Source organism: Streptomyces sp. NPDC002868 (assembly GCF_055563295.1).
In genome coordinates this window covers 343,947-400,259 of record NZ_JBVHDR010000002.1, presented here as the reverse complement: position 1 = coordinate 400,259, position 56,313 = coordinate 343,947, and the positions used below count along the sequence as shown (strand labels likewise).

Below are 56,313 nucleotides of genomic sequence, written 5' to 3'. Positions count from 1 at the left end.
CTTCTCCTTGAAGACATCGGGAACGTAGTCGAACATGAACCGCTTGCCCTCGGAGTTGCGCAGCACACCGCCGTCGCCGCGCACCGATTCGGTGACGAGGATCCCCTTCACCGAAGGCGGCCAGACCATCCCGGTCGGGTGGAACTGCACAAACTCCATGTTGAGCAGCGGTGCGCCCGCGAGCAGCGCCAGCGCGTGCCCGTCGCCGGTGTACTCCCACGAGTTGGACGTCACCTTGAAGGACTTGCCGATGCCGCCGGTGGACAGCACCACGGACGGCGCCTCGAGAACGAAGAAGCGCCCGGACTCGCGCTCGTAGCAGAAGGTCCCGGAGACCCTGTCGCCATCCTTGAGTACGCGGGTGACCGTGCACTCCTGGAAGATCTTCAACCGGGCTTCGTAGTCGCCGAATTCTTCCTTGTCCTCCTGCTGAAGCGAGACGATCTTCTGCTGGAGCGTACGAATCAGCTCCAGGCCGGTCCGGTCGCCGACGTGCGCGAGCCGTGGGTACTCGTGCCCGCCGAAGTTACGTTGGGAGATCTTCCCGTCGGCCGTGCGGTCGAAAAGCGCCCCCCAGGTCTCCAGCTCCCAGACCCGGTCGGGCGCCTCACGCGCGTGCAGCTCCGCCATTCGCCACTGGTTGAGGAACTTCCCGCCGCGCATGGTGTCGCGGAAGTGCACCTCCCAGCTGTCCCCGGGGTTCACATTGCCCATGGAGGCCGCGATGCCGCCCTCGGCCATCACGGTGTGGGCCTTGCCGAAGAGGGACTTGCAGATGACCGCCGTGCGGGCGCCCCGCTCGCGCGCTTCGATGGCGGCCCGCAGGCCCGCGCCGCCCGCGCCCACCACCACGACGTCCCACTGCTGTCGTTCGAGTTGCGTCATGTCAGAAAAACCTCGGATCGTCGAAGGCACCGGACGCGACGAGATAGACGTAGAAGTCGGCGAGCGCGACGCTGAACAGCGAGGTCCATGCGAGCAGCATGTGGCGGTCATTCAGTTTGCCGACCCAGCCCCACAGGCGGTAGCGCACCGGGTGTTTGGAGAAGTGCTTCAGCCGGCCGCCGATGATGTGCCGGCAGGAGTGGCAGGAGAGGGTGTACGCCCAGATCAGCACGATGTTGACCAGGAAGACGAGGGTGCCGAGGCCCATATGGCCCCACGCGTAGTGCTCGTCGCGGAAGGCGAGCACGGTGTCGTACGTGAGGATCCCGGCGACCGGAATCGCCGCGTAGAAGAAGTACCGGTGGATGTTCTGCAGGATCAGCGGGAAGCGGGTCTCGCCGGTGTACTTCGTGTGCGGCTCGGCGACCGCGCAGGCCGGGGGCGAGGCCCAGAAGCCCCGGTAGTAGGCCTTGCGGTAGTAGTAGCAGGTCAGCCGGAAGCCGAGCGGGAAGATCAGGATCAGCAGGGCCGGGGACAGGCCCCACCAGCTGCCGAAGATCTCCCAGTTGGGGCCGTTCCGCATCGGCTCGCAGTTCTCCGCGAGACAGGGCGAGTAGAACGGCGAGACGTACGGCGCCGCGTAGTAGTCGGCGTTGGCGAATGCCCGCCAGGTCGAGTAGACGACGAAGGCGAGCAGTCCGCCGGCGGTCAGGGCGGGCGACAGCCACCAGCGGTCGGTGCGCAGATGGCGCGGTCCGATGGCGGCGCGTGCGGCACCGTGCACGCCCGTATTGACTTGTGGTGGTTCAGTACCTGTGGCCAACGAGGTCTCCTAGGGAGCGTGCCGGTCTCGGACGCCCAGGCCCTCGTCGTCCGAATCCGTCCACAGCGCGTTGTTGTACGGGACGTCGGGAATGGTGACCAGCTCGGGGCGGCCCGGTGTCTTCGTGCCCTGTGTGATCGGCTCGGCAGTCGTGGCCGGGCCGGCGCCACGCAGCTGATCGACGGTCCGCTCCAGCTCTCCGACACGCTGGACCAGCTCGTCGAGGCGCCGCTGAATCACCATCAGGTCTTCCTGCTGGGACATGACTTGCCCTCACTTCCGCAGGGTGCGGTGGCATGGCTCATGCGCCTGCGAGTGTCGCGCGTCACGTCCCCGCTTGTGAAGGGGACGTACAGGGATTCCCGGCGCATGCGCTTTCAGCGCGCCCCTTGTGGTTCGGATATCACTACCCCCATTTTCTCCCTTTAAGTGGCACTCTGCCCCGTTCTGCATTGGGCCGCACGGGTGACCTTGGGTCTGGTCACGCCGTGTCGCCGCCACCTGTCGCGCTCCTTCCACTTCAGTGGACGGGAATCGGTGTGATCATCTCCAAATTCCGCAAAATTGGACGAAGAGGTACAAGCCATGTCCAAGGTCGACGCGCCACGCGGGAGGACATGCTCCCGCACGCTCCGCTCTGTCGCGCTGCTCACCAGCGGGGTGCTTGCTCTGCCCGTACTGTCGGGCTGCAGCTCGGGTGAGCCCGACACCGGCAAGGCCGCGGCCCAGGACATCGCGGCCGCCGGGCGCGATCTGGTCGCCGACGGAGGGACGCTGCGCTGGGCGATCGACGCCTTGCCCACCACGCTCAACGCCTTCCAGGCCGACGCGGACGCCGCCACGACGCGTATCGCCGGGGCCGTGCTCCCCTCCCTCTTCACCCTCGACCGGAGCGGCCGTCCGCAGCGCAACCCCGACTACGTGGAGTCCGCCGAGGTCGTCAAGCGCGAGCCCAAGCAGGTCGTGCTCTACAAGCTCAACCAGGAGGCGGTGTGGAGCGACGGCAGGGAGATCGACGCGGCCGATTTCGTCTCCCAGTGGCGCGCGCTGAGCGGCAAGGACTCCGCGTACTGGACCGCGCGCAACGCCGGCTACGAGCGGATCGAGAAGATCGAGCGCGGCGCCAACGGCCTCGAGGTCAAGATCACCTTCAAGAAGCCGTACGCGGACTGGCGGTCCCTCTTCACTCCGCTCTACCCGAGGGAGGTCACCGGCACCCCGGCCTCCTTCAACGACGGGGCCCGCACCATGCTCAAGGTGATGGCCGGCCCGTTCCAGCTGAAATCCGTCGACCGCGCGGCGGGCACGACCACTCTCGTACGCAACCCGCGCTGGTGGGGGGAGCGGGCAAAGCTGGAGCGGCTGGTGCTGACCGCCGTGCCGCGCGACCAGCGCGCCGCCGCGATCACCGCGGGCAGCGTCGATCTCGCTGAGGTCGACCGCGGCACCGCGGACCGGATCGCCCCCGCGGCAGGGGAGAAGAAGAGCACCGGCGGCCAGCCGCTCGCCCACGGCTATGTGGTCCGCAAGTCGCTGGAGCCCGTGTACACCCAGCTCGCGCTGAACGGCGAGAAGGGACCGCTCGCCGACGACCGGGTGCGCCGCGCTGTGGCCCGCGCGCTGAACCGCAAGGAGCTGGCCGAGACCGTACTGACCCCGCTCGGCCTGCCCGCCACCCCGCCCGGCAGCCATCTGGCACTGGCCGGGCAGCGGGCGTACGCCGACAACAGCGCAGCGCTCGGTGAGCAGAACACCCAGGAGGCGCAGGCGCTGCTGGCCGACGCCGGCTGGACGCGCGCCGGAGCGCGTATGAAGCCCGACCCGGCCAAGGCGGGCGGCGAGGTCGAGGGCGACAAGAAGCCGTCACCCAGCCCGACCGAGCCGAAGAAGGCCGAGGCGAACAAGAAGGACGACAAGGCTTCCGACGAGGGGCTCTACATCGTCGGCGACGACAAACCCGCGAGCGGCGGCCACCGCCCCGAGTCCGGCAGCAGCGGTACGCATGTCCTCGCGCCCGCCCCCGCCGCGGCCCTCCAGGGCATGGCCCTGCAACGCCAGGCCGAGGCCCTCGACGACGACCCCGCGACCAGGCCCCGGACGAACGCCGCGGAGAAGCAGGGCGGCCTCGCCGGAGCGTATGCGCCGCGTGGCACGGCCGCCCCCGCCCGGGCGGGCGGCCCGATCGGCAAGGACGGCAAGCCGCTCACCCTGCGCTTCGTCCTCCCCTCGGGGCATGGCTCAGAGGCGCTGCGCAGTGTGGGCGACAAGATCGCGCAGATGCTGGCCCGCATCGGCGTGCGCACCGAGATCACCAAGGTCGCCGACGACAGCTACTTCAAGGACCACATCGCATCGGGCGACTACGACCTGGCGCTGTACTCCTGGCCCGCCACCGCCTACCCGGCGACTGACGCCCGCCCGATCTTCGCCAAGCCCGTGCCCGCCGCCGACGGCTCACTGCTGGTGGAGCAGAACTACACCCGCGTCGGCTCCGACCACATCGACCAGCTCTTCGACCAGGCGGCCGCCGAGCTGGACGAGGACGCCGCCCGTGACCTGGTGCGCAGGGCCGACGCCCGGATCTGGGCCGCGGCCGGGTCCATCCCGCTCTACCAGCGACCCGAGCTGGTCGCGGCCAAGGCCCAGGTGGCCAACGCGGGCGCCTTCGGCTTCGCCGTACCCCGCTACCAGGACATCGGCTTCAAGAAGCAAAAGGCCGCCAAAGCTACTAAGAAGTAGCAGGTCAGAACCTCAGAACTGGCTCAAGTCCCTTGCCCGCCGACGTCGCCGGCGGGCAAGATCGTGATCACCCTTGACCCGGGCTTTCGACCCCGCTCCACTGCACGATTCAGTACACCCCAGTGCTCCACGATGCTTCTCCCGATCGGGCCGGGAAGCCCCCGACGCGGCGGCCCCGTACCATAGGACTAGCCGTGGCGTGTCCGCCCGGCGGGCGGACGAGGCTACGACCGTCAGACGCCTGATCCCACGATCGAGAGAAGCGCTAGTCAGCATGCCCACGCGCCACGACATCCGTAACGTTGCCATCGTCGCCCACGTCGACCACGGCAAGACCACCTTGGTCGACGCCATGCTGAAGCAGGCCGGCGCGTTCGCCGCGCACGCCGCCGAGCACCTCGACGACCGCATGATGGACTCGAACGACCTGGAGCGTGAGAAGGGCATCACGATCCTGGCGAAGAACACCGCCGTCAAGTACCACCCCAAGGCCGGCGGGGCCCCGATCACCATCAACATCATCGACACCCCCGGTCACGCCGACTTCGGCGGCGAGGTGGAGCGCGGTCTGTCGATGGTGGACGCGGTCGTTCTGCTTGTCGACGCCTCCGAGGGCCCGCTGCCGCAGACCCGTTTCGTGCTCCGCAAGGCCCTCCAGGCCCGGATGCCCGTCATTCTCTGCATCAACAAGACGGACCGCCCGGACTCCCGGATCGACGAGGTCGTCAACGAGACGTACGACCTCTTCCTGGACCTGGACGCGGACGAGGAGCAGATCGAGTTCCCCATCGTCTACGCCTGCGCCCGTGACGGTGTCGCCTCGCTGACCAAGCCGGAGGACGGCACCGTCCCGTCCGACAGCGAGAACCTCGAGCCGTTCTTCAACACGATCCTCGAGCACGTCCCGGCCCCGGAGTACGACGAGGCCGCGCCGCTCCAGGCCCACGTCACCAACCTGGACGCCGACAACTTCCTGGGCCGTATCGCGCTGTGCCGCGTCGAGCAGGGAGAGCTGAAGAAGGGCCAGACCGTCACGTGGATCAAGCGCGACGGCACCATGTCCAATGTCCGCATCACCGAGCTGATGATGACGGAGGCGCTCACCCGCAAGCCGGCCGAGAAGGCAGGCCCGGGCGACATCTGCGCCATCGCCGGTATCCCGGACATCATGATCGGTGAGACCCTCGCCGACCCCGAGAACCCGATCGCGCTCCCGCTGATCACGGTCGACGAGCCCGCCATCTCCATGACCATCGGTACGAACACCTCGCCGCTGGTCGGCAAGGGCGGCAAGGGCCACAAGGTCACCGCCCGCCAGGTGAAGGACCGTCTGGACCGTGAGCTGATCGGTAACGTCTCGCTCCGCGTCCTGGACACCGAGCGTCCCGACGCATGGGAGGTCCAGGGACGAGGCGAGCTCGCGCTGGCCATCCTGGTCGAGCAGATGCGTCGTGAGGGCTTCGAGCTGACCGTCGGCAAGCCCGAGGTGGTCACCAAGGAGATCAACGGCAAGGTCCACGAGCCGATCGAGCGCATGACGATCGACTCGCCCGAGGAGCACCTCGGCGCCATCACCCAGCTGATGGCTACCCGCAAGGGCCGCATGGAGACGATGACCAACCACGGCTCGGGCTGGGTCCGCATGGAGTGGATCGTCCCGTCCCGCGGACTCATCGGCTTCCGTACGGAGTTCCTCACCCAGACCCGCGGTACGGGCATCGCGCACTCCATCTTCGAGGGCCACGAGCCCTGGTTCGGCGAGCTGCGCACCCGTCACAACGGTTCCCTGGTCGCCGACCGCTCGGGCTCGGTCACGCCGTTCGCGATGGTCAACCTCCAGGAGCGCGGTGTCATCTTCACCGAGGCGGGCACCGAGGTGTACGAGGGCATGATCGTCGGCGAGAACTCCCGCGCCGACGACATGGACGTGAACATCACCAAGGAGAAGAAGCTCACCAACATGCGTGCCGCGTCCGCGGACACCACCGAGAACGTGGTGCCCGCCCGGAGGCTGTCGCTGGAGCAGTCCCTGGAGTTCTGCCGCGAGGACGAGTGCATCGAGGTGACCCCGGAGACCGTGCGTATCCGCAAGGTCGTCCTGGACCAGAAGGAGCGCGGCCGCACGGCCTCTCGCGCCAAGCGCAACTGACGCATCATCAGTGACGGTCCGGCCCCCCGCAGAAACTTGCGGGGGGCCGGACCGTTCGTCAACTCGTTTTCCTGGCTCGAGTGTCCGCATATCGGCTAGCGCTCTCCGGAACATGTGTTAACGGTCCGTTTCGCGGGTGTCTGTCTGTGCTCGCTTTGTCCGGATTTCGGGCTGAGAGGGTCCGGCGATGTTGTCAAAACGAGACCCTTTAAGTGTGGTTTACGGCTCGGGCGTACTTAATAGTTGGCTCCATTGAGCTCGGGTCAATGGGTCACGCGCTGTGGGGAGCGCCGACTCACGAGCACACTCGGGGTACTTGACGTGTTCGCTGTCAGGGGTGTCAGCGCGCGTAGATGTGCCTCTCTTGTAGTGACAAGTGGACTCATGAGGAGGAAACCCATGCGCGGTGCCAAGAGCGCCAAGTGGGTAGCTGGTGCGGTAATCGTCGCTCTGGCAGCGACCGCCTGTGGTGGCGGTAGCGACAGTGGCTCCGACGCCAAGGGTGAAGTGGACCCGAACGGGATCTTCTCCATCGAGCTGGGTGAGCCGGAGAAGCTCCTGCACACCGGCGACACGATGGAGTCCAACGGCTCCGCCGTCATGGCCGGCCTGTTCTCGACCCTGGTCGACTACAAGGCCGACGGCTCGCTGGAGATGATCAACGCCGAGTCGGTGGAGACCACCGACTCCAAGACGTGGACCGTCAAGCTCAAGAAGGGCTGGACCTTCCACGACGGCACCCCGGTGACCGCCAAGTCCTACGTGGACGCGTGGAACTGGAACGCCAACATCAACAACGCCCAGGGGCTGTCCTCCTGGTTCGCGGACATCAAGGGCTTCGACGCCCTGCACCCGGAGAAGGAAGGCGCCAAGCCGACCGCCGAGGCCATGGAGGGCCTCAAGGTCGTCGACGACACCACCTTCACCATCGACCTGAAGAGCGCGGTCCCGGCCTTCGGTCACAAGCTCGCCTACATCGTCTTCGCCCCGCTGCCGGCGTCCTTCTACAAGAACCCGAAGGCTGCGGGCGAGAAGCCGGTCGGCAACGGTCCCTACAAGTTCGACAGCTGGGACCACAAGAAGCAGATCAAGATCGTCCGTTACGACGACTACAAGGGCTCGAACAAGGCGAAGAACGGTGGTGTGCTCTTCAAGAACTACACCACCCTCGAGGCCGCCTACGAGGACCTGAAGTCCGGCAACGTCGACGTCCTGCGTCAGATCGGCCCGAAGGACCTCCCGGTCTACCGCGCCGACCTCGGCGACCGCGCCGTCGACCAGGCGTACTCCGCGATCCAGACACTGGCCATCGCCTTCTACGCGGACCAGTGGAAGAAGCCGAAGCAGGTCGACCCGAAGGTCATCCAGGGTCTGTCCATGGCCATCGACCGCGCCACCATCACCAAGACGGTGCTGCAGGGTACGCGTGAGCCGGCCACGGGCTGGGTCGCCAAGGGCGTCGTGGGCTACCAGGACAACGCCGCGGGCGACGTCACCAAGTTCGACCCCGCCAAGGCCAAGGAGCTCATCAAGGCCGGCGGCGGCGTCCCGAAGAACGAGATCTTCATCCAGTTCAACGCGGACGGCGGCCACAAGGAGTGGGTCGACGCCGTCTGCAACAGCATCACCCAGGCGACCGGCGTCAAGTGCACCGGTGACAGCAAGCCGGACTTCCAGGCCGACCTGACCGCTCGTAAGAGCCAGCAGGTCAAGTCGATCTACCGCTCCGGCTGGGTGCTGGACTACCCCGTCAACTCCAACTTCGTCAGCGACCTGTTCCGTACGGGTGCTGCGGGCAACCAGGGCGGATTCTCCAACAAGACGCTCGACGCCAAGATCGCGGCTGCTGACAGCGCCACGACGCTCGACGACTCGGTGAAGCAGTTCCAGGCCATCGAGAAGGACCTGGTCAACTACATGCCGTCGATCCCGCTCTGGTACTACAAGGTCAACGCGGGCTACTCGGAGAAGGTCTCCGGCGTGAAGTACGGCCAGGACGGTGACCCGATCCTGACCGGCGTCGAGGTCAAGAAGTAATCGCCCAGGCGTAGTCCGAAAGCCGTTGCGGGGCTGACGAATCGCCAGCCCCGCAACGGCGCCTTACGCAGCGGCTGGGGGGCCCTTCCACGACATTCGCGTACCCATTGGGGCGCGGTTGCCGGGGGAGGGCCCGTCGGCTGCGGCTGTCACATCTCAACGGAGGCATGATGGGGCGCTATGTCGCACGACGACTGCTCCAGATGATCCCGGTATTCCTCGGGACAACCTTTCTGATCTTCTTCATGGTCTACAGCCTGCCTGGCGACCCCGTGGCGGGGTTGTTCGGCGACAAGGGCGTCGACCCGGCGACCCTCGCGGCGAAGAGACATGAACTGGGGCTGGATCTCCCGATCTGGGAGCAGTACTGGAACTACATGACCAATATCGTCCTGCACTTCGACTTCGGTAACCAGATCCGCAATGGGCGGCCGGTCACCGAGGTGCTGGGCGACGCGTTCCCCATCACCTTGCAGCTCGCGGCGCTGGCCTTCGCCTTCGAGCTCATCTTCGGCATCGGCCTCGGTGTCATCGCCGGTCTGCGGGCCGGCCGCCTCGCCGACAACGCGATCCTGATCTTCACGCTGCTGATCATCTCGATCCCGGTCTTCGTCCTCGGCTTCATCATCAAGATGGTCTTCGCCTTCGAGCTGGGCTGGATGGCGCCGAACGTCAGCAACGAGCAGAAGTGGTCCGAGCTGATCGCGCCGGCCATCGTGCTCGGCGGCCTCTCGCTCGCGTACGTCGCCCGGCTCACTCGCACCTCGATGGCGGAGAACCTGCGCGCCGACTACATGCGCACGGCCGTGGCCAAGGGTCTGCCCAGGCGCCGGATCATCGGTGTCCACCTGATGCGCAACTCGATGATCCCCGTCGTCACCTTCCTCGGCACCGACATCGGCGCCCTGATGGGCGGCGCGGTCGTCACCGAAGGCATCTTCAACGTCAAGGGCATCGGCGGCGTCATCTACGAGTCGATCAGCCGACGTGAGGGCACCACCCTGGTCGGCCTCGTCACCGTCCTGGTGCTCGTCTACCTCGCCACCAGCCTGCTCATCGACCTGCTGTATGCGGTCCTGGACCCGAGGATCCGTTATGCCTGACGTGACCAAGACCGCGGCTGCCGCGACCGAGGACGCCATCGCGCCGCCCTCCGCCGCCGAGCCCGCGCCCCAGAAGCCGGACAAGGCGCGCAGCCTGTGGGGAGACGCCTGGCAGGACCTCCGCCGCAACCCCTACTTCCTGGTCGCGTCCGTCCTGATCTTCTTCCTGCTGGTCATCACGGCCTTCCCGAGCCTGTTCACCAGCGCCTCGCCCACGGTCGGCGACCTGGTGAACCACTACCTCGGCAAGCCGGAACTGGCCAGCGTCGGCTCGGAGGGCTGGCTCGGCTATGACGGCCAGGGCCGCTCCGTGTACGCCCGCCTCATCCACGGCACCCGTGCCTCCGTCATCGTCGGCATCTGCGTCACCCTGATCGTCACCATCGTCGGCGGCATCACGGGCATGATCGCCGGCTACTTCGGCGGCATCACGGACGCGATCCTCTCCCGGATCACCGACATCTTCTTCGGTATCCCGTTCCTGCTCGGTGCCATGGTCGTGCTGCAGTCCTTCACCGAGCGCACCATCTGGGTGGTCGTCTTCGCCCTCGCGTTCCTCGGCTGGACCCAGATCACCCGAGTCATGCGCGGTGCGGTGATCACCATCAAGCAGGCCGACTACGTCCACGCCGCCAAGGCCCTCGGCGCCGGCACCACCCGGATCCTGTTCCGGCACATCCTGCCGAACGCCATGGCCCCGGTCATCGTCGTCGCGACCATCGCGCTCGGTGGCTACATCTCGGCCGAGGCGACCCTGTCGTACCTGGGTCTGGGCCTCTCCTCGCCCATCGTTTCCTGGGGCGTCGACATCTCCACCGGTGTTCAGCAGATCCGTACGGCGCAGCACATCCTGCTGTACCCGTCGATCATGCTCAGCATCACCGTTCTGGCGTTCATCATGCTCGGCGAAGCAGTTCGCAACGCCCTCGACCCCAAGCTGCGCTGAGGAGGGCGTAAGACATGACCATCATCGACAAGACCGCGTCTGTTCCCGCCCCGCGCGACGGCAACGACTACGAGGGCTCCCTGCTCGAAGTCCGCGACCTGCATGTGGAGTTCCACACCCGTGACGGTGTGGCCAAGGCGGTCAACGGCGTCAACTACAGCGTGAACGCCGGTGAGACGCTCGCCGTGCTCGGCGAGTCCGGCTCCGGCAAGTCCGTGACCGCGCAGGCGATCATGGGCATCCTCGACATGCCGCCCGGCAAGATCCCGCAGGGCGAGATCTTCTTCCGCGGCGAGGACATGCTCAAGATGTCCTACGAGGAGCGCAGGCAGATCCGTGGCCGCAAGATCGCCATGATCTTCCAGGACGCGCTCTCCTCGCTGAACCCGGTCCTCACCGTGGGCTACCAGCTCGGCGAGATGTTCCGTGTCCACCAGGGCCTGTCCAAGAAGGACGCCAAGGCCAGGGCCATCGAGCTGATGGACAAGGTCAAGATCCCGGCCGCCAAGGCCAGGGTCAACGACTACGCGCACCAGTTCTCGGGCGGTATGCGCCAGCGCATCATGATCGCGATGGCGCTCGCCCTGGAGCCGGACCTGATCATCGCCGACGAGCCCACGACCGCGCTGGACGTCACCGTCCAGGCCCAGGTCATGGAGCTGCTCGCGGAGTTGCAGCGCGAGTACAACATGGGCCTGATCCTGATCACCCACGACCTCGGCGTGGTCGCCGACGTCGCGGACAAGATCGCGGTCATGTACGCGGGCCGGATCGTCGAGACCGCCCCGGTGCACGAGCTGTACAAGCGCCCCGCTCACCCGTACACCCGTGGCCTTCTCGACTCCATTCCGCGCCTGGACCAGAAGGGCCAGGAGCTCTTCGCCATCAAGGGCCTGCCGCCCAACCTGCTGCGCGTGCCGTCCGGTTGTGCGTTCAACCCGCGCTGCACCAAGGCGGAGGACATCTGCCGCTCCGAGATCCCGGCACTGCTTCCGGTCACCGAGCAGGACGGCACGGAACTGGTCGGCCGCGGCAGCGCGTGCCACTTCTGGAAGGAGACGATCCATGGCTGAGCTCAAGAAGACTGACGAGCCGACGGACGCCGTGGACGCCACCCCGAACGTCACCGACGTCGAGACGGTCGACGCCGCCACAGAGGCCGAGGCCGTGGCCGCCATCGACGCGCCCGTCTCTCAGGGTGAGCCGATCCTTCAGGTCCGCAACCTGGTCAAGCACTTCCCGCTGACCCAGGGCATCCTGTTCAAGAAGAAGGTCGGCGCGGTCAAGGCCGTGGACGGGATCTCCTTCGACCTCTACCAGGGCGAGACCCTCGGCATCGTCGGCGAGTCCGGCTGTGGCAAGTCCACCGTCGCCAAGCTGCTGATGACGCTGGAGACGGCGACCGCCGGCGAGGTGTTCTACAAGGGCCAGGACATCACCAGGCTCTCAGGCCGTGCGCTCAAAGCCGTACGCCGCAACATCCAGATGGTGTTCCAGGACCCGTACACCTCGCTGAACCCCCGTATGACGGTCGGCGACATCATCGGGGAGCCCTTCGACATCCACCCGGAGGTGGCACCCAAGGGCGACCGCCGCCGCAAGGTCCAGGAGCTCCTGGACGTCGTGGGCCTCAACCCGGAGTACATCAACCGGTACCCGCATCAGTTCTCCGGCGGTCAGCGCCAGCGCATCGGCATCGCCCGCGGCCTGGCGCTCAACCCGGAGATCATCATCTGCGACGAGCCGGTCTCGGCCCTGGACGTCTCCGTCCAGGCACAGGTCATCAACCTGATGGAGAAGCTGCAGGACGAGTTCAACCTCTCCTACATCTTCATCGCCCACGACCTGTCGATCGTCCGGCACATCTCGGACCGGGTCGGCGTGATGTACCTCGGCAAGATGGCCGAGATCGGTACGGACACGCAGATCTACGACCACCCGACGCACCCCTATACCCAGGCGCTGCTGTCGGCGGTCCCGGTCCCCGACCCGGAGGCCCGCGAGGGCCGCGAGCGGATCATTCTCACCGGTGACGTGCCGTCCCCGGCGAACCCGCCGTCCGGCTGCCGCTTCCGCACCCGTTGCTGGAAGGCCGAGGACAAGTGCGCCGAGGAGATCCCGCTGCTGGCGGTCCCGGAGCGCTTCAAGGGCGCGGACACGCCGGCGGCGCACGAGTCCGCGTGCCACTTCGCCGAGGAGAAGGACGTCGTCCACGCGGTGTAGTGCTGCGCAGTACGTGAACGGGGGCGTCCCGGGCCCATATCGGCCCGGGACGCCCCCGTCGTCGTACGCGACTGCGTCCGCTCGTCCGGACGGGCGATGAGAATATGCGCGCGATGGCGTGTGAGGTGATATTTGGGCCTAAGTGAGACTCGGGACACTGGAGGCGACCTCATGCGTGGAGCCACGCACGCCAGATGGGCCGCATGCGCCGTGGCCGTCGCCCTCGTGGCCACGGCCTGCGGCGGCGACAGCGGTGGCAGTGGCGCCGACGGGATCGTGAGCTCCTCGTGGGGCGACCCGCAGAACCCGCTGGAGCCCGCGAACACGAACGAGGTGCAGGGCGGCAAGGTCCTCGACATGCTCTTCCGTGGCCTCAAGCAGTACGACCCGAAGACCGGCGAGGCCAAGGACATGCTCGCCGAGAAGATCGACACGAAGGATTCCACAACTTTCACGGTCACCGTCAAGGACGGCTGGACTTTCAGCAACGGCGAGAAGGTCACCGCCAAGTCCTTCGTGGACGCGTGGAACTACGGCGCCAACCTCAAGAACAACCAGAAGAACGCGTACTTCTTCGGCTACATCGAGGGCTACGAGCAGGTCCACCCGGAGCAGGGCCAGCCCACCGCCGAGACCCTCTCCGGGCTCAAGGTCGTCGACGACAAGACCTTCACGGTCAAGCTCTCCCAGAAGTTCTCCACCTGGCCCGACACCCTCGGCTACGCCGCCTTCTCCCCGCTGCCCAGCGCGTTCTTCGACGACCACGCCGCCTGGCTGTCCAAGCCCGTCGGCAACGGCCCGTACATGGTCGACTCGTACGCCAAGGGCTCGAAGATGTCGATGCGCAAGTGGGACGGCTACCCGGGCAGCGACAAGGCGGAGAACGGCGGCGTCGACCTCAATGTGTACACGGACAACAACACCGCCTACACCGACCTGACCGCGGGCAACCTCGACCTCGTCGACGATGTGCCGGCCTCGCAGCTGAAGAATGTGCAGGCGGACCTCGGCGACCGGTACATCAACACCCCGGCCGGCATCATCCAGACCATCGCCTTCCCCTTCTACGACAAGGCCTGGAACACCCCGGGCGCCGCGAAGGTCCGCACGGGCCTGTCCATGGCGATCAACCGCGAGCAGATCACCGACACGATCTTCCAGAAGACGCGTACGCCCGCGAAGGACTGGACCTCGCCGGTGCTCGGCGCGGACGGCGGCTTCAGCGAGACCCTGTGCGGTGACCCCTGCACCTACAACCCCACCGAGGCGAAGAAGCTGATCACCGAAGGCGGCGGCATCCCCGGCGGCAGGCTGAAGCTCTCGTACAACGCGGACAGCGGCTCGCACAAGGAGTGGGTCGATGCCGTCTGCAACAGCATCAACAATGTGCTGGGCAAGGACACGGCGTGCGTCGGCAACCCGGTCGGCACCTTCGCCGACTTCCGCAACCAGATCGGGCAGCACAAGATGCCCGGCCCCTTCCGGGCCGGCTGGCAGATGGACTACCCGCTCATCCAGAACTTCCTGCAGCCGCTCTACTACACCAAGGCCTCGTCCAACGACGGCCTGTGGAGCAACCCGGAGTTCGACAAGCTCGTCAACGAGGCCAACGCCGAGTCCGACACGAAGAAGGCCGTCGAGACCTTCCAGAAGGCCGAAGAGGTCGTACGCGACCAGATGGCCGCCATCCCGCTCTGGTATCAGAACGGCAGTGCCGGCTACTCGGAGCGGGTCTCCAATGTCTCGCTGAACCCCTTCAGCGTCCCCGTCTACAACGAGATCAAGGTCAACTGACGGCGGAAGGTGGCCGGCCCGGCGTGTCCTATGCGCCGGGCCGTCCCCCTTCCCACGACCCCCGGAGCCCTTCATGGGACGTTATGTGATCCGGCGTCTGCTGCAGATGATCCCTGTCTTCTTCGGCGCCACACTGCTGATCTTCCTCATGGTGAACGTGATGGGCGACCCCATCGCGGGCCTCTGCGGCGACCGGCAGTGCGACCCGGCGACGGCCGCCCAGCTGCGCAAGGAGTTCGGCCTCGACAAGCCGGTGTGGCAGCAATACCTGACGTACATGGGCAATGTCTTCACCGGCGACTTCGGCACCGCCTTCAACGGGCAGAAGGTCACCGAGCTGATGGGCGAAGCCTTCCCGGTCACGATCCGGCTGACGATCGTCGCGATCGTCTTCGAGATCGTCATCGGCATCACGCTCGGCGTGATCACGGGCCTGCGGCGCGGCCGTCCCGTAGACACCTCCGTGCTGCTGCTCACGCTGGTCGTCATCTCGGTCCCGACCTTCGTCACCGGTCTGATCCTCCAGCTGCTGCTGGGCGTCGAGTGGGGCGTCATCAAGCCCGCCGTCTCACCGGAGGCGCCCATCAACGAGCTGCTCATCCCCGGACTTGTGCTCGCCTCGGTCTCTCTCGCGTACGTCACCCGGCTCACCCGGACCTCGATCGCCGAGAACGCCCGCTCCGACTACGTCCGCACCGCGAAGGCGAAAGGGCTCCCCAGAGGGCGTGTGATCAGCCGTCATCTGCTGCGCAATTCACTGATCCCGGTGGTCACCTTCATCGGCACCGACATCGGCGCCCTGATGGGCGGCGCGATCGTCACCGAGCGCATCTTCAACATCCACGGCGTCGGCTACCAGCTCTACCAGGGCATTCTGCGCCAGAACACCCAGACCGTCGTCGGCTTTGTGACCGTACTCGTCATCGTCTTCCTGCTGGCGAATCTGCTGGTCGACCTTCTGTACGCCGTTCTCGACCCGAGGATCCGGTATGCCTGAGCGATCCGATCCGGGCGAAGCCATCGCTCCCACCGGAGCGGGTGGCGCGATGGACCTCGCGACCAGCGAGGGGACGACGCTGGAGCTGGATGCATCAGCCGCCTCCGGCGGACGGGCACCCGGCGGCCCGATGGGCACCGGGCCCGCCGAGCGGCCCCGCAGTCTGTGGTCCGACGCGTGGCGCGATCTGCGGCGCAACCCGATCTTCATCGTCTCCGGCCTGGTCATCCTCTTTCTGGTCGTCATCTCCATCTGGCCCTCGCTGATCGCCACCCAGAACCCGCTTCAGTGCGACCTCGCCAAGGCCCAGCAGGGTTCCCAGCCGGGCCACCCCTTCGGCTTCAACGGACAGGGCTGTGACGTGTACACACGCACGGTCTACGGCGCCCGCGCCTCGGTCACGGTCGGCGTCTGCGCCACCCTCGGTGTCGCGCTGATCGGTTCCGTCTTCGGCGGTCTCGCCGGCTTCTTCGGCGGGGCGTCGGACGCGATCCTGTCCCGCGTCACCGACATCTTCTTCGGCATCCCGGTCGTCCTCGGCGGACTGGTCCTGCTGTCCGTCGTCACCAGCTCCACCGTCTGGCCGGTCATCGGCTTCATGGTGCTGCTCGGCTGGCCCCAGCTCTCCCGGATCGCGCGCGGCTCGGTCATCACCGCGAAGCAGAACGACTACGTCCAGGCGGCGCGGGCGCTCGGTGCGTCCAACTCCCGGATGCTGCTGCGGCACATCGCCCCCAACGCCGTCGCTCCCGTGATCGTCGTGGCGACCATCGCGCTCGGCACCTATATCTCCCTGGAGGCGACCCTCTCGTTCCTCGGTGTCGGTCTCAAGCCACCGACCGTGTCCTGGGGCATCGACATCTCCTCCGCCTCGCCGTACATCCGCAACGCCCCGCACATGCTGCTCTGGCCGGCCGGTGCGCTGGCGATCACCGTGCTCGCGTTCATCATGCTCGGCGACGCGGTGCGCGACGCCCTCGACCCCAAGCTGCGCTGAGGAGCCCGCCATGTTGCTCGAAGTGCGCGATCTGCACGTGGAGTTCCGTACGAGGGACGGGGTGGCCAAGGCCGTCAACGGCGTCAGCTACACGGTGGACGAGGGCGAGACGCTCGCCGTGCTGGGCGAGTCCGGCTCCGGCAAGTCCGTCACGGCGCAGGCGGTCATGGGCATCCTGGACACGCCCCCGGGGAAGATCGCCGGCGGCGAGGTCCTCTTCCAGGGGCAGGATCTTCTGAAGCTCAAGGAGGACGAGCGACGGAAGATCCGCGGGGCCGGGATGGCCATGATCTTCCAGGACGCGCTCTCGTCCCTGAACCCGGTGCTGAGCGTGGGCGACCAGCTCGGCGAGATGTTTGTCGTCCACCGCAAGATGTCGCGGAAGGACGCGCGCGCCAAGGCCGTCGAGCTGATGGAGCGGGTGGGCATCCCGGCGGCGAAGGAGCGGGTGGGGCAGTATCCGCACCAGTTCAGCGGCGGTATGCGCCAGCGCATCATGATCGCCATGGCGCTCGCCCTGGAGCCCTCGCTGATCATCGCGGACGAGCCGACGACCGCGCTGGACGTCACCGTCCAGGCCCAGGTGATGGATCTGCTGGCCAAGCTCCAGAGCGAGCTGAACATGGGGCTGATCCTGATCACCCACGACCTCGGTGTGGTCGCCGACGTCGCGGACAGGATCGCGGTGATGTACGCGGGGCGGATCGTCGAGACGGCCCCGGTGCACGACATCTACAAGGCCCCGGCGCATCCGTACACCAAGGGGCTGCTCGAATCGATCCCGCGCCTGGACCAGAAGGGCCAGGAGCTGTACGCGATCAAGGGCCTGCCGCCGAACCTGATGAACATCCCGCCCGGCTGCGCCTTCAACCCGCGCTGCCCGCTGGCTCGGGACGTGTGCCGGACCGACGTGCCGCCGCTGTACGAGGTGTCGCAGGACCGCAGGAGCGCGTGCCACTTCTGGCAGGAGGCGCTCAATGGCTGAGCAGGCTGAGCAGGTCGGGCAGGCTGAGGCGATTTTGGAAGTGCGCGACCTGTACAAGCACTATCCGCTCACCCGGGGCATCCTCTTCAAGAAGCAGGTCGGCTTGGTGAAGGCGGTCGACGGCGTCGACCTCGACCTGGCGGCGGGCGAGACGCTCGGCATCGTGGGGGAGTCGGGCTGCGGCAAGTCCACCCTCGCCAAACTGCTGGTCCATCTGGAGCGGCCGACGGCCGGGGTGATCCGGTACAAGGGCGACGACATCACCAAGCTGTCGGGGCGTGCGCTCAAAGCCGTGCGCCGGAACATCCAGATTGTGTTCCAGGACCCGTATACGTCCTTGAACCCACGGATGACGGTCGGCGACATCATCGGTGAGCCGTACGAGATCCACCCGGAGGTGGCCCCGAAGGGCTCGCGCCGGAAGAAGGTCCAGGATCTGCTGGACGTGGTGGGGCTCAACCCGGAGTACATCAACCGCTATCCGCACCAGTTCAGCGGAGGCCAGCGGCAGCGCATCGGCATCGCGCGCGGGCTTGCCCTCCGGCCGGAGATCATCGTGGCGGACGAGCCGGTTTCGGCGCTCGACGTCTCTGTCCAGGCGCAGGTGATCAATCTGCTGGACAAGCTGCAGAGCGAGTTCAGCCTGAGCTATGTGTTCATCGCACACGACCTGTCGATCGTGCGGCACATCTCCGACCGGGTCGGTGTGATGTACCTGGGCCGGATCGTGGAGATCGGCAAGGACGAGGAGATCTACGACCACCCGACGCATCCGTACACCCAGGCACTGCTGTCGGCGGTCCCGGTGCCGGACCCGGAGGCCCGTGAGCGCCGCGAACGGATCATCCTGCGCGGTGATGTCCCGTCGCCCGCGAACATCCCGTCGGGCTGCCGGTTCCGCACGCGGTGCTGGAAGGCGCAGGAGCGCTGCGAACTGGAGGTGCCGCTGCTGGCGGTGCCGGCGGAGTTCCGGCTGCAGGAAGGGCCCGCGCAGCATCCGTCGGCGTGCCACTTCGCGGAGGAGAAACGCGTGGTCCCGTCGGAACCCGAGGCGGAGTGATGTCTCTCTCCGCGCCCCCGCCATTCATGACCCTGGATTCATCACGCAGTCCGCATCGGGGCATACAAAATCAAACAAATAACCATCAATTTCGTTAACACGCAGGCAACTTGACCGTCGCAACTCCGATATACGAACGCGCCACGCTGGACAGCGTACGGCCGTGCGGGTGCCGTAGACCGGCTGGGGCTCGCCATGTGGCCCCGGCCGGTCGCCCACCCGGTGCAGGGGCCCTTGTTCAACGGTGCACAGCGATGCAACATCGCACCTGTGACTCTTACCCGGGGGGCTCGGATCACGGGAGCGGTGCTGTGCGCCGCGCTTGCTCTCATCGTGGGCGGCTGGATCGGCCGGGATCTCACCACCGTGGACGACCCGCTGGATCTCTGGCGGTACTGGACCGGGAACGGCAGCGCAGGGGCCTCGGACCCGCTGACGACGTCCCTGGAAGACCTGCTGCTCTTGGCGGTGTACGTCACCGTGGTCGTTGCTGCCCTGCGCTCGGCCGTCGCGGCCGCCGCGCTGGTGGCCGTCGGAGTGATCACCCTCGCCCTGCGGCTGCCGGGCCTGTGGGTCCTCAGCACCTCCTGGATGGGCCTGCGGGCCACCGACGAACTGCGCACCCGGGCGCTGTACTGCGCCTTCGCTGCCCTCGGGCTCGGCCTCGGGCTGATCATCACGGCCGCCGCGGGCCGCCGTGCGCCCGGCGGCTACGACCCGTACGTCACGCACGACGCCCAACCCGCCCATGAGTTGACGCCGACCCGGCCCACCCAGGGCGTGTCCGTGCTCGCCTTTCTGCTGCTCGGCGCGTCGGCGGGGATCCTGGCGGCCTGGGAGGTCTACACGGCGACGGAGATCGGCGGCTCGCGCTGTCTCGACCGGTTCACCGGCAGCGAGACGGTCCTGCTGCCGCTGCTCGGAACCCCGCCCGGCTGGCTGGTCGCGGTGATCGTCGTGCTCGCACTGGTGGCGGCGTTCGGCGCGCTCTTCCACGCGGTCTTCTCACGGCCGCTGGGGTTGGTGGTGGCGGTGTTCCTGCTGGGCACGGGCGGGCGGGGCGTCGACATCGCGGTCCGGAACGAACTCGTCTCCCGGCTCGGCGATCTGCCGACCCGCGATCAACTGCTGGTCCTGTCCTGGCTGTTCGAGCTGGCGGCGGGGGTGGTGCTGGTGATGGCGCTGGCCCGGCGGGGCGAGAGGGATGAGGTTTCGGGGGGTGCGCCGGTGTGGCAGCAGCCGCGGTCCGGCTATGGCTATGGCTATCCGCAGAGCGGCGGGGGGCCGCCGCCGCCGACGTCGCCCCCGCCGGGTTGGTGACGGGGCTGCTTTTTCCCCGACCCGCCCCTTCCCGAACTGGGGCTCCGCCCCAGACCCCGGTACGCCCTCCGGGCGTTGTCCTCGATCTCCCCCAGACTTCGTCCGGGGGACCCCCAACGGGCTTGAATTTCCGCCCGTCCGGCCGAAACTTGAAGCCCGCCCGGGCAAATCAAGCCCCCGTGGGGGAGTTTGAGGCGCGGTCCCGGACGCGAAATCCAGCCCCCCCCGGCGTTTGAGGAGCGGGGCCCGGGGCGGAGCCCCGAATCCAGCCTCGTGGGGGTCCCCCCGGACGAAGTCTGGGGGAGATTGAGGCGCGGGGTCCGGGGCGGAGCCCCGGCCGGGCGGACCCGGTCATCCACGCCCCGCACCCCCCGCTACCGCCTCGCCAACGACCGCTTCAAGAAGTCCACCTGAAGCAGCAGCAGATTCTCCGCGATCTGCTCCTGCGGCGTCATATGCGTCACCCCACTCAGCGGCAGCACCTCATGCGCCCGCCCCGCCGCCAGCAGCGCCGACGAGAGCCGCAGCGTATGTGCCATCACCACATTGTCGTCCGCCAGACCATGGATGATCATCAGCGGCCTTGCCGGATTCTCCGGCGTCGTCAACCCGTCCTCCGTGACGAGCGAGTTGGCCGCGTACACCTCGGGCCGCCCAGCCGGATCGCCCAGATAGCGCTCCGTGTAGTGCGTGTCGTACAGCCGGAGATCCGACACCGGCGCGCCCGCGACCGCCGCATGGAACACGTCCGGGCGGCGCAGCACCGCCATCGCCGCCAGATAACCGCCGTACGACCAGCCGCGGATCGCCACCCGGTCGAGGTCCAGCGGGAACGCTCCGGCCAGTGCGTGCAGCGCCTCGATCTGGTCGTCGAGGGTGAGCGGGAAGTTGTCCTTGATCGCCTTCTCCCAGCCGGGGGAGCGGCCGGGCGCGCCCCGGCCGTCCGCCACGATCACCGCGAAACCCTGGTCGGCGAACCACTGCGAGGTGAGGTATGGATTCTGCGCGGCGAAGACACGCTGGCCGTGCGGGCCCCCGTAGGGATCCATCAGCACCGGCAGCGGACCGTCCGACTCCTGGTAGCCCTCGGGAAGCAGCACGCCGCACGGAATCCGCAACCTGCCCGCCTCGCAGAGCCGCACCCGGGCAGTCAGCACCGGCTGCTCCGCGTACGAGGCGACGGTTGCGACCGGCTTGCCTTCCCGCAGCACCTGCACGGACGCGCCGCTCACCTCCGTACGCGACGAGGCAAGCACCGTCACCGGGCCGGAGCGTACGGCCGAGTGCACCCCGGGGCCCTCCGAGATGCGCTCGATCCCCAGCTCGTTGACGCGGTACACATGGATCTCGCCGATCTCCGGATCCGCGGCCTCCTCGCCCGCCGCCGCGGACACCAGCACATCGTTCTCGCCGATGTCCAGCACCGCCCGCAGTTGCAACTGGGCCCCGGTCAGCGCCCGGTCGCCCACCGCGAGCACCCGCGCGCCGCCCTCGTCCGCGATCCGTACAAGTCGTCCGTCCGGCGCCCAGGCCGGCACCCCGGGGAACAGATCAAGCCACACCGGATCCTCGTCGACATGCACCGTCCGGGTCACGCCCGTCTCCGGATCAACCGCCAGATAAAGCTGCGTGCGCTGGTCACGAGCCTGTACGAGCAGCAGCGGGGCGCCCGCCGCCGACCAGTGCACCCGGGCCAGATACGGATACCGGGACCGGTCCCAGCCCACTTCCGTACGCTCCCCGTCCAGCGTGACCAGATACAGCCGCACCTCCGCGTTGGGCGTCCCGGCCGACGGATAGGCGACCTGCTCCGGCTCCCGGTCCGGATGCGCGGGATCGGAGATCCACCAGCGCCGTACCTCCCGCTCGTCGACCCGGGCGACCAGCAGCCGGTCCGACTCGGGCGACCACCAGAAGCCGCGCGAGCGGTCCATCTCCTCGGCCGCGATGAACTCCGCGAGTCCGTAGGTGGTGTGCTCGTCCTCCGGCTCGGCCAGCGCCCGGTCCTCCTCGCCCTCCGCACCGGCCACCCGCAGCGCACCCCGCGCCACATACGCGATGTGCCGGCCGTCGGGGGACGGCCGCGGGTCGATCACCGGGCCGGGCACGGGCAGTTCGCGCGCGGTCCCGGCCCGCAGCTCCGCGGCGTACAGCCGCCCCGAGAGCGTGAACGCCGCCAACTCGACCGCCTGGTCCACCGCATAGCCGACGATGCCCGCAGACCCCTCACGGCTGCGTTCCCGCCGGGCCCGCTCCTGCGGGGACAGCCTCTCTTCCGCCCCGCCCAGCAGCGCGTCCGGATCCGCGGCCGGCCGCTCCTGCGGCCGGCGTGCGTCGCCGTCGAGATCGAGCACCCAGAGCCGGCCCGCCCGGTCGGTCCCCGAGGCCGACCTGAGGAACACCACCCGGGATCCGTCCGGCGACACCGTGAAGGCGCGCGGGGCGCCGAGAGTGAAGCGCTGGGTCCTGGCGTACTGACGCGGAAAGGAGAGCTGCGGCCTCGTGGTCATGCGACCGAACCTAGCGTTCGTGCGCCCCCGTGTGCTGCCGTGCACCGATCGATGCGTTCGTACGGATAGTTATGATCCGTAGCGCAAGGTGGGTATGACCCTCCTGGCACATGCAACCTGCCCGTCCCGACCGAATATCTGTGGAGGTGAACCGCCGTGGCACTCTCGATTTCGGCGGTGGTGCTGCTGGCGATCGTCGTCTTCCTGCTGGTCCGGAAGTCCGGGCTGAAAGGTGGGCATGCGGCGGTCTGCGTGTTGCTCGGGTTCTATCTCGCAAGCTCGTCCATCGCCCCCACCATCACCGAACTGACCACCAATGTGGCCGGGATGATCGGGGGCATCAAGTTCTAGCGCGGCGGGTCCGGCCTCGTAGGCTGTCCGCATGAAGGATCTTCCCGCCCGTCGTCTGCTCCTGGTGCACGCTCACCCGGACGACGAGTCGATCAACAACGGCGCGACGATGGCCCTGTACGCGGCCGCCGGCGCCCAGGTCACGCTGGTGACCTGCACCCTCGGGGAGGAGGGCGAGGTCATTCCGCCGGATCTCGCCCACCTCGCGTCCGACCGGGAGGACCGTCTCGGGCCCCATCGCGCCGGAGAACTGGCCGCCGCGATGAAGGAGCTGGGTGTCACCGATCACCGCTTCCTCGGCGGCCCGGGCCGGTTCCGGGACTCCGGGATGATGGGCGTCCCGCAGAACCGCCGCGCGGGTGCGTTCTGGAACACCGACGTGGACGACGCCGCCCCGTACCTCGTCGAGATCATCCGTTCCGTACGTCCCCAGGTGCTCGTGACGTACGACCCGGACGGCGGCTACGGACATCCCGACCACATCCAGGCCCACCGGGTCGCGATGCGCGCCGCCGAACTGGCCGCGGAGCGCGCTTTCCGGCGCGACCTGGGCGACCCGCACACCATCGCCAAGATCTACTGGAACCGGGTGCCGCGCTCGGTGGCCGAGGAGGGCTTCGCCCGGCTGCGCGCCGCGGGCGGAGTGAACTTCCCGGGCATCGCCGAGATCGACGACATTCCGGGCGTCGTGGACGACTCCGACATCACCACGGAGATCGACGGCACTGCGTACGCGGAGCGGAAGACGGCGGCGATGCGCGCCCATGACACCCAAATCGCCGTGGACGGCCCCTTCTTCGCACTCTCGAACTATCTGGGGCAGCCGATCTTCGCGACGGAGTACTACCAGTTGGTGCGGGGCGAGCCGGGCGCGCCGCCCGGAGAGCGTGAGCACGACCTCTTCACAGGAGTTGCACCATGAGCGGGAGTTGCGGCATTTCAGGAGTTGCGGCATGAGCGGACACGACGTACCCGGCTCCTGGCTCACCCAGTCGCCCAAGCCCGGCAGGATCGCCGCCTACCTCGGTCTCGCCGTGCTCGGCGCGCTCGTCGGCATCGCGGGCTCCCTGGTCCAAGGCGCTTGGTTCCCGGGCGGGTTGGTGCTCGCGCTGCTCGCCGCGGTGGGGCTGTTCTACGGCTCCCTGCGGGCGACCGAGACGCAGCTCGGGGTCGTCGCGCCCGCCGTCGGCTGGCTGGCGGCGATCGTGCTGCTGAGCATCGGACGTCCCGAGGGTGACGGGGCGTTCGCCGCCGGGATCGGGCCGCTGGTCTACATGCTCGGCGGGATGGCGGTGGCTGTGATGTGCGCCACCATGTCGCGGCCGGCGCAACCGGGCGGCGGGCCCGGCCGACTTGGCAAGTAGGGGGCGGTGGGACCCCCTGGTAGGCAGCAGGTGGGGCGGGCCCTATGGTGGGTCGCCCCTAGGGGTGGGAAGCCACTGAACTGACCATGCCCGTACGGTCGGCGGAATGTCGCTTCCCACAGTCCCGGGGCGTCTGTCTTCGGCGGCCAGTATGGTGGTGCGCGCCGCCGAGCCGCCCGCAGCAGTAGCTATCCAGTAAGAAACGGGCGGCGAAGCCAACCGGGAGAACCTGCTTTGAGTCGTGAAACTGACAGTTCGTCCTCCGGCCCCCAGGGGCGCGGTGGAGCCGCGTACCCCTCGGGAACACCGCCGTACGGATCCCGCCAGTATCCGTCGCTGCATCCCACGCAGGACGCTCCGGACGAGGCCGGCGCGGCTCCCGAGCCGCAGCCGGACGAGCCCAGGACCGAGACCACGCTGACCACCCGCATCCGGATCAACATCCCGGGTTCGCGGCCGATCCCGCCGGTCGTCATGCGTACGCCGATGAGCGAGGCGGACGCCTCCGCGGCTTCGTCGGGCGGCACCCTGGGCGGGTCTTCGGGCGCGTCTTCGGGCGGACGGGACAGCGAGCGTACGGGCAGCACTCCGCGGCCGGACGTGGCGCAGGACGCCGCGGCGGCGGAGCCGCAGGCGGAGGAGAAGCCGCCGACGAGCGACTGGTTCGCGCCGCGCAAGTCGTCCGGCACGAATTCCGGCACGAATGGGGCGGGTCTGTCGGCTTCGGCCGCGCCTGCCGGTCCTTCCGCACCGGCGCCGGCTTCGGGTCCGGGTCAGGGGGCCGCGAACGGCGGCGGTCCCGGGGCCGGTCATCCGTACTTCTCGGACAGTCCGCAGTCCGGCCCGGCTCAGGGCGGACCGGGTGCGCCCCGCTCCGGCAGCTCGCTGAGCGACCTGGCGGCGAACGCCGACAGCACGGCATCCGGTGCGAACGGATTCGCTCCCGGGAACGAAACGCCTCCGCTGGGTGCACGGCCGCCCGCCGGGCCGACGGCGGGCCCGTCGACCGGCAGCATGCCGATCCGCCCGCGTCCGGGCGCCCAGGGCGGTCCGGGTGGTCCCGGTGCGCCTGGGCACGGTCCGGGTGGCCCCGCCGGTCCCGGACAGGGTCCCGCGGGTCCGGGCATCGGCGGTCCCGGTGCTCCCGGTGCTCCCGGTGTTCCTGGTCAGGGGCCTGGTTCCGGCGCGCCCCGGATGTCCGACGACACCGCCGTGCTGACCCCGCAGAAGCCCGCCGGTCCGGCGCCCGATCCCACCGCCGGCCATGTCTCCGGTGACACGCTCACCAGCGGCATCCCCGTCGTGCCCCCGGAGCACCGCACGCCTTCGCCCTTCCCGCCGCTCGGCGCTCCGCAGCACGGCCCCGGCACCGGACCGAACCCCCTCTTGCAGTTCCCCGGCCCGCAGGACGAGGGCGACTTCTCCGCACCGGAGTTCCCTGGCGGCCCGGGCGGTGGCCCCGGCGGCCCCGTGGTGCCCGCCCCGCGCCCCGCCGCGGCCAGGCCCGCCCCTGCCCCCGCGCCCGCGCCCCGCCCCGCGCCCGCTAAGAAGGGCCGCTCCAAGCTGGTGCTCGCCGGCGCCGGAGTGGTCGGCCTGCTCGGCATCGCGTACGGCGCGGGACTGCTGATGAACCACTCCGACGTACCGAAGAGCACAACGGTTCTCGGCGTCGACATCGGCGGCGGTACCAAGGAGGACGCGGTCGGCAAGCTCGACGCCGCCCTCGGCAAGCGCGCCGCCAAGCCCCTTCAGCTCACGGTCGGCGGCAAGAAGGAGCAGCTCGCCCCGGACAAGGCCGGACTCTCCCTGGACAGCCAGGAGACCGTCCGCAAGGCCGCGGGCAGCGACTACAACCCCGTCTCGGTGATCGGCTCCCTCTTCGGTGCCGAGCGCGTCTCCGAACCGGTGATCCTGGTCGACGAGGAGAAGCTGGGCGTCGCGCTCACCGACCTCGCGGGCATCTCGGGATCGGCCACCGAGGGCACGATCAAGTTCGAACCCGGCAAGGCCGTCGCCATACCGGGCAAGGCGGGCCAGGCACTGGACGTCGGCCGCTCCATGATCTCGGTCAAGGACGCCTACCGCGCCCAGGTCGAGACCGGCAGGCCGAACATCGTCGAACTGCCCGTCGCCACCCGCGAGCCGACTGTCAGCCAGACCGAGCTCGACCGGGCGATGAAGGAGTTCGCGGAGCCCGCGATGTCCGACCTGGTCACGATCAAGGCAGGCGGCAAGCAGATCCAGTTCGGTCCGGCCAAGTCGCTGCCGAAGATCCTTTCGATGAAGGCGATCGACGGCAGGCTGGTCGAGGTCTACGACAAGAAGGCGATCGCCGAGCTGCTGGACGGCGTGTTCGAGGGTGTCCTGATCACCAAGGGCGACGGGAAGAAGCACCAGCTCTCCGAGGACGACGTGGCCCAGGCGATGGGGACGGCCCTGCGCGGCAAGACGCCGGCCGAACGCACCGCCACGATCGAGCTCAACCCGAGCTAGCGGCCGACCGCCGTCGTCGCTGAATCAGAGCCCCTGCCCGGTCCCGAGCGGGGGCTCTGCCACATCCAGGGCGGCCTGCGCGCCGCCCGCACGTTCGCGGCACGGCCGTGCGCCGGGCAGGCGTCAGCCGGCGCCGCTCACTCCGGGTGCTACGAAGCGCCGGTGAAGCGGGATGAACCGGGGCTCGGGCTCACCGGTGATGCCGGCTTCCACAACCGCGGGGGCGAGCCGCTCCGCGAAGAAGCGCTCGAAGTCGTCTTGTGAGTTCCACACGTCGATCACGCGCAGAGTGCCGGGCTCGAACCAGGCCACATGCAGGACGGCGCCGTCCGGCGCCTGCTCCTCCCAGCGCACCGCGGTGCGCACCGTGTCGTACTGCTCGGGCGTGACACCTGCCCAGCGCAGTGACAGCACAACAGCCATCGGGAACCCTCACTTCTGTTCGGCTCTGCTCGGCGCCCCTTCGCCAGCAGACCGCCCCGGACCGCAGACCGCATGTCGTCGTACCCCGTTCGTGTCCGACCGTCGCCCGGTTTCTGCGGTTGGCCACGGGTCTGCCCATCCGCCGGACCTCGGCCCGTGATCCTCATAGAATCGCCGGATGAGCGCTCCGGACCTCGACACCCCGCCCGAGGCGAGTGACGCGCTGCAGGTGCTGCATCGCGTCTTCGGTTATGGCTCCTTCCGGGGGAACCAGCAGGAGATCATCGAGCATGTCGTCGCAGGTGGTGACGCGCTCGTGCTCATGCCGACCGGTGGCGGCAAGTCACTCTGCTACCAGATCCCCGCGCTCGTGCGGAAGGGCGTGGGCGTTGTCGTTTCGCCGCTCATCGCGCTCATGCAGGACCAGGTCGACGCGCTGAGGGCGCTCGGGGTGCGGGCGGGGTTTCTCAACTCCACGCAGGATTTCGACGAGCGGCGGCTCGTCGAGGCCGAGTTTCTGGCCGGGGAGCTGGATCTGCTCTATCTCGCGCCGGAGCGGCTGCGCGTCGAGTCGACAGTGCGGTTGTTGGAGCGCGGCACCATCTCGCTGTTCGCCATCGACGAGGCGCACTGTGTGGCCCAGTGGGGGCACGACTTCCGGCCCGACTACCTTGCTCTGTCCGCGCTGCACGAGCGCTGGCCCGATGTGCCGCGGATCGCGCTGACCGCTACCGCCACCGAAGCCACCCATGCCGAGATCGCGTCCCGGCTGAAGCTGCAGGATGCCCGGCACTTCGTGGCCAGCTTCGACCGGCCGAATATTCAGTACCGGATTGCGTCGAAGGACGACCCGAAGCGGCAGCTGCTGGCGCTCCTGCGTGCCGAGCACGGCGGCGATGCGGGGATTGTCTACTGCCTGTCCCGGGCTTCTGTGGAGAAGACCGCCGAGTTCCTGGTGAAGAACGGGATCGAGGCGCTGCCCTACCACGCTGGGCTCGATGCCCGTACGAGAGCCGAGCATCAGGCGCGCTTTCTGCGGGAGGACGGGCTGGTGATGGTGGCGACCATCGCCTTCGGCATGGGGATCGACAAGCCCGATGTGCGCTTCGTCTGCCATCTCGACCTGCCCAAGTCCGTGGAGGGGTACTACCAGGAGACCGGGCGGGCCGGGCGCGACGGGCTGCCGTCCACGGCCTGGCTGGCGTACGGGCTGCAGGACGTTGTGCAGCAGCGGAAGATGATCGAGGGCTCGGAGGGGGACGAAGCACATCGGCGACGGCTCTCCGCGCACGTCGACGCGATGCTCGCGCTGTGTGAGACGGCCGAATGCCGGCGCGTGCAGCTCCTCGCCTACTTCGGGGAGGAGAGCAGCCCGTGCGGCAACTGCGATACGTGCCTGACGCCCCCGGAGTCCTGGGACGGCACCGTCGCCGCCCAGAAGCTCCTGTCGACCGTCGTCCGGCTCAAGCGCGAACGCGGCCAGAAGTTCGGCGCGGGCCAGGTCACGGACATCCTGCTGGGCCGGAAGACGGCCAAGGTCATCCAGTTCGACCACGATGCGCTGAGTGTCTTCGGTATCGGTACGGAGCTGCGCGAGGCCGAATGGCGCGGTGTCGTACGGCAGTTGCTGGCGCAAGGGCTCATCGCCGTCGAGGGCGACTACGGGACGCTCGTACTCACCGGGACGAGTGGTGAGGTGCTGGGAGGGCGGCGCGCCGTCTCGCTGCGGCGCGAGCCCGAGAAGAAGGCGGCGGCGCGGACGGAGAAGCCGTCCAAGAAGCGAGCCCCCGTCGACCTGCCCGAAGAGGCAATGCCCGTCTTCGAGGCGCTCCGCGCTTGGCGGGCCGCCACCGCGAAAGAGCAGGGCGTGCCCGCGTATGTCGTCTTCCACGACGCGACGCTCCGCGAGATCGCGGTCACCTCTCCATCGACCCTGGCGGAGCTCGGCACGCTGAACGGGGTCGGCGAGAACAAGCTGGCGAAGTACGGGCAGCCGATCCTGGACACTCTCGCCGAGGCGGCGAAGGCCCTGTCCGAGTAGCAGCCCCCTTCCCGGGGGCAATCCCGCTGGGACCTGCCGGCTGCTGGCCGCAGACCTGCTGGCCGAGCTCCCTGACGGGCGCGCCGGCGAGACCTACGTAGTGATGCCACCATGAAATGGTGGCATCACAGGCGGGCTCGCCGTACGGCGGAAGCGACTGGGTAGCGGGCCTCAGTGGCGGGGCTACCTGCGCAGCCCCCACCGCGGCCGCCGCCTTCGGGACGCCTGACCTGCGTCGCATCGTCCGACGTGCCTGTGCGGTCCATGGGGTCCCTCCTGCGCGCCGCCCTCTGATACCTCCTGAGAGTCGTGTCGGCGCGCGAGTGTGACACCGGGACTCAGTTCAGCATCGCCCGCGCCGCCCGGGCCCGCCCCTTGATCGCGTCCGCCGCGGTCTGGTCCACCGCCGCCACTACATCCGCGTACGCGTCCAGCTCCGCCGCCCCCATCGCGAACTCCCCGCGCTGTACAAGCAGTTGGGCCCGTTCGTAGCGCAGGCGCGCCGGGTGGCTGGGCAGCAGCAGGGACAGGTCGACCGCCCACAGAGCGACGTCCGACTGTTCCGGTCGGGTCGCCGCCCAGGCGCGGATGTTGTTCAGGATGCGCACCACCACGTCGAGCGGGTCCGCCGGGCTCAGCATCGACGGGTCCAGCGGCGCGCCCGTGGCGCCCGCGACCAGCAGTTCCGCGTCCGGGCCCGTCAGCAGGCGGCCGCCCGCGAAGGGGTCCACGAGGACCTGCTCGTGGGGGTCGCCGAAGCCGACCACGAAGTGGCCGGGCAGGGCGACTCCGTACACCGGCGCTCCCGCGCGGCGTGCCACCTCGATCCAGACCACCGAGAGGAGGATCGGCAGGCCCCGGCGGCGCCGCAGGACCTCGTGGAGCAGGGAGGACTCAAGGCGCTGGTAGTCGCCGGGGGTGCCTCTGAAGTCGCAGCGGCCGCCGAGGAGGTCGGCCAGGGCGGATGCCCACTCGCGGGGGCCGGTCAGACCGAACGGGAGCAGGCCGGCGAGGCGGTCCAGTTCGATCTGGGCCGCGTCCAGAGCCGCCTCGTCCACGGAGGGGTCTGCCTCCGCGCCTACGAGCAGGCACAGCACCGCGAGGTCGGGCCGCCCGGAGCGGGCCTCCTCGGCGAACAGCCGCCGCCGGTCGGCAGGCCAGTCGGCGGGCGGGTCGGGGGATTCGTCGTGCATACGCGATTCGTACCCGCTTACGCAGATCGGAAGTGGTGGTAGCGGTGGTGGGTCGCGAAGCCCATTCCCTCGTACAGCGCACGCGCACCGTCGTTGTCGGACTCCACCTGCAGCCAGGCCGCCGACGCGCCCTCCTCGAGCGCGCGCCGGGCGAGCGCGGTCATCACCGAGGTCGCGAGGCCCTGGCGCCGGTACGCCGGGTCCACCTCCACCGCCATGAAGCCCGCCCAGCGGCCGTCGACCACACACCGCCCGATTGCCGCCGGTGCACCGCCTATGACTCCGGGTACGGATGCGAACCACACAGAGGGGCCGCTCCCCAATACCTTCAGCACATGTGGCCCGGGCACACCGGACCGCTGGTAGCGCTGTAGCCAGGCCTCGTCGACGGAGCGCGCGAGCCGCACCCGCTCCACATCCGCGTCCAGGTCGCCGATCGGGGCCAGCGCCCCGATCCGCACCTCCGCCGAGACCTCGCGCCGCCAGCCGCGCGCCTCGAGCTCCGCGCAGAGCTCCTCCTGCGTGCCCGCCGCCCCGGTCGCGGTCTGCACATACGCGGGCAGGCCCCGGTCCTCGTACCACGTACGCACCGTGGCCAGCGCCTCGTCGAGCGGCATCCCCGGGTCTCCGAGCGGCAGCACCGAGTTGGCCCGCCGGGTGAACCCGGACGACGCCCGCAGCTCCCACTCGCCGAGCCGCTCGCTCTCCACCGGCTGCCAGGCGCGTGCGGTCACCCTCGCGAGCTCCAGGAAATCCGCCGCGGGCCCGCGCCGCCGGGCCGGTGCGGCGGGCACCACCTTGCCCGCGACCAGCGACGATTCCGGAATGCGGACGCTCTCACCGGTCCGGCGTGTGATCAGCAGCACACCTTCGTTCCAGTATGTGAGAACTCCGACCGTGTCGGTGAACTTCGCGGGCACCCCGCCGGAGCCGGTCAGGCGCCTGACTGATACACGTTTGCCCACGTCAGCGGGTGTGATGCGGACCTCGAGCCGTCCGCCGTGGGTGAATTCCACAGGTCTGCGAGCCCCTCCTGTTCGGATCGTCGCCAAGAACGGAGATACTAGGGGCGGGCATCGACGACGCCGCGCTCCCGCGCAATGCCAGCCCTACCGAGGAGGAACGACAGCGTGACCTACGTCATCGCGCAGCCTTGTGTCGACGTCAAGGACAAGGCGTGCATCGAGGAGTGCCCCGTCGACTGCATCTACGAGGGCTCCAGGTCCTTGTACATCCACCCGGACGAATGCGTCGACTGTGGTGCTTGTGAGCCGGTCTGCCCGGTTGAGGCGATCTTCTACGAGGACGACACCCCGGAGGAGTGGAAGGACTACTACAAGGCGAATGTCGAGTTCTTCGACGAGCTCGGTTCTCCCGGTGGTGCTTCCAAGCTCGGCCTGATCGAGCGCGACCACCCCTTCATTGCTGCACTGCCGCCACAGAACCAGTAGTTCCCGCAGTAGACGGCCTGCAGCAGTGCCGCTCCCGGTCCCGTACGGTTCGTCGTCCGTACGGGACCGAGGCCTTTGCCTGACGTACGAGAAAGAGAAGCCAGTGCCCGCAGTCTCTTCGCGCCTTCCCGTCTTCCCCTGGGACAAGCTCGAGCCTTACAAGGCGACGGCGGCGGCCCACCCGGACGGCATCGTGGACCTCTCCGTCGGCACGCCCGTCGACCCCGTCCCCGAGCTGGTCCAGAAGGCCCTCGTCGCGGCAGCCGACTCGCCCGGCTATCCGACGGTGTGGGGGACGGCCGAGCTGCGGAACGCGCTCACCGGATGGGTGGAGCGGCGGCTCGGCGCCGTCGATGTGGCGCACACGAACGTCCTGCCGGTCGTCGGCTCCAAGGAGCTGGTGGCCTGGCTGCCGACCCAGCTCGGTCTCGGCCCGGGCGACAAGGTCGCCTACCCTCGGCTCGCCTACCCGACGTACGAGGTCGGCGCGCGCCTGGCCCGCGCGGAGGCCGCCGTCTACGACGACCCAACGGACCTCGACCCCGCCGGTCTGAAGCTGCTCTGGCTCAACTCGCCCTCCAACCCCACCGGCCGGGTGCTGGCCAAGGACGAGCTGATCCGCATCGTCGGGTGGGCGCGCGAGCACGGAGTTCTGGTCTTCAGCGACGAGTGCTACCTGGAGCTCGGCTGGGAGGCGGAGCCGGTCTCGGTCCTGCACCCGGATGTCTGCGGCGGTACGTACGAAGGCGTCGTCGCCGTCCACTCCCTGTCCAAGCGTTCCAACCTGGCCGGCTACCGCGCCGCGTTCATCGCCGGTGACGAGGCCGTGCTGGGCGAGCTGCTCCAGATCCGCAAGCACGGCGGGATGATGACCCCCGCGCCGGTACAGGCAGCGACCGTCGCGGCGCTCGGTGACGACACGCATGTCACGGAGCAGCGGGCGCGGTACTCCGCCCGGCGCACCGCCCTGCGCACGGCGCTGGAGGGGCACGGCTTCCGGATCGAGCACAGCGAGGCCAGCCTCTATCTGTGGGCGACGCGCGACGAGCCGTGCTGGGACACGGTCGCGCACCTGGCGGAGCTCGGCATTCTGGTGGCGCCCGGCGACTTTTACGGAACGGCCGGGGAGAATTTCGTACGGGTGGCATTCACCGCGACCGACGAACGCGTCGAGGCCGCGGTCAAGCGCCTGGGCTGACGGCGATAGGGCAGCGCAGAACAACGCAGAGAAACGCAGAGAGGGGCCTCGGGAGTTCGCGCTCCCGGGGCCCCTCAGCCGTATCTCCGCCTGTCTCTGCCGATCTCGGCGTATCTGCGTGGACTAGAGCGGGGACTTCACCGGCAGCTGCTCGGTGGGCAGGCCGCTGCCGACGGGCAGGCCGCCGAGCGACTCGGTCGCCGTGCCGGCGGTCTCGCCGCCGAGCGACTCGGTCGCGGTGCCGGCGGTCTCGCCGACGACGTCGGCGGCGTTGCCCGCGGTGTCACCGGCGGCCTCCTTGGCGGTGCCGGGCGCAGACTTGCCGGTCTTGCCGACGGTCTTGCCCGCGGCCGGGACGGTCTTCTTGACCGCTTCGGCGCCGGTCTCGCCCGCGGTGCCGGTGGCCTTCTGCGCGGCACCGTCGACAGTGTTGCCGACGCTGTCCGTGTCGAGGGCGGTCAGGCCGCCGAGCGGGCTCTGGGGAAGTTCCACGGCGCTTGCGGAGCCGGCCGCACCGACCACGGGGGCTGCACCCGCCGCGATGAGCAGCGCGGCACGGGCGATCCGACGGGTCAGGGGGAGGGACATGATGCTCCTTGAGACGAGAAGGACGTTGGTTCGTACGCACTGACAACCGTCTGAAGGGCGGGGGAAGTTGCGGTGCACCAAGGTAAAGAGTTGGTAATGCGTCGCATTATCAGCCCTGGATAAAAATGGACAAACATTCCATTGCGCAGGGGTCTGCTGAACCGTCACTTCCCTTTGTGCGCAAGGGGTTTGATGGATCACTGGCAACGCGTGCGAATAGCCGTCCGGCTTCTCGTCCGAACGTGACTGAAGCGCCTCCTTCGAGGGAGCGCCCGGATTACTGTGCGATGCGAATTCGGACGTTGGGCGCCTCGGAACCCGGCGCGGAACCCGACGCGGCGCCCGTGGAACGCCAGCCCTCGTCGGACTCGCTCGCGCTCCACACCCGGCCCCCGTACGAGATCTCCTCGATGCGCAGCCCCTCCGCCCGCGCCACCGCCCAGTGCGCCAGCTCCCAGCCGCGCTGCGAGGCTCCGCCGCCGTCCGTCCCGACCGTCGACGGCACCGGTACGGCCACCTCCCGCGGGCCGGGCGCTCCCGCCCTGCCCGAGGTCCTCGCCTCCGGCAGCACCTCGGGGCCGAACGCCCGCACCAGCTCCTCGCGCACCTTCGCCGGATCGCCCGGCTCCTCACCCTTGCCCGATTCGCACGTCAGAGCCCCGGTCGCGCGGCCGGTCAGGGCGGCGGCCAGCAGCGTCGCGTCCGGCTCGTGCTTCGCGTACGCCTGCGGGAAACCGCTGCGCTGGACGCGCTGCGCCGCGACGGTCAGCGGCAGCCGCGAGTAGCCCGGGACCTCGGCGAGACGCTCGTAGAACTTCCCGGCGGCGTAGACCGGGTCGAGGATCTGGCGGGTCGTGCCCCAACCCTTGGAGGGACGCTGCTGGAACAGGCCGAGCGAGTCCCGGTCGCCGTGGTTGATGTTGCGCAGCCCCGACTCCTGGAGGGCCGTGGCGAGCGCGATGGTGACCGCGCGCTCCGGCAGGCCGCGGGTGGTGCCGACCGCGGAGATCGTCGCGGCGTTCGCGGCCTGCTCGGTGCTCAGTTCGTACGTGGGGCCCTCGCCCTCGGCCGTACGGACGGTGCAGCGAGGGGCGCCGCCGCCGGTGACGTACTGCACCACGACGTAGCTGATGAGTGCCAGCAGCACGGCGACCGCGGCCGCGATACGCAGGAGGCGGCCGCGCCGGACGGGGGAGGCGGTCTCGGACACGCTGCCCACCGTACTGGAGCCCGCGTTAAGGTCGGAGCCATGCCCGACACCGTGCTTGACCTCACTCTTGATGCTCCGGCGCTCACCGCCCGGCTGGTCGACTTCCGGTCGGTCAGCGGCGAGGAGAAGCCCCTCGCCGACGCGATCGAGCAGGCGCTGCGTGCCCTGCCGCATCTCACCGTCGGCCGGCACGGCAACAACGTCGTGGCCCGTACGAACCTGGGGCGCGCCGAGCGGGTCATCCTGGCCGGGCACATCGACACGGTTCCGATCGCCGACAACGTGCCGTCCCGGCTGGACGAGAACGGCGTGCTGTGGGGCTGCGGCACGAGCGACATGAAGTCGGGCGTCGCGCTCCAGCTGCGCATCGCCGCGACGGTCCCCGAGCCCAACCGCGACCTCACATTCGTCTTCTACGACAACGAAGAGGTCGCCGCACACCTCAACGGTCTGGGACATGTGGCCGAGGCCCATGCCGACTGGCTGAAGGGCGACTTCGCGGTCCTCCTCGAACCGTCCGACGCGCAGGTCGAGGGCGGCTGCCAGGGCACGCTGCGGGTCTTTCTCCGTACGACGGGGGAGCGGGCACACTCCGCGCGCAGTTGGATGGGGTCGAACGCCATTCACGCCGCGGCGCCGATCCTGGCCAAGCTCGCCGCGTACGAGCCGCGACGGCCGGTGATCGACGGGCTTGAGTACCGGGAGGGGCTCAACGCCGTACGGATCGAGGCCGGAGTGGCCAACAACGTCATCCCCGACGAGTGCACCGTGGTGGTCAACTACCGCTACGCGCCCGACCGCAGCGAGGAGGAGGCCCTGGCGCATGTCCACGAGGTCTTCGCGGACTGCGGGGTCGCGGAGTTCGTGGTGGACGACCACACCGGCGGGGCGCTGCCCGGGCTCTCGCACCCGGCGGCGGCCGCGTTCATAGCGGCGGTCGGCGGCACGGCGCAGCCCAAGTTCGGCTGGACGGACGTCTCACGCTTCAGCGCGCTGGGCGTGCCCGCGGTGAACTACGGGCCCGGTGACGCGCTCTTCGCCCACAAGCGGGACGAGCATGTCGCGGTCGACAAGATCACGCACTGCGAGGGCCGGCTCCGGGACTGGCTCACTGTCTGACAACCCCGATTTCACATGTCGTAACGTTCACCGACCTACCCTGACTCAAAGCAACAATGTTCGGCCGGAGGGAGCAGGTCATGGGCAACCCCGAGGGTTTGCGGGCGCTGGAGGAGCAGCGACTGGGACCGGTGCTGCGCCGTAGGGATCAGGTGCAGCCCGGCACCACCGACCAGCGGCTGCTGGACACCGAGGGCGATTCCGAGTGGGTGCACACAGACCCCTGGCGGGTCATGCGCATCCAGTCGGAGTTCGTGGAGGGCTTCGGCGCGCTGGCCGAACTGCCCAGCGCGATCAGCGTCTTCGGCTCCGCCCGCACGGGGCCCGGGACCCCCGAGTACGACACGGGCGTCCGCATCGGCAAGGCGCTGGTCGACGCCGGCTTCGCGGTGATCACGGGCGGCGGCCCGGGCGCGATGGAGGCGGCGAACAAGGGGGCGCGGGAGGCGGAGGGCATCTCGGTCGGCCTGGGCATCGAGCTCCCCTTCGAGCAGGGCCTCAACCCGCATGTCGACATCGGCGTGAACTTCCGCTACTTCTTCGTCCGCAAGACGATGTTCGTGAAGTACGCGCAGGGCTTCGTGGTGCTGCCGGGCGGACTGGGCACGCTGGACGAGCTGTTCGAGGCGCTGACGCTGGTCCAGACCCGGAAGGTCACGCGCTTCCCGATCGTGCTGTTCGGTACGGAGTACTGGAGCGGACTGGTGGACTGGCTCCGGAACACGGTGGTGGCGCAGGGGAAGGCGTCGGCTCACGACCTGCTGCTCTTCCATGTCACGGACGACGTGGAGGAGGCGGTGGCGATGGTGACGAAGGAGACGGGCCACTGACCCGCCGGGGCTCCGCCCCGGACCACGCTCCTCAATCGCCGGAGGGGCTTGATTTCGGGGCCTTGCCCCGGGCCCCGGGCCCCGGGCCCCGAGCCTCAAACGCCGGCGAGGCTTGAGTTTTCGCCGGATGGGCAGAACTTCAAGCCCGTTGGGGGTCCCCCCGGACGAAGTCTGGGGGAGATTGAGGACAACGCCCGAAGGGCGTACCGGGGTCTGGGGCGGAGCCCCGGCTCGGGAAGGGGCGGGTCGGGGAACAGGCCCGCCGCAGGCGCACCGCACCCGCACCGCACCGCCCCCGCCGCTACGACAACCCCCGCCGCGCCACCGCCGGTCCCCGGTGGCCCGCGATCGTCGACACCATGTCCAGCACCTGCTTCGTCTCCGCCACCTCGTGCACGCGATACACCTGCGCCCCCAGCCACGCCGACACCGCCGTCGTCGCCAGCGTCCCGATCACGCGTTCCTTCACCGGCCTGTCGAGCGTCTCGCCGACGAAGTCCTTGTTCGACAGCGAGACCAGCACCGGCCAGCCCGTCGCCGTCAGCTCCCCGAGGCGACGCGTCGCCTCCAGCGAATGGCGCGTGTTCTTCCCGAAGTCATGACCGGGGTCGATCATGATCCCGTCCCGCCGCACCCCCAGCTCCACCGCTCGTTCCGCCAGCGAGAGCGTCACCCGCAAAATGTCCGCCACCACGTCGTCGTACGCGATCCGGTGCGGCCGTGTCCTCGGCTCCGTGCCGCCCGCGTGCGTGCACACCAGGCCCGTGCCGTACCGCGCGGCGACCTCCGCCAGCTTCGGGTCCACCCCGCCCCACGCGTCATTGAGCAGGTCCGCGCCAGCCTCGCAGACCGCCTCGCCCACGTCGTGCCGCCAGGTGTCGACGCTGATCACCACGTCCGGGTGGCGCCTGCGCACCTCGGCCACGAAGCCGACCGTCCGACGTGCCTCTTCCTCGGCCGTCACCTCCTCCCCGGGACCGGCCTTCACCCCACCGATGTCGATGATGGCAGCACCATCTGACACCGCCTGCTCGACGCGGGCGAGGGCCGGCTCGTCGTGGAAGGTCGCGCCCTGGTCGTAGAAGGAGTCAGGCGTACGGTTCACGATCGCCATGATCACCGGCTCGTGCGCGTCGAATTCGCGCCGTCCCAGCCGCAGCATCCGCTGTTTCCTCCTCAGGTCGTTCGCCTGCGACCCTAACTGTCAGAGTCCCGTGGCACGATCAGCACCGGACAGTTTCCGCTTGGGGAGAGGCTCGCTCGTGTTCTTGTTCTTGCTGATCGCGATGGTCGTGGTCGTCGCCGCGGTCACCCTCGCTGTGGTCGGCGGCGGCGACAGCGCGGCCCTGCCAGAGGTGGCGCCCGAGCAGCTGGTCGACCCGCTGCCGGCCACCCGCCCGGTCGGCCGTGCGGACGTCGAGGCGCTGCGGCTGCCGGTCGCGCCCCGCGGCTACCGGATGGCGGACGTGGACGATGTGCTCGGCCGCCTCGGCGCCGAGCTCGCCGAGCGGGACGCGCGCATCGCCGAACTGGAGTCCGCGCTGGCCGGCGCGCAGGCCACCGCTGTGGGCAGGGGCGACCTGTTCACCAAGCCCGGCGAGGAGCCCGAGCGGTGACCGGCGGTGTCGCACCGGGCCCCGACGGGAAGCTGCGCTGCCCCTGGGGTCTGTCCACGGACGACTACGTCACGTATCACGACGAGGAGTGGGGCCGCCCCGTCCACGGCGACGACGCGCTCTTCGAACGTCTCTGCCTGGAGGCCTTCCAGTCGGGCCTGTCCTGGATCACCATTCTCCGCCGGCGCGAGGGCTTCCGCCTCGCCTTCGACGGCTTCAAGATCGCTTCTGTCGCGGAGTTCACCGACGCCGACGAGGAGCGCCTCCTCGCCGACGCCGGGATCATCCGTAACCGAGCCAAGATCGAGGCGACCCTCGCCAACGCGCGCGTGCTCGCCGGCTGGTCCCCCGGCGAGCTGGACACGCTGATCTGGTCGTACGCCCCCGACCCGGCGGCGCGGCCCGCTCCACGCACGATCGCCGACGTCCCGGCCGTAACGGACGAGTCCACCGCGCTGTCCAAGGCCCTCAAGAAGCGCGGGCTGCGCTTCATAGGACCGACGACGGCGTACGCGCTCATGCAGGCGTGCGGCCTTGTCGACGACCACCTGAGCGGCTGCGTCGCCCGCCGGGCGAGCGCCTGGCCCGCTCCCAGCCCGCGCCTGGCTCGCTCCTAGCGGCCGAGGTACTCCGGCTTCTCCTTGGCGATGAAGGCCTGGACCGCGATCGCATGGTCCTCGGACGAGCCCGCCCTCGCCTGCAGCTCGTCCTCCTTGTCGAGCGTCTCGCCGAGCGTGTGACCGGCGCCGTAGGCCAGGGACTCCTTGATCGCCGCGTACGCCACGGTCGGTCCTTCGGCCAGCGCCCGGGCCACCGCGGCGGCCTCTGCGGCCAGGTCGTCAGCGGGGACCAGCTTGTTCGCGATGCCCAGCTCGTAGGCCTCCTGCGCGGAGAACGAGCGCGGGAAGAGCAGCAGATCCGCGGCCCGGCTCTGGCCGATCAGCCGGGGCAGCGTCCACGACACCCCGGAGTCGGCGCTCAGCGCGACGCCCGCGAAGGAGGTCGTGAACTTTGCGGTGTCCGCGACGACCCGGTAGTCCGCGGCGAGCGCAAAGCCGAGGCCCGCGCCCGCGGCCACGCCGTTGACCCCGGCCACGACCGGCTTCGGCATCTCGGTCAGGGCCCGCACGATGGGGTTGTAGTGCTCCCGCACGGTGTTCATGGTGTCGCCGCTGCCGGACTCGCGGGCGGCGAGGAGGGTCCCGATGTGCTCCTTGAGGTCCTGGCCCACGCAGAAGGCGCGCCCGGACGCGGTGAGCAGTACCGCCCGTACGGAAGGGTCGGCGGCGGCTGCCCGGGCCGAGTCCCTCAGAGCGACTTTGGCCTCGGTGTTCATCGCGTTCATGGCCTCGGGCCGGTTGATCGTGATCGTCGCGAGTCCGTCGCTCACCTCGTACAGCACGGAGTCGGCCATGGCAGGGTCCCCTTTGCGGCTCTGACGTTGGTGTTCAGGCGTGTTCAGGGCCCAGCATGGCGGAGATCGCCGGGGGCGAACATGTGACCTGCGTCAAACAATCTTCGCGCCCGGCCGGGCGCGCGGTGGCGAAGTATCGCAGGCGGATCGCCGAATTGAGTGGTTTTGAGAGAGCGCGTTGCGCAAGCGATGCCGACTGATGTTGGTCATCGGGTCCCGCCATGCGGGATAATGACCTGGAAGCAATGTGTTCGATGCCGGTGACACCTGGGTTGTCGGCTGCGATGAGCTGGTTTCAGGAAGGGGAACGAGCATGGCGGCCATGAAGCCGCGGACGGGCGACGGCCCGCTCGAGGTGACCAAGGAGGGGCGGGGCATCGTCATGCGCGTTCCGCTCGAAGGCGGCGGTCGGCTTGTGGTCGAGCTGACTCCGGACGAAGCCGATGCCCTCGGCGACGCTCTGAAGAAGGTCGTCGGCTGACGCGGAAGCGCCCACACTTTTCACTGCCCCGGCACTTCGGTGCCGGGGCAGTGCTGTGTTCCGGATCGGATGCGTAACGAGCGTGGCAGCGGCCGCGTCGGCGGGGGCGGATACGGGCTCAGCCGCGGCGGACCGCGCAGAGCAGGCCGTCGCCCACCGGCAGCAGCGACGGCAGCAGCTCCTGGCTCTCCCGTACCGCGCGCAGCAGCTCCCGCAGACGCAGCACCTCCGCCGGCTGGGCCGCCGAGTCGACCGTGCGGCCGTCCGCGAATACGCCCTCGAAGCAGACAAGACCGCCAGGTCGCAGCAGGCGCAACGATTCAGCGAGATAGTCCAGCGACTCCGTCCGGTCGCCGTCGCAGAAGACGAGGTCGTAACCGCCGTCCGCCAGCCGCGGAAGTACGTCGAGCGCGCGGCCGGGGATGAAGCGCGCCCGGTTCCCGGCGAAGCCCGCCGCGCGGAAGGCCTCCTTGGCGAACTGCTGGCGGTCCGGCTCCGGGTCCACCGTGGTCAGTACGCCGTCGGGCCGCATCCCGTGCAGCAGATAGATCCCGGAGACACCCGTCCCCGTACCGATCTCGGCCACCGCTTTCGCGTCGGCGGTGGCAGCCAGCAGTCGCAGCGCGGCGCCGGTGCCTGGCGACACCGAGGGGAGCCCTGACTCCCGGGCCCGGTCACGGGCCCAGCGCAGCGCGTCGTCCTCGGCGACAAAGGCGTCGGCGAACGCCCAGCTCGTCTGCCGGTTGGCGGTAATGACCCTCTCCTGTCCCCGTAGTGGCGCGACGCTGACTGTATCCGCTGCGCCCGGGAACCCGCGGATGGGACCAGGCGTTATGAAGGGACAGGGGGAAGCGCATGGATCAGGACCAGAAGCAGGACCCAAATTCGCGTAAAGATTCTTATCCGGAGCTAACGGGCGAGGTGGCTATGGTAGGGGCTCCGCTGGACACCACCAGAGCCGACAGGGGAGGTGCGGCTGCACCTGCGGATCGGAGAGGAGTGCTGAGGCGCTTCCTCAGGTCGGCGGGTGAGCCGAGATCCGTGACCGACATTGCTGACCGTTCCCGCTCCACTGACTCCGCAGCTACCGCGACCTTCGCATCGGATGCGGAATCGCAGGCGTGGACGCCTCCCACCTGGGAGGAAATCGTCAGCACGCACAGCGGCCGGGTCTACCGCCTCGCCTACCGGCTGACGGGCAACCAGCACGACGCCGAGGACCTCACCCAGGAGGTCTTCGTGAGGGTCTTCCGCTCGTTGTCGACGTACACGCCGGGCACCTTCGAGGGCTGGCTGCACCGCATCACCACGAACCTCTTCCTGGACATGGTCCGCCGCAAGCAGCGGATCCGTTTCGACGCGCTCGCCGACGACGCCGCCGAGCGGCTGCCCAGCCGCGAGCCGTCCCCGCAGCAGGTCTTCAACGACACCCACTTCGACGCCGATGTGCAGCAGGCGCTGGACACCCTCGCGCCGGAGTTCCGCGCCGCCGTGGTGCTCTGTGACATCGAGGGGCTTTCGTACGAGGAGATCGCCGCGACCCTGGGCGTCAAGCTCGGCACGGTCCGCAGCCGGATCCACCGCGGCCGGTCCCATCTGCGCAAGGCTCTGCAGCACCGTTCCCCCGAGGCACGTGCCGAGCAGCGCTCGCTGGCGGGTGTGGTCGGCCTGGCAGGGGAGGTCGGACCGGCGTGAGTGGCTCAAGCCCCACCCCTGCGGAGCAGCATCTGGGGGACCGGCTCGCCGCGCTTGTCGACGGCGAGCTCAAACACGACGTCCGGGACCGGGTGCTGGCTCATCTGGCGACCTGTCCCAAGTGCAAGGCCGAGGCGGACGCCCAGCGCCGCCTGAAGAACGTCTTCGCCCACACCGCGCCGCCGCCGCCCTCCGAAGGGCTGCTCGCGCGGCTCCAGGGGCTGCCCGCAGGGCCCGGAGGCGACGACGACGGCCGGGGTGGACCTTTTGACGGGGGGCGGCTCGGTGGCGACGGGGTGTTCGGAGCGCTGAGCCCCTCGTCGGGACGGGGCCGGGACTCCGGCGACTCCCGTACGCAGACGTTCGGATACGTTCCCGCGGGCGCCCACGCGACCGTCCTTCCCGGCGGTTCCGGCAGCGGCTTCCGAATTCATGACGTGGGGCGTACGGAAGCGGAGCGTTCGCCCTGGCGCGGGCGGAGGTTCGCCTTCGCGGCGGCCAGCGCCGTGTCGTTCGCGGCGATCGCCCTCGGCGGGGCACTGCCGCTCGACGCCTCGGTCCAGGCCGGACCCAGGGGCGAGGGCGCGGGTCGCAACGTCACGCCGCTGCGGGCCGCGACCCCGACCGCGGGCGCCACCGGCGCGAACACCGGGGCGGGCAACCTCAGGAGCACCGAGACCGAGCGCCGTCGCACCGGGGGCAACGGCCTGGTCAGGTCGGACAACCGCCCCGTCGTCGCAGGGGCGCCCAGCCTGCTGGCCCCGGCGCCGTTGAACCCCCCGTTCTCGGCCCCGATGCTGACCGACGCTTCGTACTCCCCGCCGCTGATACGTCCGACGGGCTCGGCATTCCAGCTCGCCACCGCCCCCGGGCTCACCCCGAGCGCCACACCTGTCCCCACGCATCTCGCTGCCCCGACCCAGTCCGCTCTGCCCCTGTCGTCCCGGCGCTGAGCAGGACTCTGCGCGGAGATTCGCAAACCTGGTTGAATCTTCGGAGGGGTGCCCCGCGGGGGTGCGCAGTGGCCGGCAGTTTGCGGGGAGAGCATGGACGACGGGAAGCCCACCGGACCGAAGGCGAAGTGGTGGAGCCGGCCCAGCGCGGGACGTGCGACCCAGCCCGAGCCCGAGCCGGAGGCGCAGGAGCCGGTGTCGGAGGGTGTGCCGGTTCCGGTTCCGGTGCCTGAGGACGCCGCGGTGGCCGCGGACACCGAGGTGACGGCCGAGCTGCCGCCCACGCCGGCGCCGGGCAGGCCGCAGCCGCTGCACGAGGCCGACGAGTACAGCACCCCGCCGTACGGCGGACCTGGGCCGTGGGCGCCCGCACCTCCCGTACAGCGGCCGATGCCGACCCCGGCGCAGGGCACTCCCGTACCGCCGCAGTACTCCGCGACGCCGAACGGCACCGCGCCGGGCACCGCACCGCGAACCGGCGGCGGGTACGCCCCGCCGCCCCAGCCCCATGCGCCGGTGCCCCATGCGCCGGTGCCCCATGCGCCGGTGCCCCATGCGCCGGTGCCCCAGGCGCCGCAGCCCCAGGCGCCCCAGCCGCATGCCCACCAGCCCCACACCCAGCTGCCGCAGCCCCCGACCTCCCATTGGCTGCAGTACGACCCCTGGAGCGCGCCAGGTCAGCCGCTGACCCATCCCGGTGAGCCCACCAGGAAGAAGCGCGGGCGCGGATCGCTGCTGGTCGGGGCGGTCCTGCTGGCGCTCGTCGCAGGCGTCATCGGCGGTGGCATCGGCGCGTACGTCGAACGCAACGGCGGCATCACCCAGGTCGAACTCCCGCAGGCATCCAAGGACAACGGCAACCGCCCGCCCGACAGCGTCGCGGGCATCGCCGCAAGCGCGCTGCCGAGCGTCGTCACGCTGCATGTCAGCGGCGGGGGCGAACAGGGCACCGGCACCGGCTTCGTGCTCGACCAGCGGGGCCACATCCTGACCAACAACCATGTCGTCGACCCGGCGGGCTCGGCCGGCGACATCTCCGTCACCTTCAGCGGCGGCGAGACCGCCAAGGCGACGCTCGTCGGCAAGGACAGCGGCTACGACCTCGCCGTCGTCAAGGTGTCCGGCGTCTCGGGCCTCAAGCCGCTGCCCCTGGGGAACTCCGACAGCGTCCAGGTCGGCGACCCGGTCGTCGCCATCGGCGCACCCTTCGACCTCCAGAACACCGTGACCTCCGGCATCATCAGCGCCAAGGAGCGCCCCATCACCGCGGGTGGCGAGAAGGGCGACGGCAGCGATGTCAGCTATGTCGACGCGCTGCAGACCGACGCCCCGATAAACCCCGGCAATTCGGGCGGTCCGCTGGTGGACACCAAGGCCCGGGTCATCGGCATCAACAGCGCGATCCGCGCAGCGGACAGCGGCGCGGGCCCCGAGGGCGGCCAGGCCGGCTCCATCGGACTCGGCTTCGCGATCCCCATCAACCAGGGCAAGCGCGTCGCCGAAGAGCTGATCAACACCGGCAAGGCCACCCACCCGGTGATCGGCGTCAGCCTGGACATGAAGTACACCGGCGACGGCGCGCGTGTCGGCGAGAAGGGCAAGGACGGCAGCCCTTCCGTCGCTTCGGGCGGCCCTGGCGCCAAGGCGGGGATCAAGCCGGGCGACATCATCACCAAGGTCGACGGCCAGCGGGTGCACAGCGGCGAGGAGCTGATCGTCAAGATCCGCTCGCACCGCCCGGGCGACCGGCTGGAGCTCACCCTGGTCCGCGGCGGCAATGAACGGACGATGACGCTCACGCTCGGCTCCGCGGACGGCACATGACGGACAGCGGAACGCCGACGAGGCCGGTCCCGGCACCGGCCGTCGGAAGGTACCGTGCGGACAGTTCCGGCGGGTACCGTGGATCGGGCCCGGACCCCATCCGACCTGCGGGCCGCAGAGAACACGAGGAGCAGCAGGGTGTTCAATGACATAGGCGCACTGGAGCTGGTGGCGCTCGTGGTGCTCGCCGTGCTCATCTTCGGCCCCGACAAGCTGCCGAAAGTCATCCAGGACGCCAGCCGCTTCATCCGGAAGATCCGCGAGTTCTCCGAGAGCGCGAAGCACGACATCCGCAGCGAACTGGGCCCGGAGTTCAAGGACTTCGATTTCGAGGACCTCAACCCCAAGACGTTCATCCGCAAGCAGCTGAACGAGAACGAGGACCTGAAGGAGCTCAAGGACCTCCGCAGCAGCTTCGACCTCAAGAAGGAGATCAACGAGGTCGCCGACGCGGTGAACGGCAAGGAATCCGACACGTCGGTCCCCGCCGCCGTCAACGGCTCGCCGGGCACCCCCGACCTGCTCAAGAAGCGCGAAAAGCCCGTTCAGGACGAGCGCCCGCCCTTCGACGCAGACGCCACCTGAGCACCTCAATCCCTGCGAGCCGGGACAGGGTGGCTATTCTCTCCATCTGTCCGGTAGCGAGGACGCCCGAGGGGGGCGGGTCCGCTCCGGGCCTCGGACACAAGAGGAGGCGGCCGGGTAGATGGAGACGACAAGTCGGCTAGAAGCGCAAGACACGGTCGGCGATCCCGATGCGCCCGACGGGGAGCCCCCGCTCGCGGCGGCACCTGTGGGGACAGCGGCCCAGCGCGCGGTCGACGACTATCGGCGTGCGTCCTTCCCCTGGTACGGGCTGGACGAGGCATTCACCGGCCCGCGCTGGCTGATGCAGGTCGGCACCGCGGCGGACGGCACGGTCCAGCACGGTGCGGTGGGCCACGGCGACGAGCCGTCGATACGGCCGGAGGCCGCCGGCGCCGAGAGGGAGCGTTTCGCCGCGGTCATCACCGTGGTGGCCAGCCCGGTGCGGCGCAGCGGCGACGGCACGGGCGTACTGGACGCCACCACGGTCTCCTCCGCGGCCTGGCTGGCCGGCTCGGGGCTGCTGGCCTACACCTGGCCCGCCCAGTTGGACCACTCGCTGCGCGACGACTGGCTGGACCAGCAGACCGAGACCGCGTTCGAGCTGGCCGACGATCTGGCCGGCCCCGCTTGGTCGATGCTCTCGCTGCCGGTCGACGGCGTGCCGACGACCTTCCACTACCGCGAGTCGGAGTTCGGCTGGGTGCTGGCGGGCTCGACCCGGGCCGGGGTGCACATCGGCGCCTACGGGCGTGGGATGAGCGCGTACGGGCTGGGCTTCTCGGCGGTCCAGGATCTCGGCGCGTACGTGGGCTAGTGCGGTGACCGTGATGGTTGCCGGCGCCGTCCGGCAGCCGGTTCGTCCTCAATCGCCGGGCGGTCTTGATTACCAGCCCGTCCGGCGATCGGTGGCAAGCCGCCTAGAACTTGTTGCGCGGGGTGATTCCCAGCGACATGCCCGACAGGCCGCGCTGACGGCCCCCCAGCTTGCCCGCGATGTCCCGCAGCGCCGCGCCCGCCGGTGAGTCCGGGTCGGTCAGGACGACCGGCTTGCCCTCGTCGCCGCCTTCGCGCAGCCGTACGTCGATCGGGATGGAGCCCAGCACCGGCACGTTCGCGCCGGTCGTCTTCGTCAGCCCCTCGGCGACCCGCTGGCCCCCGCCCGAGCCGAAGACGTCGACCATCTCGTCGCAGTGCGGGCACGGCAGACCCGACATGTTCTCGACGACGCCGACGATCTTCTGGTGCGTCTGTACGGCGATGGAGCCGGCCCGCTCGGCGACCTCGGCCGCGGCCTGCTGCGGGGTGGTGACCACCAGGATCTCGGCGTTCGGCACCAACTGCGCCACCGAGATCGCGATGTCGCCGGTGCCCGGCGGCAGATCGAGCAGCAGCACGTCCAGGTCGCCCCAGTACACGTCCGCGAGGAACTGCTGGAGCGCGCGGTGCAGCATCGGCCCGCGCCACACCACCGGGGCGTTGCCCGGGGTGAACATGCCGATGGAGATCACGCTCACGCCGTGCGCGGACGGCGGCATGATCATGTTCTCGACCTGGGTGGGACGGCCGTCCACGCCCAGCATCCGCGGCACGCTGTGCCCGTAGATATCGGCGTCGACGACGCCGACCTTCAGCCCGTCGGCCGCCATCGCCGCCGCCAGGTTCACGGTGACGGAGGACTTGCCGACGCCGCCCTTGCCGGAGGCGACCGCGTAGACGCGGGTCAGAGAACCGGGCTTGGCGAAAGGCACCTCGCGCTCGGCGGTCCCGCCGCGCAGGGAGCTCGCGAGGTTCTTGCGCTGCTCGTCGCTCATCACGTCCAGCGTGACGTCGACGCGTGTGACGCCCTCGACGCGCGCGACCGCGTCGGTCACGTTCTTCGTGATCGTCTCGCGCATCGGGCAGCCGGAGACGGTGAGATACACCGTGACGGCGACCGCACCGTCCGCCCCGATCCCGACCGATTTGACCATGCCGAGTTCGGTAATCGGTTTGTGGATCTCGGGGTCGTTCACCGTCGCCAGTGCTTCAAGCACCGCGTCTTCCGTAGCCATACGGACGATGGTACGGCGCTGACGCCCACCCCCGGAAAGGGCGGTCAGCGGTCGCCTTCATCACTCCCGCGGGAGGTGTCTTGCGGGAATAGATGCCGGTCGTCCATCTCCTTCATCAGATCCTGGAACTCGGAGCGGATCCAGTCCCGGGTGGCGACCTCGCCGAGACCCATCCGCAGCGCCGCGATCTCCCGGGTCAGATACTCCGTGTCCGCGATGGAGCGCTCGTTCTGCTTGCGTTCCTGCTCCTGCGTGACCCGGTCCCGGTCCGCCTGCCGGTTCTGTGCCAGCAGGATCAGCGGGGCGGCGTACGAGGCCTGGAGCGACAGCATCAGCGTCAGAAAAATGAACGGGTACTCGTCGAAGCGCAGATCCCTGGGCGCGAAGATGTTCCAGACGACCCACAGGATGATGATCAACGTCATCCAGACGAGGAACCGTCCGGTTCCGATGAAGCGGGCGATCCGCTCCGAGAACCGGCCGAAGGCCTCGGGGTCGTACTCCGGCAGCAAGCTGCGCCGAGGCGCGCGCGGCTGGTCGAGCCGGACCCGGTGACGCGGCGCGGCGCTCGCCCCGGAAGGCATGCGCTCCTTCGGCTCGCCGCGTTCGCTCAGCCCGTACTCGCTGCCGCTACCCATGGGCGGACTCCTCGCGGAGCGACTCCTCGAAGTCCGTCTCCCGCCAGTCCTCCGGCAGCAGATGGTCGAGTACGTCGTCGACGGTCACCGCGCCCAGCAGCGAACCGATCTCGTCCACGACCGGCGCCGCGACCATGTTGTACGCCGCGAGATAGCTGGTGACCGCCGACAGCGGGGTGTTCGGCGAGAGCGGCGGCAGATCGGTGTCCACGATCGAGCTGACCAGCGTGAACGGCGGGTCCCGCAGCAGCCGCTGGAAGTGCACCGTGCCCAGGTACTTGCCGGTCGGCGTCTCGTCCGGCGGCCGGCACACGTACACCTGCGCGGCGAGCGCGGGGGAGAGGTCCTGCTGGCGTACGCGCGCCAGCGCGTCCGCGACCGTCGCGTCCGGCCGCAGCACGATTGGCTCGGTGGTCATCAGACCGCCCGCCGTCCGCTCCTCGTACGACAGCAGTCGGCGCACATCCGCGGCGTCGTCCGGCCGCATCAGCGCCAGCAACCGCTCCTTCTCCTCCTCGGGCAGCTCGGAGAGCAGGTCGGCAGCGTCGTCCGGGTCCATCGCCTCCAGGACGTCCGCCGCCCGCTCCTCCTTGAGCTTGCCGAGGATCTCCACCTGGTCGTCGTCGGGCAGCTCCTCCATTACGTCCGCGAGCCGGTCGTCGTCGAGAGCCGCGGCGACCTCGGCGCGCCGCTTGGGGGAGAGGTGGTGCAGCACATTGGCGAGGTCGGCGGGGCGCAACTGCTCGAAGGTCGCCAGCAGGCTCTCGGCGCCCTGTCCGTGCTCCTCCAGCGAGAAGCCGGTGACCGCGGACCACTCGACGGTCAGCGTCGCGCCCTTGCGGCGCAGCGCCCCGGGCTTGCCCTTGCGTACGAAGACCTTGTCGATCTCCCAGTCGCGGCGGGCCGGCAGCTGCTGGATCGAGACGTCGAGCACGGTGACCTCCTCGCCGGTGTCCACGAGCCGTACCCGCCGGTCGAGCAGTTCGCCGAGCACCAGCCGCTCGGTGGGGCGCTGTTCGAAGCGCCGCATGTTGAGCACTCCGGTGGTGATGACCTGACCCGACTCCACGCCGGTCACCCGCGTCATGGGCAGAAAGATCCGGCGGCGGCTGAGCACCTCGACGACCATGCCCAGCAGCCGCGGCGGGCGGCGGCCGACGCGCAACATCGCGACCAGGTCGCGGACGCGTCCCACCTGGTCTCCCTGGGGGTCGAAGACGGGCACGCCGGCGAGGTGGGAGACAAAGATCCGGGGGGCGCCTGCGGGCATGCTCCGCGCCTCCTCTTCACCGGGACATCTGCCGGGAAATACCAGTGTTTGACGGCTTCAGGCTAGCCCGTACCCTTCTGGGCCGCCCTGGCTGGCGTCCGTACGGCTCTCTGCGGATCCGTGCCCTCCGCACAGGTACGCTGCGGTCTGCCACCCACGACACGCAGACGAGAGGCAGTGCGCTTGTGACTCCCCTCCCTCCGGCTTCCCGAGCCCGCCGGGCCGCGCTCCCCCTGGCGCTGTGTGCCGGGCTGACCGTGGCGCTCACGGCATGCGGCAGCGAGGATCCGGACGCGGGGACCAATGGCGTCGGCAGGCTCTCGGCTGCCGAGATCGAGACGAAGGCACGCGCGGCGGCGGACGCGGCGGTGTCGGTACGCCTCTCAGGGACGCTGGTCAGCAAGCGCGGCACGTACAAGCTGAACATGCGGCTCAAGCAGGACGGTGGCACCGGTTCCGTCACCTCGAAGGACAACACCTTCGAGCTGCTGCGGGTCGGGAAGGCGCTCTATCTGAAGGCCGACGCCGGTTTCTGGAGCGGCGCGGGAGGTAAGGGCGACGAGAAGCCGAGCAAGACGGACGCGGAGGCGGCGGGCAAGCTCGACGACAAGTACGTGAAGGTGCCGGAGGGGGACCCGGCGTACAACCAGTTCCGTGGCTTCACGGACATGGATGTGCTGCTGGAGGGGCTGCTCGGTATGCAGGGCGAGCTGAGCAAGGGCAACCGCACGCAGGTGGGCGGCGTCCGCACGATCAAGGTCATGGCGGGCGAGGGCGCGGGCGGCACGCTCGACGTCTCGCTGGAGGGCAAGCCGTACCCGCTCCAGTTCGCGAGGGCGGGCGGCGCGGGGGTGCTGACGCTGGGGGACTGGGACAAGGACTTCGCGCTGGCGGCGCCGGCGAAGGACGAAACGGTCGACTACGGCCGCCAGCTGCCGAAGACCAGCGACTAACTGTTCCCCGGGGCTCCGCCCCGGACCCCGGTCCTCACCCGATCTTCGTCCGGGGGATTCCCAACAGGCTTGAAAATCAAGCCCGTCCGGCGATCGAGGACAAAGCCCCGGCCGGGGCTAGCCACGCCGCTTCTTGCGCTTCAGCAGCAGCCTCGGCAAAGCCGCCGGCACCGGACGTCGCGTCGTCGCCGTCGTCGGCAGCGGCACGGCCGCCCCCGAGCCCTCCGGCTGCTCCGTGATCGCGTCCTTCGGCTCCAGCCGCAGCACCCGGCACTCCCGTGCCCATCGCTCCGTCATCTGCTCCGCGTCCGGCGCGTTCAGGCGCTTGCCCTTCAGTTCCGCGACGGCCGACTCCCACGCCTCGGAGTGCGGCTCCAGCTCGCTCACCGCCGCCGTCCAGACGATCAGCCGGCCGCCCTTGTCCTTGCTGCGTACGGTGATCTCCGCCGTACCACCGTTCACCAGCTGCGGCAGTGGCTGCTCGCCGGGGCCGTCGCCGACGATGTGTGCCGCGCCCTCGTGCCACACGTGCCACAGCGCCCTCGCGTGGCCCTCGCCGCGCACCCAGATGAGGCCGGACTTCTTGGTGGCCTCCTCGATGAGGGCCTGGCCGAGCAGCATGTCTGTCATGCCCGCAGCTTAACGACAGCCCCCAGGGCTACAGCCAGCCGTTGCGCTTGAGGGTGCGGTGGATCGCGAGGCAGATGCCGATGATGCCGGTGAGCACCATGGGGTAGCCGTACTTCCAGTGCAGCTCCGGCATGTGGTCGAAGTTCATGCCGTACACCCCGCAGACCGCCGTCGGCACGGCGATGATCGCCGCCCAGGACGTGATCTTGCGCATGTCCTCGTTCTGCGCGACCGTCGCCTGCGCCAGATTGGCCTGGAGGATCGAGTTCAGCAGCTCGTCGAAGCCGATGACCTGTTCCTGCACCCGGGCGAGGTGGTCGGCGACATCGCGGAAGTACTTCTGGATGTCCGGGTCGACCAGCCGCATCGGCCGCTCGCTCAGCAGCTGCATCGGCCGCAGCAGCGGCGACACGGCCCGCTTGAACTCCAGCACCTCACGCTTGAGCTGGTAGATCCGCCCCGCGTCGCTGCCGCGCGGGCTGCCCTTCGCGGGCGCGGAGAAGACATCGATCTCGACCTCGTCGATGTCGTCCTGCACGGCCGCCGCCACCGCGATGTACCCGTCGACGACATGGTCGGCGATGGCGTGCAGCACGGCCGAAGGCCCCTTGGCGAGCAGCTCGACGTCCTTCTGCAGCCCGTGCCGCAGAGCCCGCAGCGAGCCCTTGCCGCCGTGCCGCACCGTGATGACGAAGTCCCGGCCGGTGAAGCACATCACCTCGCCGGTCTCGACGACCTCGCTCGTCGCGGTGAGCTCGGCGTGCTCGACGTAGTGGATCGTCTTGAAGACCGTGAAGAGCGTGTCGTCGTACCGCTCCAGCTTGGGCCGCTGATGGGCGTGGACCGCGTCCTCGACGGCCAGCGGGTGCAGCCCGAACTCCGCCGCGATACCGGCGAATTCGGCCTCCGTCGGCTCGTGCAGCCCGATCCACGCGAAGCCGCCGCCCTCGCGCACCCGCAGCATCGCCTCGTGCGGCGTCTGGCAGGTCGCGCTCTCCATCCGCTTGCCGTCGCGGTAGACCGCGCAGTCGACGACCGCGCTGGAGGCGGACGGGTCGCGGGTGGCGTCGTACGTGCTGTAGGGGGCGTTGCTCTTGCGCAGGGACGGACGGACCGCTTCACGCAGGTCACGGATCATCGACATGGCAGGCTCCTTCACGGAGAGGCCGTCGTACGACTGGCGTGGCACAGCCCGGAATGGGGACGTGATGCGTACGTCCGCAAAGCGGGCGGCACCGCGGGGATCGCGGTGACGGCGTTCGCTACAGACAGGCAAAAACGAAGTGCTCTTCCGTCGTGCGAAATGCCATGGGCCCCGTGCGGGAAGGCCTCAGATCACAGAGGAAAGGTGCCGTGCGGAAGAGCGGTTGGTACTGACCGGTCGACTTCGATCCACCGCAGCCCCACCTCCTCCAGCCGGTCCCCCGTGGGGGATGACGTGTCGTCGGGACTTGAGAGCAACTCCCCCAGAGCTCCGCCTGGGGGTACCCCCACCTGCGTGCCCGTCCCGACCAGCGGCCAAGACTATCAGCCGACTGAGGGCCAATCCCTTCGTTTGCCCGTTCCATACGCCATTTATGCTCGCGACATGGAAGACGTTCTTGCTCTGGTCGAGGCCCGGCTGCGTACGGCACTTGGCGAACCGGACGCGCGCGCCGCGGTGACCTTCCTCGGTACGGACCGTATCGAGGTGCTCCGGTTTCTTGACCGGGGCGGCGACGGGGACATCGTGCGGTACGCCACTCTCGGCATGTCCGCCCACCCGATGACGGACCCCACCGCGGCCCTCGCCGACCCGGTGAAGGGGCCGCGCGCGGAGCTGGTTCTCTCCGTACGGGCCGGGCTCGCCGACACCGACAAGGTGCTGCGTCCGCTCGCCGTGCTGGCCGCGTCCCCGCAGGTCGAGGGCGTGGTGGTGGCGCCAGGCGCCTCGCTGGACGTCGGCGGTCCGCTGTGGCCGGACGCGTCGTTCAGCTCGGTGCTTGTCGCCGAGCCGGGCGGGCTTGTCGAGGACCTGGAGCTGGACGGGCCGATGGATCCGGTGCGCTTCCTTCCGCTGCTGCCGATGACGTCGAACGAGGCGGCCTGGAAGCGTGTGCACGGCGCGCAGGAGCTCCAGGAGCGGTGGCTGACGCACGGCACGGATCTGCGCGATCCGCTGCGCAGGTCCGTAACTCTGGACTGATTTCAGGTCAGTTGGTGAAGACCGTCACACCGTCCTCGATCGCGTGGACGGGCCGGAGCGCCGGCGCTGCCCACGTCGGTCACCGGCCGCTTCTCCGCCGAATGGGTGCGATATGCAAGCAATAGGCTGGACAAGCTAATGCTTGCAAGCTGCATCTAGTCTTGCCTGGCGAGGGTACGCGCCGGACGGGTGATCGTCCTTGACGCGACGACGGCCGGGGAGGACCGTTGGACGCTATGAGGGGCGAACCCAGTTGCCCGAAGTGCGGTGGTCGGGTCAGGGCGCCCGGTCTCTTTGCCGACTCCTGGCAGTGCGATGTGCACGGTGCGGTGCACCCGCTGCAGCCGGTGATCCCGCCCAGCGTCGAGGCCCTCGGTGTGGTCGTGCACCGCGCGAAAGTCCCTGTCTGGATGCCCTGGCCGCTGCCCGTCGGCTGGCTCTTCACCGGTGTCGCCTATGCAGGGGACGACCGAAGTGGCGGCCGCGCGACCGCAGTTGCCTGCTCGGGGCCCGGCCCGCTCGGCGGCATGGGCGAACTGCTGCTGATCGCCGAGGAGCTGGGCGTCGGCCTCGGTGCGCGTTACGCGGGGATGGACGGACCCGACCCCGGCCCGCACATCTGCGTCGACAAGCCGCCGCAGACCAAGGTGCTCGCCGCGGGACGCCCCACCCCGCTGTGGCATGTCAGCGACGCCCCCGCCGACCGTGCGGTCTTCGCGGGCGAGGCGCGCGGGCTGTGGCTGTGGGCGATCGTCTGGCCGGAGCAGTCAGGGTTGTTGATGTACGACGAGCTGGTGCTGACGGATCTGCGCGACGCGGGCGCGGAGGTGGAACTGTTGCCCTGCGGGGCGCTGTCGCCCCGCCTGCTGTCCTGAACCGGGCTGAAGCGGAGCTGAAGCGGGGCTGAAGCGGGGCTGAAGCGGGGCTGTTCGAATCCCCGATACACTGGACCGTCCCCTTGTCCGTCTGCCGTCCCTGGAGTTACGCGTCGTGCGCATCGATCTGCACACCCACTCCACGGCTTCGGACGGTACGGACACCCCCGCCGAGCTGGTGCTGGGCGCCGCCGCGGCCGGACTGGACGTCGTAGCGCTGACCGACCACGACACCACCCGCGGTCACGCCGAGGCGATCGCCGCGCTCCCCGAGGGCGTGACCCTGGTCACCGGCGCCGAGCTCTCCTGCCGTATCGACGGAGTGAGCCTGCATCTGCTGGCGTATCTCTTCGACGCGGACGAGCCGGAGCTGCTGCGCGAGCGTGAGCTCGTACGGGACGACCGGGTGCCGCGCGCCCAGGCGATGGTGGCCAAGCTCCAGGAACTGGGCGTCCCGATCGAGTGGGCCCAGGTCGCCCGTATCGCCGGTGAGGGCTCGGTCGGCCGACCGCACATCGCGACCGCGCTCGTCGAGCTCGGCGTCGTGCCGACCGTCTCGGACGCCTTCACGCCTCAGTGGATCGCCGACGGCGGCCGTGCGCACATCACCAAGCACGAGCTCGACCCCTTCAAGGCGATCCGCCTGGTCAAGGCCGCAGGCGGGGTCACCGTCTTCGCGCACCCGCTCGCCGTCAAGCGCGGCAACACGGTGCCCGAGGCCGCGATAGCCGACCTCGCCGCGTACGGCCTCGACGGCATCGAGGTCGACCATATGGACCACGACGAGGCGACCCGGGCCCATCTGCGCGGCCTCGCCGCCGACCTCGGGCTGCTGACCACCGGATCGAGCGACTACCACGGCAGCCGCAAGACCTGCCGGCTCGGCGAATACACCACCGACCCGGAGATCTACGGCGAGATCACGCGGCGCGCGACCGGCGCTTTCCCGGTGCCGGGCACGGGCGGACGCCGCGCCTGACCCTCGCCCTCCTCTGTTCGACCCCTCTTCCCGCTAGGCCCTCACTGTGTTTGACGCAGCCGTTTTCGGCTCCCTCTTCCTCACCCTTTTTGTGATCATGGATCCCCCCGGGATCACCCCGATCTTCCTCGCCCTGACCTCAGGGCGGCCCGCCAAGGTGCAGCGCCGGATGGCCTGGCAGGCGGTGGCCGTCGCCTTCGGCGTGATCACCGTCTTCGGCATCCTGGGCCAGCAGATCCTGGACTACCTGCATGTCTCCGTACCGGCGCTGATGATCGCGGGAGGTCTGCTTCTGCTGCTCATCGCGCTCGACCTGCTGACCGGCAAGACGGACGAGCCCCAGCAGACGAAGGACGTCAATGTCGCGCTCGTACCGCTCGGCATGCCGCTGCTCGCCGGGCCCGGCGCGATCGTCTCGGTGATTCTGGCCGTGCAGCACGCGGACGGCGCGGCCCAGCAGATCTCGGTCTGGGCGGCGATCGTCGCGATGCACGTCGTGCTCTGGCTGACGATGCGCTACTCGCTGCTGATCATCCGGCTGATCAAGGACGGCGGTGTGGTGCTGGTGACCCGGCTCGCGGGCATGATGCTCTCCGCGATCGCCGTGCAGCAGATCATCAACGGCGTGACCCAGGTCATCCAGGCGGCCTGAGGCCGACGTGCCGAACGCACTGCGCCCCCGTACGGATCGTCCGTACGGGGGCGCAGTGCGTCACATCACTACGTCGTCAAGCGTTACGAAGCCATGGATTCGGCCGGTCGGATATAGATGCGCTGGCCTGTCGAGGCGGCCTGCTGCACGATCCGGTTGACGGAGGCGGCGTCTACGACGGTGCTGTCCACGGCGATGCCGTCGACGTCGTCCAGTCGCATGATCTCGAAGCGCATGGCTTCATCCCTTCGTCTGATCCTCCTGCTGGAGAACTGATGGCGACGGATATCCGTCGTGTTCTGTGTGTGTTCAACGGGATGCACCCTGCAAACATTCCCTACGCTAAGGAAATTTTTTGGATGCCTAACTACTGGCAGGCTGTGGCGTGACCACGGAGAATGAGCACCGTATGAATGAGCACCGTATGGACGACGCAGAGATCAATGAGATCGGCGCCCGCCTGGAGCGCACCAACGAGCTGCTCCATCGCATGCTCGCCGAGGTCGCCAAGACGCCTTCCACCCACGCCATCTTCGTCGACGCGGGTTACGTCTATGCTGCGGCCGGGTTGCTTGTCGCGGGCACCGAGGACCGGCGCTCCTTCGACCTGGACGCGGAGGGGCTGATCGAGGCCTTCATCGACAAGGCCCGCACGATCTTCGCGGACAGCAGGCTGCTGC

54 protein-coding genes (2 of these 54 running past the window's edge) are annotated in these 56,313 nt (G+C 69.3%); 36 read left to right on the top strand and 18 right to left on the bottom strand.

The genetic code is table 11. The features are described from left to right. The 3 genes in view from ACZ3H8_RS07685 to ACZ3H8_RS07675 are tightly spaced (at most 9 nt apart) and all read right to left on the bottom strand, a layout consistent with a single transcriptional unit that may run on beyond the window. Positions 1-885: the beginning of a fumarate reductase/succinate dehydrogenase flavoprotein subunit gene (locus tag ACZ3H8_RS07685; protein ID WP_467398718.1), read on the bottom strand. Its footprint begins 1,056 nt before the window's first position; 885 of the gene's 1,941 nt are visible here — the first part of the coding sequence; its start codon is at positions 883-885; the stop codon falls past the left edge of the window. A 1-nt stretch (position 886) separates the two neighbouring features. Then, the gene (locus ACZ3H8_RS07680) at positions 887-1,708 is read right to left on the bottom strand and encodes a hypothetical protein (protein WP_467398716.1); all 822 of its coding nucleotides are present in this window, start codon (positions 1,706-1,708) and stop codon (positions 887-889) included. 9 nt (positions 1,709-1,717) lie between these two features. Continuing rightward, entirely contained in the window at positions 1,718-1,972 is a 255-nt protein-coding gene (locus ACZ3H8_RS07675) for a hypothetical protein (protein WP_467398713.1), read from the bottom strand. A 321-nt stretch (positions 1,973-2,293) separates the two neighbouring features. Between ACZ3H8_RS07675 and ACZ3H8_RS07670 the strand changes: the two genes are divergently transcribed. From ACZ3H8_RS07670 to ACZ3H8_RS07610, 13 genes are all read left to right on the top strand, one after another. Continuing rightward, positions 2,294-4,447, top strand: coding sequence for an ABC transporter family substrate-binding protein (locus tag ACZ3H8_RS07670; protein WP_467398711.1), 2,154 nt, complete (start codon positions 2,294-2,296; stop codon positions 4,445-4,447). Positions 4,448-4,721: 274 nt separating this feature from the next. Beyond that, positions 4,722-6,596 carry a translational GTPase TypA gene (typA, locus tag ACZ3H8_RS07665; RefSeq protein WP_467398709.1) on the top strand — a complete coding sequence of 625 codons (1,875 nt, stop codon included), beginning with the start codon at positions 4,722-4,724 and terminating at the stop codon, positions 6,594-6,596. 399 nt (positions 6,597-6,995) lie between these two features. After that, the gene (locus ACZ3H8_RS07660) at positions 6,996-8,633 is read left to right on the top strand and encodes a peptide ABC transporter substrate-binding protein (RefSeq protein WP_467398706.1); all 1,638 of its coding nucleotides are present in this window, start codon (positions 6,996-6,998) and stop codon (positions 8,631-8,633) included. Positions 8,634-8,803: 170 nt separating this feature from the next. Beyond that, positions 8,804-9,736 carry an ABC transporter permease gene (locus ACZ3H8_RS07655; protein ID WP_170146660.1) on the top strand — a complete coding sequence of 311 codons (933 nt, stop codon included), beginning with the start codon at positions 8,804-8,806 and terminating at the stop codon, positions 9,734-9,736. Further along, positions 9,729-10,682, top strand: a complete 954-nt coding sequence (locus ACZ3H8_RS07650; protein WP_467398704.1) for an ABC transporter permease — start codon at positions 9,729-9,731, stop codon at positions 10,680-10,682. Before ACZ3H8_RS07655 ends, ACZ3H8_RS07650 begins: the two co-directional genes overlap by 8 nt. Positions 10,683-10,696: 14 nt before the next feature. After that, entirely contained in the window at positions 10,697-11,755 is a 1,059-nt protein-coding gene (locus ACZ3H8_RS07645) for an ABC transporter ATP-binding protein (RefSeq protein ID WP_467398701.1), read from the top strand. Further along, positions 11,748-12,905: an ABC transporter ATP-binding protein gene (locus tag ACZ3H8_RS07640; protein WP_467398699.1), complete on the top strand. Its 1,158-nt coding sequence runs from the start codon at positions 11,748-11,750 to the stop codon at positions 12,903-12,905. The genes ACZ3H8_RS07645 and ACZ3H8_RS07640 overlap by 8 nt, the downstream gene beginning before the upstream one ends. Positions 12,906-13,076: 171 nt before the next feature. Further along, the gene (locus ACZ3H8_RS07635) at positions 13,077-14,699 is read left to right on the top strand and encodes a peptide ABC transporter substrate-binding protein (protein WP_467398696.1); all 1,623 of its coding nucleotides are present in this window, start codon (positions 13,077-13,079) and stop codon (positions 14,697-14,699) included. Between the two features lie 73 nt (positions 14,700-14,772). Next, positions 14,773-15,696, top strand: coding sequence for an ABC transporter permease (locus tag ACZ3H8_RS07630; RefSeq protein WP_356231281.1), 924 nt, complete (start codon positions 14,773-14,775; stop codon positions 15,694-15,696). After that, positions 15,689-16,693, top strand: a complete 1,005-nt coding sequence (locus tag ACZ3H8_RS07625) for an ABC transporter permease (RefSeq protein WP_467398693.1) — start codon at positions 15,689-15,691, stop codon at positions 16,691-16,693. The genes ACZ3H8_RS07630 and ACZ3H8_RS07625 overlap by 8 nt, the downstream gene beginning before the upstream one ends. 10 nt (positions 16,694-16,703) lie before the next feature. Then, positions 16,704-17,678: an ABC transporter ATP-binding protein gene (locus ACZ3H8_RS07620; protein WP_467398690.1), complete on the top strand. Its 975-nt coding sequence runs from the start codon at positions 16,704-16,706 to the stop codon at positions 17,676-17,678. Further along, complete coding sequence (locus ACZ3H8_RS07615; protein WP_467398688.1) at positions 17,671-18,738, top strand: ABC transporter ATP-binding protein; 1,068 nt, start codon at positions 17,671-17,673, stop codon at positions 18,736-18,738. Before ACZ3H8_RS07620 ends, ACZ3H8_RS07615 begins: the two co-directional genes overlap by 8 nt. Positions 18,739-19,008: 270 nt before the next feature. Then, on the top strand, positions 19,009-20,058 hold the full coding sequence (locus tag ACZ3H8_RS07610; protein WP_467398685.1) for a hypothetical protein: 1,050 nt from the start codon (positions 19,009-19,011) through the stop codon (positions 20,056-20,058). 374 nt (positions 20,059-20,432) lie between these two features. Here ACZ3H8_RS07610 and ACZ3H8_RS07605 read toward each other — a convergent pair whose 3' ends face one another. Then, entirely contained in the window at positions 20,433-22,568 is a 2,136-nt protein-coding gene (locus ACZ3H8_RS07605; RefSeq protein ID WP_467398682.1) for an alpha/beta fold hydrolase, read from the bottom strand. 156 nt (positions 22,569-22,724) lie between these two features. Between ACZ3H8_RS07605 and ACZ3H8_RS07600 the strand changes: the two genes are divergently transcribed. The 4 genes from ACZ3H8_RS07600 (at position 22,725) to ACZ3H8_RS07585 (ending at position 26,776) form a co-directional block, all read left to right on the top strand. After that, positions 22,725-22,919 (top strand): hypothetical protein, encoded by a 195-nt coding sequence (locus tag ACZ3H8_RS07600; protein WP_307661316.1) that lies wholly within the window; start codon positions 22,725-22,727, stop codon positions 22,917-22,919. A 31-nt stretch (positions 22,920-22,950) separates the two neighbouring features. Then, the gene (mshB, locus tag ACZ3H8_RS07595; RefSeq protein WP_467398678.1) at positions 22,951-23,841 is read left to right on the top strand and encodes an N-acetyl-1-D-myo-inositol-2-amino-2-deoxy-alpha-D-glucopyranoside deacetylase; all 891 of its coding nucleotides are present in this window, start codon (positions 22,951-22,953) and stop codon (positions 23,839-23,841) included. Between the two features lie 31 nt (positions 23,842-23,872). Continuing rightward, a complete protein-coding gene (locus tag ACZ3H8_RS07590; RefSeq protein WP_467398675.1) occupies positions 23,873-24,283 on the top strand; it encodes a DUF6113 family protein in 411 nt (136 codons plus the stop codon). 234 nt (positions 24,284-24,517) lie between these two features. Further along, entirely contained in the window at positions 24,518-26,776 is a 2,259-nt protein-coding gene (locus tag ACZ3H8_RS07585; protein ID WP_467398672.1) for a peptidoglycan binding domain-containing protein, read from the top strand. A gap of 123 nt (positions 26,777-26,899) precedes the next feature. Here ACZ3H8_RS07585 and ACZ3H8_RS07580 read toward each other — a convergent pair whose 3' ends face one another. Beyond that, positions 26,900-27,199 (bottom strand): hypothetical protein, encoded by a 300-nt coding sequence (locus ACZ3H8_RS07580; protein ID WP_467398669.1) that lies wholly within the window; start codon positions 27,197-27,199, stop codon positions 26,900-26,902. 178 nt (positions 27,200-27,377) lie between these two features. Between ACZ3H8_RS07580 and recQ the strand changes: the two genes are divergently transcribed. Beyond that, positions 27,378-29,240, top strand: a complete 1,863-nt coding sequence (recQ, locus tag ACZ3H8_RS07575) for a DNA helicase RecQ (RefSeq protein WP_467398666.1) — start codon at positions 27,378-27,380, stop codon at positions 29,238-29,240. Between the two features lie 338 nt (positions 29,241-29,578). Here the strand turns inward: recQ and ACZ3H8_RS07570 are convergent, their stop codons facing one another. Together ACZ3H8_RS07570 and ACZ3H8_RS07565 are read right to left on the bottom strand one after the other, a co-directional pair. Further along, positions 29,579-30,433 carry a transglutaminase family protein gene (locus tag ACZ3H8_RS07570; RefSeq protein WP_467398664.1) on the bottom strand — a complete coding sequence of 285 codons (855 nt, stop codon included), beginning with the start codon at positions 30,431-30,433 and terminating at the stop codon, positions 29,579-29,581. A gap of 17 nt (positions 30,434-30,450) precedes the next feature. After that, complete coding sequence (locus tag ACZ3H8_RS07565) at positions 30,451-31,449, bottom strand: GNAT family N-acetyltransferase (RefSeq protein WP_467398661.1); 999 nt, start codon at positions 31,447-31,449, stop codon at positions 30,451-30,453. A gap of 114 nt (positions 31,450-31,563) precedes the next feature. Here ACZ3H8_RS07565 and fdxA point away from each other — a divergent pair, with 114 nt between their 5' ends. Both fdxA and ACZ3H8_RS07555 read left to right on the top strand, forming a co-directional pair. Beyond that, positions 31,564-31,884 (top strand): ferredoxin, encoded by a 321-nt coding sequence (fdxA, locus tag ACZ3H8_RS07560; RefSeq protein ID WP_018089397.1) that lies wholly within the window; start codon positions 31,564-31,566, stop codon positions 31,882-31,884. Between the two features lie 103 nt (positions 31,885-31,987). Beyond that, positions 31,988-33,082, top strand: coding sequence for a bifunctional succinyldiaminopimelate transaminase/glutamate-prephenate aminotransferase (locus ACZ3H8_RS07555; RefSeq protein WP_467398659.1), 1,095 nt, complete (start codon positions 31,988-31,990; stop codon positions 33,080-33,082). Positions 33,083-33,205: 123 nt separating this feature from the next. Here ACZ3H8_RS07555 and ACZ3H8_RS07550 read toward each other — a convergent pair whose 3' ends face one another. Both ACZ3H8_RS07550 and ACZ3H8_RS07545 read right to left on the bottom strand, forming a co-directional pair. Further along, complete coding sequence (locus ACZ3H8_RS07550; protein ID WP_467398657.1) at positions 33,206-33,670, bottom strand: ATP-binding protein; 465 nt, start codon at positions 33,668-33,670, stop codon at positions 33,206-33,208. A gap of 277 nt (positions 33,671-33,947) precedes the next feature. Beyond that, positions 33,948-34,880, bottom strand: a complete 933-nt coding sequence (locus ACZ3H8_RS07545; RefSeq protein WP_467398654.1) for a VldE C-terminal domain-containing protein — start codon at positions 34,878-34,880, stop codon at positions 33,948-33,950. A gap of 39 nt (positions 34,881-34,919) precedes the next feature. Here ACZ3H8_RS07545 and dapE point away from each other — a divergent pair, with 39 nt between their 5' ends. Beyond that, positions 34,920-35,999: a succinyl-diaminopimelate desuccinylase gene (dapE, locus tag ACZ3H8_RS07540; RefSeq protein ID WP_467398652.1), complete on the top strand. Its 1,080-nt coding sequence runs from the start codon at positions 34,920-34,922 to the stop codon at positions 35,997-35,999. Positions 36,000-36,079: 80 nt separating this feature from the next. Next, entirely contained in the window at positions 36,080-36,829 is a 750-nt protein-coding gene (locus ACZ3H8_RS07535) for an LOG family protein (protein ID WP_467398649.1), read from the top strand. Positions 36,830-37,130: 301 nt separating this feature from the next. Here the strand turns inward: ACZ3H8_RS07535 and folP are convergent, their stop codons facing one another. Continuing rightward, positions 37,131-37,991: a dihydropteroate synthase gene (gene folP, locus ACZ3H8_RS07530; RefSeq protein ID WP_467398647.1), complete on the bottom strand. Its 861-nt coding sequence runs from the start codon at positions 37,989-37,991 to the stop codon at positions 37,131-37,133. A 100-nt stretch (positions 37,992-38,091) separates the two neighbouring features. On the opposite strand from folP, the gene ACZ3H8_RS07525 reads away from it, so the two are divergent. Together ACZ3H8_RS07525 and ACZ3H8_RS07520 are read left to right on the top strand one after the other, a co-directional pair. Beyond that, positions 38,092-38,445, top strand: a complete 354-nt coding sequence (locus ACZ3H8_RS07525) for a DivIVA domain-containing protein (RefSeq protein WP_307661301.1) — start codon at positions 38,092-38,094, stop codon at positions 38,443-38,445. Further along, positions 38,442-39,062: a DNA-3-methyladenine glycosylase I gene (locus tag ACZ3H8_RS07520; protein ID WP_467398644.1), complete on the top strand. Its 621-nt coding sequence runs from the start codon at positions 38,442-38,444 to the stop codon at positions 39,060-39,062. The genes ACZ3H8_RS07525 and ACZ3H8_RS07520 overlap by 4 nt, the downstream gene beginning before the upstream one ends. Here ACZ3H8_RS07520 and chcB read toward each other — a convergent pair. Further along, positions 39,059-39,859, bottom strand: a complete 801-nt coding sequence (gene chcB, locus ACZ3H8_RS07515; RefSeq protein WP_467398642.1) for a 2-cyclohexenylcarbonyl CoA isomerase — start codon at positions 39,857-39,859, stop codon at positions 39,059-39,061. The two genes, ACZ3H8_RS07520 and chcB, sit on opposite strands and share 4 nt — an antisense overlap. Before the next feature lie 313 nt (positions 39,860-40,172). Between chcB and ACZ3H8_RS07510 the strand changes: the two genes are divergently transcribed. Then, on the top strand, positions 40,173-40,340 hold the full coding sequence (locus ACZ3H8_RS07510) for a DUF3117 domain-containing protein (RefSeq protein WP_003966491.1): 168 nt from the start codon (positions 40,173-40,175) through the stop codon (positions 40,338-40,340). Between the two features lie 118 nt (positions 40,341-40,458). Here the strand turns inward: ACZ3H8_RS07510 and ACZ3H8_RS07505 are convergent, their stop codons facing one another. Next, positions 40,459-41,160 carry an O-methyltransferase gene (locus ACZ3H8_RS07505; RefSeq protein WP_467399934.1) on the bottom strand — a complete coding sequence of 234 codons (702 nt, stop codon included), beginning with the start codon at positions 41,158-41,160 and terminating at the stop codon, positions 40,459-40,461. A gap of 107 nt (positions 41,161-41,267) precedes the next feature. Here ACZ3H8_RS07505 and sigE point away from each other — a divergent pair, with 107 nt between their 5' ends. From sigE to ACZ3H8_RS07480, 5 genes are all read left to right on the top strand, one after another. Continuing rightward, complete coding sequence (gene sigE, locus ACZ3H8_RS07500) at positions 41,268-42,035, top strand: RNA polymerase sigma factor SigE (RefSeq protein ID WP_307661298.1); 768 nt, start codon at positions 41,268-41,270, stop codon at positions 42,033-42,035. Next, on the top strand, positions 42,032-42,988 hold the full coding sequence (locus tag ACZ3H8_RS07495; RefSeq protein WP_467398639.1) for an anti-sigma factor family protein: 957 nt from the start codon (positions 42,032-42,034) through the stop codon (positions 42,986-42,988). The genes sigE and ACZ3H8_RS07495 overlap by 4 nt, the downstream gene beginning before the upstream one ends. 93 nt (positions 42,989-43,081) lie before the next feature. Continuing rightward, positions 43,082-44,812 (top strand): S1C family serine protease, encoded by a 1,731-nt coding sequence (locus ACZ3H8_RS07490; protein WP_467398637.1) that lies wholly within the window; start codon positions 43,082-43,084, stop codon positions 44,810-44,812. A 138-nt stretch (positions 44,813-44,950) separates the two neighbouring features. After that, positions 44,951-45,397, top strand: coding sequence for a sec-independent translocase (locus tag ACZ3H8_RS07485; protein ID WP_307661295.1), 447 nt, complete (start codon positions 44,951-44,953; stop codon positions 45,395-45,397). 121 nt (positions 45,398-45,518) lie between these two features. After that, a complete protein-coding gene (locus tag ACZ3H8_RS07480; protein ID WP_467398635.1) occupies positions 45,519-46,214 on the top strand; it encodes a hypothetical protein in 696 nt (231 codons plus the stop codon). A 103-nt stretch (positions 46,215-46,317) separates the two neighbouring features. Here the strand turns inward: ACZ3H8_RS07480 and ACZ3H8_RS07475 are convergent, their stop codons facing one another. From ACZ3H8_RS07475 to ACZ3H8_RS07465, 3 genes are read right to left on the bottom strand one after another with little or no spacing between them, the layout of a single operon-like run. Next, a complete protein-coding gene (locus ACZ3H8_RS07475; protein WP_467398632.1) occupies positions 46,318-47,451 on the bottom strand; it encodes an Mrp/NBP35 family ATP-binding protein in 1,134 nt (377 codons plus the stop codon). 44 nt (positions 47,452-47,495) lie between these two features. After that, on the bottom strand, positions 47,496-48,035 hold the full coding sequence (locus tag ACZ3H8_RS07470; RefSeq protein ID WP_467399930.1) for a DUF1003 domain-containing protein: 540 nt from the start codon (positions 48,033-48,035) through the stop codon (positions 47,496-47,498). Between the two features lie 46 nt (positions 48,036-48,081). Then, the gene (locus ACZ3H8_RS07465; protein ID WP_467398630.1) at positions 48,082-49,359 is read right to left on the bottom strand and encodes a magnesium transporter MgtE N-terminal domain-containing protein; all 1,278 of its coding nucleotides are present in this window, start codon (positions 49,357-49,359) and stop codon (positions 48,082-48,084) included. Positions 49,360-49,544: 185 nt separating this feature from the next. On the opposite strand from ACZ3H8_RS07465, the gene ACZ3H8_RS07460 reads away from it, so the two are divergent. Then, positions 49,545-50,312 carry a hypothetical protein gene (locus ACZ3H8_RS07460; protein ID WP_467398627.1) on the top strand — a complete coding sequence of 256 codons (768 nt, stop codon included), beginning with the start codon at positions 49,545-49,547 and terminating at the stop codon, positions 50,310-50,312. 117 nt (positions 50,313-50,429) lie between these two features. Here the strand turns inward: ACZ3H8_RS07460 and ACZ3H8_RS07455 are convergent, their stop codons facing one another. Together ACZ3H8_RS07455 and ACZ3H8_RS07450 are read right to left on the bottom strand one after the other, a co-directional pair. Further along, positions 50,430-50,942, bottom strand: a complete 513-nt coding sequence (locus ACZ3H8_RS07455) for a hypothetical protein (RefSeq protein WP_467398625.1) — start codon at positions 50,940-50,942, stop codon at positions 50,430-50,432. A 28-nt stretch (positions 50,943-50,970) separates the two neighbouring features. Continuing rightward, a complete protein-coding gene (locus ACZ3H8_RS07450) occupies positions 50,971-52,086 on the bottom strand; it encodes a magnesium and cobalt transport protein CorA (RefSeq protein WP_467398622.1) in 1,116 nt (371 codons plus the stop codon). 444 nt (positions 52,087-52,530) lie between these two features. On the opposite strand from ACZ3H8_RS07450, the gene ACZ3H8_RS07445 reads away from it, so the two are divergent. The 4 genes from ACZ3H8_RS07445 (at position 52,531) to ACZ3H8_RS07430 (ending at position 55,633) form a co-directional block, all read left to right on the top strand. After that, entirely contained in the window at positions 52,531-53,127 is a 597-nt protein-coding gene (locus ACZ3H8_RS07445; RefSeq protein ID WP_467398620.1) for a suppressor of fused domain protein, read from the top strand. Between the two features lie 236 nt (positions 53,128-53,363). After that, complete coding sequence (locus tag ACZ3H8_RS07440) at positions 53,364-54,002, top strand: DUF6758 family protein (RefSeq protein ID WP_467398617.1); 639 nt, start codon at positions 53,364-53,366, stop codon at positions 54,000-54,002. A 115-nt stretch (positions 54,003-54,117) separates the two neighbouring features. Continuing rightward, positions 54,118-54,981 (top strand): PHP domain-containing protein, encoded by an 864-nt coding sequence (locus tag ACZ3H8_RS07435; protein WP_467398615.1) that lies wholly within the window; start codon positions 54,118-54,120, stop codon positions 54,979-54,981. Between the two features lie 46 nt (positions 54,982-55,027). Beyond that, positions 55,028-55,633 (top strand): MarC family protein, encoded by a 606-nt coding sequence (locus ACZ3H8_RS07430; RefSeq protein ID WP_467398612.1) that lies wholly within the window; start codon positions 55,028-55,030, stop codon positions 55,631-55,633. An 83-nt stretch (positions 55,634-55,716) separates the two neighbouring features. On the opposite strand, the gene ACZ3H8_RS07425 is transcribed toward ACZ3H8_RS07430, so the two are convergent. After that, positions 55,717-55,869: a hypothetical protein gene (locus ACZ3H8_RS07425; protein WP_467398610.1), complete on the bottom strand. Its 153-nt coding sequence runs from the start codon at positions 55,867-55,869 to the stop codon at positions 55,717-55,719. 173 nt (positions 55,870-56,042) lie between these two features. On the opposite strand from ACZ3H8_RS07425, the gene ACZ3H8_RS07420 reads away from it, so the two are divergent. Next, positions 56,043-56,313 carry the 5' end (the start) of an NYN domain-containing protein gene (locus ACZ3H8_RS07420; RefSeq protein ID WP_398983750.1) on the top strand. Its footprint extends 644 nt past the window's final position, so 271 of the gene's 915 nt are visible here — the first part of the coding sequence; its start codon is at positions 56,043-56,045; its stop codon lies beyond the right edge, outside the window.

Excerpts from the sequence above, each read along its gene's own strand:
- ACZ3H8_RS07675 (WP_467398713.1), bottom strand. The coding sequence starts at position 1,972 with ATGTCCCAGCAGGAAGACCTGATGGTGATTCAGCGGCGCCTCGACGAG.
- ACZ3H8_RS07670 (WP_467398711.1), top strand. The coding sequence starts at position 2,294 with ATGTCCAAGGTCGACGCGCCACGCGGGAGGACATGCTCCCGCACGCTC.
- typA (WP_467398709.1), top strand. The coding sequence starts at position 4,722 with ATGCCCACGCGCCACGACATCCGTAACGTTGCCATCGTCGCCCACGTC.
- ACZ3H8_RS07660 (WP_467398706.1), top strand. The coding sequence starts at position 6,996 with ATGCGCGGTGCCAAGAGCGCCAAGTGGGTAGCTGGTGCGGTAATCGTC.
- ACZ3H8_RS07655 (WP_170146660.1), top strand. The coding sequence starts at position 8,804 with ATGGGGCGCTATGTCGCACGACGACTGCTCCAGATGATCCCGGTATTC.
- ACZ3H8_RS07650 (WP_467398704.1), top strand. The coding sequence starts at position 9,729 with ATGCCTGACGTGACCAAGACCGCGGCTGCCGCGACCGAGGACGCCATC.
- ACZ3H8_RS07645 (WP_467398701.1), top strand. The coding sequence starts at position 10,697 with ATGACCATCATCGACAAGACCGCGTCTGTTCCCGCCCCGCGCGACGGC.
- ACZ3H8_RS07640 (WP_467398699.1), top strand. The coding sequence starts at position 11,748 with ATGGCTGAGCTCAAGAAGACTGACGAGCCGACGGACGCCGTGGACGCC.
- ACZ3H8_RS07635 (WP_467398696.1), top strand. The coding sequence starts at position 13,077 with ATGCGTGGAGCCACGCACGCCAGATGGGCCGCATGCGCCGTGGCCGTC.
- ACZ3H8_RS07630 (WP_356231281.1), top strand. The coding sequence starts at position 14,773 with ATGGGACGTTATGTGATCCGGCGTCTGCTGCAGATGATCCCTGTCTTC.
- ACZ3H8_RS07625 (WP_467398693.1), top strand. The coding sequence starts at position 15,689 with ATGCCTGAGCGATCCGATCCGGGCGAAGCCATCGCTCCCACCGGAGCG.
- ACZ3H8_RS07620 (WP_467398690.1), top strand. The coding sequence starts at position 16,704 with ATGTTGCTCGAAGTGCGCGATCTGCACGTGGAGTTCCGTACGAGGGAC.
- ACZ3H8_RS07615 (WP_467398688.1), top strand. The coding sequence starts at position 17,671 with ATGGCTGAGCAGGCTGAGCAGGTCGGGCAGGCTGAGGCGATTTTGGAA.
- ACZ3H8_RS07605 (WP_467398682.1), bottom strand. The coding sequence starts at position 22,568 with ATGACCACGAGGCCGCAGCTCTCCTTTCCGCGTCAGTACGCCAGGACC.
- mshB (WP_467398678.1), top strand. The coding sequence starts at position 22,951 with ATGAAGGATCTTCCCGCCCGTCGTCTGCTCCTGGTGCACGCTCACCCG.
- ACZ3H8_RS07590 (WP_467398675.1), top strand. The coding sequence starts at position 23,873 with ATGAGCGGACACGACGTACCCGGCTCCTGGCTCACCCAGTCGCCCAAG.
- ACZ3H8_RS07580 (WP_467398669.1), bottom strand. The coding sequence starts at position 27,199 with ATGGCTGTTGTGCTGTCACTGCGCTGGGCAGGTGTCACGCCCGAGCAG.
- recQ (WP_467398666.1), top strand. The coding sequence starts at position 27,378 with ATGAGCGCTCCGGACCTCGACACCCCGCCCGAGGCGAGTGACGCGCTG.
- ACZ3H8_RS07570 (WP_467398664.1), bottom strand. The coding sequence starts at position 30,433 with ATGCACGACGAATCCCCCGACCCGCCCGCCGACTGGCCTGCCGACCGG.
- ACZ3H8_RS07550 (WP_467398657.1), bottom strand. The coding sequence starts at position 33,670 with ATGTCCCTCCCCCTGACCCGTCGGATCGCCCGTGCCGCGCTGCTCATC.
- dapE (WP_467398652.1), top strand. The coding sequence starts at position 34,920 with ATGCCCGACACCGTGCTTGACCTCACTCTTGATGCTCCGGCGCTCACC.
- ACZ3H8_RS07535 (WP_467398649.1), top strand. The coding sequence starts at position 36,080 with ATGGGCAACCCCGAGGGTTTGCGGGCGCTGGAGGAGCAGCGACTGGGA.
- folP (WP_467398647.1), bottom strand. The coding sequence starts at position 37,991 with ATGCTGCGGCTGGGACGGCGCGAATTCGACGCGCACGAGCCGGTGATC.
- chcB (WP_467398642.1), bottom strand. The coding sequence starts at position 39,859 with ATGGCCGACTCCGTGCTGTACGAGGTGAGCGACGGACTCGCGACGATC.
- ACZ3H8_RS07510 (WP_003966491.1), top strand. The coding sequence starts at position 40,173 with ATGGCGGCCATGAAGCCGCGGACGGGCGACGGCCCGCTCGAGGTGACC.
- sigE (WP_307661298.1), top strand. The coding sequence starts at position 41,268 with ATGGTAGGGGCTCCGCTGGACACCACCAGAGCCGACAGGGGAGGTGCG.
- ACZ3H8_RS07490 (WP_467398637.1), top strand. The coding sequence starts at position 43,082 with ATGGACGACGGGAAGCCCACCGGACCGAAGGCGAAGTGGTGGAGCCGG.
- ACZ3H8_RS07480 (WP_467398635.1), top strand. The coding sequence starts at position 45,519 with ATGGAGACGACAAGTCGGCTAGAAGCGCAAGACACGGTCGGCGATCCC.
- ACZ3H8_RS07475 (WP_467398632.1), bottom strand. The coding sequence starts at position 47,451 with ATGGCTACGGAAGACGCGGTGCTTGAAGCACTGGCGACGGTGAACGAC.
- ACZ3H8_RS07470 (WP_467399930.1), bottom strand. The coding sequence starts at position 48,035 with ATGCCTTCCGGGGCGAGCGCCGCGCCGCGTCACCGGGTCCGGCTCGAC.
- ACZ3H8_RS07465 (WP_467398630.1), bottom strand. The coding sequence starts at position 49,359 with ATGCCCGCAGGCGCCCCCCGGATCTTTGTCTCCCACCTCGCCGGCGTG.
- ACZ3H8_RS07455 (WP_467398625.1), bottom strand. The coding sequence starts at position 50,942 with ATGACAGACATGCTGCTCGGCCAGGCCCTCATCGAGGAGGCCACCAAG.
- ACZ3H8_RS07450 (WP_467398622.1), bottom strand. The coding sequence starts at position 52,086 with ATGTCGATGATCCGTGACCTGCGTGAAGCGGTCCGTCCGTCCCTGCGC.
- ACZ3H8_RS07445 (WP_467398620.1), top strand. The coding sequence starts at position 52,531 with ATGGAAGACGTTCTTGCTCTGGTCGAGGCCCGGCTGCGTACGGCACTT.
- ACZ3H8_RS07440 (WP_467398617.1), top strand. The coding sequence starts at position 53,364 with ATGAGGGGCGAACCCAGTTGCCCGAAGTGCGGTGGTCGGGTCAGGGCG.
- ACZ3H8_RS07425 (WP_467398610.1), bottom strand. The coding sequence starts at position 55,869 with ATGCGCTTCGAGATCATGCGACTGGACGACGTCGACGGCATCGCCGTG.